General features: G+C 73.5%; 44 protein-coding genes, 1 tRNA gene and 1 pseudogene. 27 read left to right on the forward strand and 19 right to left on the reverse strand.

Features of this window, described 5'->3' with window-relative positions; all coding sequences use genetic code 11:
* From NOD94_RS18560 to NOD94_RS18595, 8 genes are all read left to right on the forward strand, one after another.
* On the forward strand, window positions 1–649 hold a 649-nt coding region (locus NOD94_RS18560), incomplete at its 5' end, for a SagB family peptide dehydrogenase (RefSeq protein WP_281207088.1).
* A gap of 14 nt (window positions 650–663) precedes the next feature.
* The gene (locus NOD94_RS18565) at window positions 664–1026 is read left to right on the forward strand and encodes a zinc ribbon domain-containing protein YjdM (RefSeq protein ID WP_281207089.1); all 363 of its coding nucleotides are present in this window, start codon (window positions 664–666) and stop codon (window positions 1024–1026) included.
* A 464-nt stretch (window positions 1027–1490) separates the two neighbouring features.
* Window positions 1491–2645 (forward strand): hypothetical protein, encoded by a 1155-nt coding sequence (locus tag NOD94_RS18570; protein WP_281207090.1) that lies wholly within the window; start codon window positions 1491–1493, stop codon window positions 2643–2645.
* 643 nt (window positions 2646–3288) lie between these two features.
* On the forward strand, window positions 3289–4800 hold the full coding sequence (locus tag NOD94_RS18575) for a glycoside hydrolase family 3 N-terminal domain-containing protein (RefSeq protein WP_281207091.1): 1512 nt from the start codon (window positions 3289–3291) through the stop codon (window positions 4798–4800).
* A 106-nt stretch (window positions 4801–4906) separates the two neighbouring features.
* Window positions 4907–5575, forward strand: a complete 669-nt coding sequence (locus NOD94_RS18580) for a DUF1796 family putative cysteine peptidase (RefSeq protein WP_281207092.1) — start codon at window positions 4907–4909, stop codon at window positions 5573–5575.
* A gap of 13 nt (window positions 5576–5588) precedes the next feature.
* Window positions 5589–6341: a PIG-L family deacetylase gene (locus NOD94_RS18585; protein ID WP_281207093.1), complete on the forward strand. Its 753-nt coding sequence runs from the start codon at window positions 5589–5591 to the stop codon at window positions 6339–6341.
* Complete coding sequence (locus tag NOD94_RS18590; RefSeq protein ID WP_281207094.1) at window positions 6335–7171, forward strand: ABC transporter ATP-binding protein; 837 nt, start codon at window positions 6335–6337, stop codon at window positions 7169–7171. The genes NOD94_RS18585 and NOD94_RS18590 overlap by 7 nt, the downstream gene beginning before the upstream one ends.
* On the forward strand, window positions 7168–8052 hold the full coding sequence (locus NOD94_RS18595; RefSeq protein WP_281207095.1) for an ABC transporter permease: 885 nt from the start codon (window positions 7168–7170) through the stop codon (window positions 8050–8052). Before NOD94_RS18590 ends, NOD94_RS18595 begins: the two co-directional genes overlap by 4 nt.
* Window positions 8053–8059: 7 nt before the next feature.
* On the opposite strand, the gene NOD94_RS18600 is transcribed toward NOD94_RS18595, so the two are convergent.
* Window positions 8060–9229, reverse strand: a complete 1170-nt coding sequence (locus NOD94_RS18600; RefSeq protein WP_281207096.1) for an alpha/beta hydrolase — start codon at window positions 9227–9229, stop codon at window positions 8060–8062.
* Window positions 9230–9456: 227 nt separating this feature from the next.
* A complete protein-coding gene (locus NOD94_RS18605) occupies window positions 9457–10419 on the reverse strand; it encodes an SDR family NAD(P)-dependent oxidoreductase (protein WP_281207097.1) in 963 nt (320 codons plus the stop codon).
* A gap of 130 nt (window positions 10420–10549) precedes the next feature.
* Between NOD94_RS18605 and NOD94_RS18610 the strand changes: the two genes are divergently transcribed.
* Window positions 10550–11743: a histidine kinase gene (locus NOD94_RS18610; protein WP_281207098.1), complete on the forward strand. Its 1194-nt coding sequence runs from the start codon at window positions 10550–10552 to the stop codon at window positions 11741–11743.
* Window positions 11740–12393: a response regulator transcription factor gene (locus tag NOD94_RS18615; protein WP_281207099.1), complete on the forward strand. Its 654-nt coding sequence runs from the start codon at window positions 11740–11742 to the stop codon at window positions 12391–12393. Before NOD94_RS18610 ends, NOD94_RS18615 begins: the two co-directional genes overlap by 4 nt.
* A gap of 90 nt (window positions 12394–12483) precedes the next feature.
* Here the strand turns inward: NOD94_RS18615 and NOD94_RS18620 are convergent, their stop codons facing one another.
* Entirely contained in the window at window positions 12484–13173 is a 690-nt protein-coding gene (locus NOD94_RS18620; protein WP_281207100.1) for a hypothetical protein, read from the reverse strand.
* A 90-nt stretch (window positions 13174–13263) separates the two neighbouring features.
* Window positions 13264–14049 (reverse strand): 3-hydroxybutyrate dehydrogenase, encoded by a 786-nt coding sequence (locus NOD94_RS18625; RefSeq protein ID WP_281207101.1) that lies wholly within the window; start codon window positions 14047–14049, stop codon window positions 13264–13266.
* Window positions 14050–14166: 117 nt separating this feature from the next.
* Between NOD94_RS18625 and NOD94_RS18630 the strand changes: the two genes are divergently transcribed.
* Window positions 14167–14703, forward strand: a complete 537-nt coding sequence (locus NOD94_RS18630; RefSeq protein WP_281207102.1) for a hypothetical protein — start codon at window positions 14167–14169, stop codon at window positions 14701–14703.
* 56 nt (window positions 14704–14759) lie between these two features.
* Here NOD94_RS18630 and NOD94_RS18635 read toward each other — a convergent pair whose 3' ends face one another.
* The 7 genes from NOD94_RS18635 to NOD94_RS18665 all read right to left on the reverse strand — a co-directional run bounded on the left by NOD94_RS18635 (window position 14760) and on the right by NOD94_RS18665 (window position 21957).
* The gene (locus tag NOD94_RS18635; RefSeq protein ID WP_281207103.1) at window positions 14760–15422 is read right to left on the reverse strand and encodes a methionine ABC transporter permease; all 663 of its coding nucleotides are present in this window, start codon (window positions 15420–15422) and stop codon (window positions 14760–14762) included.
* Window positions 15419–16447 carry an ATP-binding cassette domain-containing protein gene (locus NOD94_RS18640; protein ID WP_281207104.1) on the reverse strand — a complete coding sequence of 343 codons (1029 nt, stop codon included), beginning with the start codon at window positions 16445–16447 and terminating at the stop codon, window positions 15419–15421. The genes NOD94_RS18635 and NOD94_RS18640 overlap by 4 nt, the downstream gene beginning before the upstream one ends.
* Window positions 16444–17181, reverse strand: coding sequence for a MetQ/NlpA family ABC transporter substrate-binding protein (locus NOD94_RS18645; protein ID WP_281207105.1), 738 nt, complete (start codon window positions 17179–17181; stop codon window positions 16444–16446). The genes NOD94_RS18640 and NOD94_RS18645 overlap by 4 nt, the downstream gene beginning before the upstream one ends.
* A 256-nt stretch (window positions 17182–17437) precedes the next feature.
* Window positions 17438–17896, reverse strand: a complete 459-nt coding sequence (locus NOD94_RS18650; RefSeq protein WP_281207106.1) for a GntR family transcriptional regulator — start codon at window positions 17894–17896, stop codon at window positions 17438–17440.
* A 54-nt stretch (window positions 17897–17950) separates the two neighbouring features.
* Entirely contained in the window at window positions 17951–18937 is a 987-nt protein-coding gene (locus tag NOD94_RS18655) for an ABC transporter permease (protein ID WP_281207107.1), read from the reverse strand.
* Window positions 18934–19881, reverse strand: a complete 948-nt coding sequence (locus tag NOD94_RS18660; protein WP_281207108.1) for an ABC transporter ATP-binding protein — start codon at window positions 19879–19881, stop codon at window positions 18934–18936. The genes NOD94_RS18655 and NOD94_RS18660 overlap by 4 nt, the downstream gene beginning before the upstream one ends.
* Before the next feature lie 192 nt (window positions 19882–20073).
* On the reverse strand, window positions 20074–21957 hold the full coding sequence (locus NOD94_RS18665) for a hypothetical protein (protein WP_281207109.1): 1884 nt from the start codon (window positions 21955–21957) through the stop codon (window positions 20074–20076).
* 329 nt (window positions 21958–22286) lie between these two features.
* Between NOD94_RS18665 and NOD94_RS18670 the strand changes: the two genes are divergently transcribed.
* A complete protein-coding gene (locus NOD94_RS18670) occupies window positions 22287–23456 on the forward strand; it encodes an alpha/beta fold hydrolase (RefSeq protein ID WP_281207110.1) in 1170 nt (389 codons plus the stop codon).
* A 64-nt stretch (window positions 23457–23520) separates the two neighbouring features.
* Here NOD94_RS18670 and fusA read toward each other — a convergent pair whose 3' ends face one another.
* Window positions 23521–25599: an elongation factor G gene (fusA, locus tag NOD94_RS18675; protein ID WP_281207111.1), complete on the reverse strand. Its 2079-nt coding sequence runs from the start codon at window positions 25597–25599 to the stop codon at window positions 23521–23523.
* A gap of 567 nt (window positions 25600–26166) precedes the next feature.
* On the opposite strand from fusA, the gene NOD94_RS18680 reads away from it, so the two are divergent.
* The 11 genes and pseudogenes from NOD94_RS18680 (at window position 26167) to NOD94_RS18730 (ending at window position 37951) form a co-directional block, all read left to right on the forward strand.
* A complete protein-coding gene (locus NOD94_RS18680) occupies window positions 26167–27354 on the forward strand; it encodes an MFS transporter (protein WP_281207112.1) in 1188 nt (395 codons plus the stop codon).
* 188 nt (window positions 27355–27542) lie between these two features.
* Window positions 27543–27974 (forward strand): VOC family protein, encoded by a 432-nt coding sequence (locus tag NOD94_RS18685; protein WP_281207113.1) that lies wholly within the window; start codon window positions 27543–27545, stop codon window positions 27972–27974.
* A 132-nt stretch (window positions 27975–28106) separates the two neighbouring features.
* Window positions 28107–29135 (forward strand): NADP-dependent oxidoreductase, encoded by a 1029-nt coding sequence (locus NOD94_RS18690; protein ID WP_281207114.1) that lies wholly within the window; start codon window positions 28107–28109, stop codon window positions 29133–29135.
* Between the two features lie 113 nt (window positions 29136–29248).
* On the forward strand, window positions 29249–29674 hold the full coding sequence (locus NOD94_RS18695; RefSeq protein ID WP_281207115.1) for a MerR family transcriptional regulator: 426 nt from the start codon (window positions 29249–29251) through the stop codon (window positions 29672–29674).
* 79 nt (window positions 29675–29753) lie between these two features.
* Window positions 29754–30158 (forward strand): VOC family protein, encoded by a 405-nt coding sequence (locus NOD94_RS18700; protein ID WP_281207116.1) that lies wholly within the window; start codon window positions 29754–29756, stop codon window positions 30156–30158.
* A 347-nt stretch (window positions 30159–30505) separates the two neighbouring features.
* Window positions 30506–31084 (forward strand): sigma-70 family RNA polymerase sigma factor, encoded by a 579-nt coding sequence (locus NOD94_RS18705; RefSeq protein ID WP_281207117.1) that lies wholly within the window; start codon window positions 30506–30508, stop codon window positions 31082–31084.
* A 920-nt stretch (window positions 31085–32004) separates the two neighbouring features.
* Window positions 32005–32733 (forward strand): annotated as a pseudogene (locus tag NOD94_RS18710) (IclR family transcriptional regulator C-terminal domain-containing protein); the annotation flags it as partial.
* Between the two features lie 303 nt (window positions 32734–33036).
* Entirely contained in the window at window positions 33037–34560 is a 1524-nt protein-coding gene (locus NOD94_RS18715; RefSeq protein ID WP_281207118.1) for an alpha/beta hydrolase, read from the forward strand.
* Between the two features lie 43 nt (window positions 34561–34603).
* Window positions 34604–36229 (forward strand): ABC transporter substrate-binding protein, encoded by a 1626-nt coding sequence (locus NOD94_RS18720; RefSeq protein WP_281207119.1) that lies wholly within the window; start codon window positions 34604–34606, stop codon window positions 36227–36229.
* Between the two features lie 34 nt (window positions 36230–36263).
* Window positions 36264–37301, forward strand: a complete 1038-nt coding sequence (locus NOD94_RS18725) for a hypothetical protein (RefSeq protein WP_281207120.1) — start codon at window positions 36264–36266, stop codon at window positions 37299–37301.
* A gap of 68 nt (window positions 37302–37369) precedes the next feature.
* Entirely contained in the window at window positions 37370–37951 is a 582-nt protein-coding gene (locus NOD94_RS18730) for a hypothetical protein (RefSeq protein ID WP_281207121.1), read from the forward strand.
* Window positions 37952–37998: 47 nt separating this feature from the next.
* Here the strand turns inward: NOD94_RS18730 and NOD94_RS18735 are convergent.
* A tRNA-Met gene (locus NOD94_RS18735) sits at window positions 37999–38072 on the reverse strand.
* The gene (locus NOD94_RS18740) at window positions 38050–39708 is read right to left on the reverse strand and encodes a CocE/NonD family hydrolase (RefSeq protein WP_281207131.1); all 1659 of its coding nucleotides are present in this window, start codon (window positions 39706–39708) and stop codon (window positions 38050–38052) included. Before NOD94_RS18740 ends, NOD94_RS18735 begins: the two co-directional genes overlap by 23 nt.
* A gap of 185 nt (window positions 39709–39893) precedes the next feature.
* On the opposite strand from NOD94_RS18740, the gene NOD94_RS18745 reads away from it, so the two are divergent.
* From NOD94_RS18745 to NOD94_RS18755, 3 genes are all read left to right on the forward strand, one after another.
* Window positions 39894–40613, forward strand: coding sequence for a TetR/AcrR family transcriptional regulator (locus NOD94_RS18745; RefSeq protein ID WP_281207122.1), 720 nt, complete (start codon window positions 39894–39896; stop codon window positions 40611–40613).
* 62 nt (window positions 40614–40675) lie between these two features.
* Window positions 40676–41905: a hypothetical protein gene (locus NOD94_RS18750; RefSeq protein WP_281207123.1), complete on the forward strand. Its 1230-nt coding sequence runs from the start codon at window positions 40676–40678 to the stop codon at window positions 41903–41905.
* Window positions 41906–42050: 145 nt separating this feature from the next.
* The gene (locus NOD94_RS18755) at window positions 42051–43259 is read left to right on the forward strand and encodes a cytochrome P450 (protein WP_281207124.1); all 1209 of its coding nucleotides are present in this window, start codon (window positions 42051–42053) and stop codon (window positions 43257–43259) included.
* Between the two features lie 63 nt (window positions 43260–43322).
* On the opposite strand, the gene NOD94_RS18760 is transcribed toward NOD94_RS18755, so the two are convergent.
* Window positions 43323–43907, reverse strand: a complete 585-nt coding sequence (locus tag NOD94_RS18760; protein ID WP_281207125.1) for an XRE family transcriptional regulator — start codon at window positions 43905–43907, stop codon at window positions 43323–43325.
* A gap of 78 nt (window positions 43908–43985) precedes the next feature.
* On the opposite strand from NOD94_RS18760, the gene NOD94_RS18765 reads away from it, so the two are divergent.
* Window positions 43986–44948 carry a class I SAM-dependent methyltransferase gene (locus tag NOD94_RS18765; protein WP_281207126.1) on the forward strand — a complete coding sequence of 321 codons (963 nt, stop codon included), beginning with the start codon at window positions 43986–43988 and terminating at the stop codon, window positions 44946–44948.
* 35 nt (window positions 44949–44983) lie between these two features.
* Here the strand turns inward: NOD94_RS18765 and NOD94_RS18770 are convergent, their stop codons facing one another.
* From NOD94_RS18770 to NOD94_RS18785, 4 genes are all read right to left on the reverse strand, one after another.
* Complete coding sequence (locus tag NOD94_RS18770; protein ID WP_281207127.1) at window positions 44984–47068, reverse strand: SpoIIE family protein phosphatase; 2085 nt, start codon at window positions 47066–47068, stop codon at window positions 44984–44986.
* Between the two features lie 177 nt (window positions 47069–47245).
* A complete protein-coding gene (locus tag NOD94_RS18775) occupies window positions 47246–47803 on the reverse strand; it encodes a YceI family protein (RefSeq protein WP_281207128.1) in 558 nt (185 codons plus the stop codon).
* 40 nt (window positions 47804–47843) lie between these two features.
* Window positions 47844–48908 (reverse strand): amidohydrolase family protein, encoded by a 1065-nt coding sequence (locus tag NOD94_RS18780; RefSeq protein ID WP_281207129.1) that lies wholly within the window; start codon window positions 48906–48908, stop codon window positions 47844–47846.
* A 29-nt stretch (window positions 48909–48937) separates the two neighbouring features.
* The gene (locus NOD94_RS18785; RefSeq protein ID WP_281207130.1) at window positions 48938–50284 is read right to left on the reverse strand and encodes a cytochrome P450; all 1347 of its coding nucleotides are present in this window, start codon (window positions 50282–50284) and stop codon (window positions 48938–48940) included.
* Window positions 50285–50489 lie beyond the last annotated feature (205 nt).

Raw genomic sequence — 50489 nt, forward strand, 5'->3', positions numbered from 1 at the left:
CCTCGCCGCCCGCGCCTCGGTCCGCGGGGCCCTCGGCGGGCCGCTCGACGCCGGCACCCTCGGCGCGCTGTTGTGGCACTCCCTGGCCGAGGGCGGCAGCTCCGAGCGGCGCCTCCCCGACGGATCCGTCCTGACCGTGGCCCACCGCCCCCACCCCAGCGCGGGCGCCCTGTACACGGCCCGGGTACGGCTGATCGTCCTCGACGTGGCCGGGGTGGCGCCGGGCACCTACGACTGCGTACCCGAACGCAGGACGTTGCGGTACGTCGGCCCGGCTCCGGAGGTCGCGGAGATCAAGGCGTTGTCGACGTACCTGTCCCGGCCGGCAACGGACCCGGCCGCGATCGGCATCGACGCCGCCCCGGTGTTCCTCGGCCTGTACGCGGACCTCGGCCTGCTCCGCAGCCGGTACGGCCTGCGCGCCCTGAGGCTGGCCCTGCTGGAGACCGGGCACCTGGCACAGAACCTCCTCCTCGTCGCCTCCGCCCTCGGGCTGGGCGGGACGACGCTGGGCGGCTTCCACGACGACCTGGCGCACGAACTCCTCGGGCTGGACGACCTGACGCAGCCGCTCCAGTACCTCCTGCCGCTCGGCCGCCACCCGCACACCCGGGCCGCGTCCGCCGCCACGTGGGGAAACGGGTCCTGAAATAGACTGCCGCGATGACCGATGTCTCCTTGCCCCCCTGTCCCGAGTGCTCCGGCGCCTACACCTACGAGATGGGCGCGCTGTTGGTGTGCCCCGAGTGCGGGCACGAGTGGTCGCCCGTCGCGGCCGTGCCCGGTTCGGGTGACGAGCCGGCGGAGCGGGTGGTCAAGGACTCCGTTGGCAACGTCCTCGCGGACGGTGACACGGTGACCGTCGTCAAGGGGCTGAAGGTCAAGGGCAGCCCGACCGGCATCAAGGCCGGTACCAAGGTGCGCAACATCCGCCTCGTCGACGGTGTGGACGGCCACGACATCGACTGCAAGGTCGAGGGGTTCGGCCCCATGCAGCTCAAGTCCGGCGTGGTCAGGAAGGGCTGACCCCTCCGCACCCGGATGCCGCGACGGGCCGACCCGTCGCGGGCGTCTGGCTGAATTCATACGGTTCGGGCCGCGGGCCGGGCGACGTCGTCCGGCCCGCCCGCCCCGCGGCCCCCGGGCCGCTTTCCCCCCGCCCGCGGTCCGGTTCCCCCGCTGCCGCGCGGGCTGTCGCGCGCGGCGCGGGAGGGGCGTAAAACCCCGTGGTCCCACGCCCGTACCGGGTGCGCCGGTCGCTCGGGACCGGCGCGTGAGGGTGCCCGGAGAGCGGGAACGGAGCCGACCCGCGAACCGGTCCCGAGTCCGCCGCGAGGAGGCTTCGAGGGGGTGGCGGTAGGGCTTCGATCGGCGTGAAATTGGTCTGGACCACCTGGTGACGTGATGGTTAGGGTTCTTAACAGAACTCGCTCCGGCCGGCTGCGGGCCCGTTCCGCACGCCGCCGAAACCTCTGATGGAGGACCCGTCCGTGATCGACATCGTGGCTGTACTCAGAGCCGAGGACGCGGTTCTCGACTTCCTCTCCGTCCTCGCCGACCCCCGGCGCACCGAGGTCCACGTGCTGTGCGGCGACACCCGTGCACACCTGGTCCTGCCCCCGGGCACGGAGCTGCGCGAACGGCTCGCCGTACTGGCCCGCCACGTGCGCCCGGTCGACGACACGGCCGCCTCGCCCGGTCCGGAGCCGCTCGCCGCCCTCGTGCAACGGGCCGCCGCCGGGCGGTCCGCCCGGCTGTGGACCCATTCGCCCGCCGACAACCGCCGCGGGCGGGGCGTGCTCGGCCGCGACGCCGCCCTCGCGGGGGCGGGCCTGCCCGTCCGGCACGCCGTCGGCTACTCGCCGTTCCTCCAGTTCATCAGCGACCTGGACCGGCCCCTCGACGGCTCCCAGGTCACCGCCAAACTCGACTTCGTCAACCGGCACTGCGGTCACCTCCTGCGGTCCGCCTCGCCGGAGCAGATGCTGTACACCGCCCGCGTCCCCGCCACCGAACGGTACTTCGAGGCCCAACCCGGCGAACGCGACCGGCTGTTCGCCCTGCTGTCCAGCCTCGACGACGGGGCCGCCTCCGTGGAGGACCCGTGGGAGTTCGAGAGCTCCCCCTACGAGGCGGAACGGCTGGACGCGACGACCGCCTGGATCGCCGGCCGGCTGTCCCCGGCGGACGGACCGCTGATCGAGGTCGGTGCCTGCGAGGGGGCGCTCACCGCACGGCTCGGCGCCAAGGGGTTCGCGGTGGAGGCCACCGAACCCAACACGCCGTTCCGTGACCGCCTGGTCGCCCGAGTCGGCGACACGGCCCAGGTCCACCCCGACGGCCTGGAGGAGCTGGCCGCCCGGCCCCGGCTGCCCGGAGCCGCGTACCTCCTGATCGAGATGCTCTACTACGGCCAGGACCTCGACCTGCTCGACACCCTGCCGACCGACCGGGTGTTCGTCGCCCTGGAGCCCGAGGCGCTCGCCACCCGGCTCGCACCCTGGCTGGAGAGGGCCGCGCACTGGGAAGCCGCCGAGGAGGAGGTCCTCGTACGCCCCGCGCTGGAAGCCGTCTGCGGCGGCCGCGCCTACCTCAGCAAGCGCGGGAGCACGGGCATCCTGCTGCACCGCCGCACCACCGGCTGACCACTCCCGACCTCCCGCGTCCGGGCTTCCCGGCTCCCGGCTCCCTCTTCCCGGCCTCCCGGCCTCCGCCTCCCGGCCTCCCGCCTCCCGGCCTCCCGCTTCCGGGTCTCCCGCTTCCGGGTCTCCCGCTTCCGGGCCTTCCGCCTTCCGGCCGACCGCCATCCGCCTTCCGCCTCCGGGCCTCCGGGCCTTCGCCTCCCGGCCCTCCGTCTCCCGGTCTTCCATCTCCCGCCCCCCGGTTTCGTCGCCTCCCAGCGGTCCGTCCGCCCTCCTTGCCTCCCGCCTCCTCGCCTTCCGCCCGCTCACCTCCCGACCTCCTTGCCGACGGCCCTTTCGGCCGGTACCCCGGCGGCAGTTCCGCCCTGCCCCTCGCACGCCGCCCCACCGCACCATCCGCCCGGCCCCCAAGGCCCGCCCCGCCGCGCCCGCGCCCTCCGCGCCGCATCCGGCCGAACTCCGCCGAACCCGTCGGTCCGACCCGTCCGGTCGGCCCCGCTCCCCTCCGGGAGCGCGACCCCTTCCGTCGTGGCCCGACCGGCCCCGAACCCGGCCCGGCCGCCCCGGCCGCCCGGGCCCGCCACACGGCATCCGCCGCCCCCGCCCGCCCGCCCTCCTCCGTCCCGTTCCCGAAGGTTGAACGCCCGTGAGCACTGCCACGACCCTGGTCAACGCCTGCCTGCTGCCCGCCTACGACGGGCGGGTGCCGCCCGATTGGATCCTGCGCGCCCTGGACGACGGGATCGCCGGGGTCGGCCTGTTCGGCACCAACCTCCAGTCCACCGGGCGCTCGCTGCGCGAGGACATCGTCGACCCGATCCGCGCGGTACGGCCCGACGCCCTGATCGCGTTGGACGAGGAAGGCGGCGACGTCACGCGGCTCGACTACCACCGCGGCAGCGTCTACCCGGGCAACCACGCGCTCGGCGGCGTCGATGACCCCGAACTCACCCGACAGGTCGCCCGGGCCGTCGGCTCCGACCTCCGTGAGGCCGGGATCAACCTCTGCCTGGGCCCCTGCGCCGACGTCAACTCCCGCGCCACCAATCCGATCATCGGGGTACGTTCCTTCGGCTCCCGACCAGGACCGGTCGCCCGCCACACCGGGGCCTTCGTGGAGGGCCTCCAGGAGCGCGGAGTGGCCGCCACCCTGAAGCACTTCCCCGGACACGGCGACACCGGGACCGACTCGCACTCGGCGCTGCCCGACATCCACCGCGGCCTCGACGCCCTGCGCGCCCTCGACCTGCCACCGTTCACCGGGGGCATCGCCGCCGGCGCCAAGGCCGTCATGACCGGCCACATCCGACTCCCGCACCTCTGCGACCTGCCGGCCACCCTGAGCCGCCGCATCGTCACCGGGCTACTGCGCGAGGAACTCGGCTACGACGGGGTGGTGATCAGCGACGCCCTGGAGATGGCCCCCGTACGCGACCGCTGGGGTTTCGGCGGCGCGGCCGTCCTGGCCTGGGCCGCCGGCGTGGACCTCGTCCTGCTCGGAGCCACGGACGGCGAGCGGATCCTTCCCGAGGTCCACCGGGCGGTGGAGGGGGCCCTGCGCACGGGGGACCTCACCGTCGAACGCCTGGAGGAGGCGGCCGCCCGGGTCGCCGCGCTCCGCGCCTGGGCGGCGCCGACGGCCGGCCCGCACCCGGTCCCCGCGGCCGCGGACGGCTCCGCGGGAGGTTCCGGCATCGGCCTCGTCGCGGCCCGGCGAGCCCTCGTGGCCGCCGGCCTGCCGGCCGGCGGCGACGAGGAGCCGGTGCGGGCGGTCCACACCGTACGGCTCCTCACCGGCGGCAACATGGCGGTCGGCACCGCCCCCTGGGGCCTCGCGCCCGCGTTGAAACTGCTCGACGCCCTGGCTTCCGCCACCGACGTGGAACCGGGCGCCGACCCGCGGGACATCGCGCTGCCCGAGACCGGCCCCGTCGCGGTCGTCGTGCGCGACGCGGCCCTCGACCCCTGGCAGGCGGCCACGCTGCGCGCCCTGCGCACCCGCAGGCCGGACCTGGTCACCGTCGACATGGGCCTCGGACCGCGCACCCCGGAACCGGGCGGCCGGCAGATCCTCACCCGGGGCGCCGGCCTGGTCAACGCGGTCGCGGCCGCCGAACTCCTCACCGGGCGCACCTGCACCGGCCCACTGCGCAACTGACCACTCCGAGGGGACCCACCCCGGCCACCCCATCCGGCCACCCCACCCCGGCCACCCCACCCCGACCACCCGGACCGCCCATCCCCCTGCCACCCCGGAGGACCAGGTGTACGACGTCTGCGTCGGCCTCGGCTACCACTGCGAATCGACCTACCAGATCCGGCGGATCACCGGCGACGACCGGGCCCACTTCTTCGACTGGCTCGACCTCGACTTCGCGTCCGTGCTCGACACCCTCGCCACCGACTTCCGCGAAGTCCTGCGCCCCGGCCTGACCGAACCCTTCGGCAACGGCACCTGCGCACTCGACACGGGCTCACGGATCCGCTTCTTCCACGACTTCCACGCCACGGCCGGCGGCCCGCTGACGGCCGAGGACATCGCCGGCCAGTTCGCCGCCGTACGCGCCAAGTTCGAGCACCTCGCCGCCCGCTGGCGGGACCTCACCACCTCCCGCGCCCACGTCCTGTACGTCCACCACGACGCCTTCGACGAGCTCGAAGCCCCCGACCTGGCCCGCCTGCACACCCTGCTCCGCGAACGCCACCCCGGCCACAGCTTCTCCCTGCTGTGGCTGCGCCGCACGCCTCCCGGCGACACGACCGACCTCCCGCCCGGCGTCCGGTGGGGCACGGTCGCCGCGCTGCCCGGCCGCTGGGAGGGCGACGACGCCCAGTGGGACGCCGCCTTCGCCGCGCTCGACCCCCCGACCCCGGGGCCCGGGCCCGTACGCCCGCGATCCGGCCCCCTCTCCCGCCCCGCCACCCGCACCTGATCCGGAGGAACCCATGCCCGCTCCCGCACCGCCCCCGTGGCGCACCGTCGTCCTCTCCCCGCACTTCGACGACGCCGTCCTGTCGCTCGCCGGGCTACTGCCCGCACTGCCCGGACCGGTCGCCGTCGTCACCGTGTTCGGCGGCGCCCCGGCGCCCGGCGCCCCGACGTCGTGGTGGGACAGCACCTGCGGGTTCGCCTCCGCCGCGCAGGCCCACCGGACCCGCCGCGGCGAGGACGCCCGGGCCCTGGACCGGCTCGGAGTCGCACAGGTCGTCCTCGATCACCCCGACGGACCGTACGGCGACGGCGGCGAACCGCACCTCCTCGACGCCTTCCTGGAGGACCTCGCCCCCGGCACCCGTGTCCTGGCCCCGCTCGGCAGCAACCAGCCCGACCACGAGAGCGTGCGGCTGCGCGCCACGAAGGTCCTCGCCGCCCTGGACGCCCCCGCCCCCTGGGTCTACGCCGACCTCCCCTACACCGGGCACCTGCCCGAATGGGGCACCGACGCGGCGAGCGCGGCACTGGCCCGGAGCCCGATGTGCGGGCTCGCGTACCAGGAACTGTCGCGCGGGCACCGCGCCACCGTCCGCCACGAACTGCTCCTGAGCGACGAGCAGTGGCAGGCCAAGCACGAGGCCGTGCTGTGCTACGCCTCCCAGCTGAGCGCACTCGTCCCCGACCACGGGACCTTCCTCTCCCGCACCGGACCCCTGCGGGCCGAAGTGATCTGGGAACTGACGCCCCTGGACCCGCCGTGCTGACCCCGGACCGCCCCACCGCACCCGCACCCGCGCCCGCTCCCACCCCCGCCCTCCCGTCGGCCCGGTCGGCCGAGGACCCGCGCCCCGTCGTGATGGCGGCCACCGGCCTGGTCAAGGAGTACCGGCGCGGCCGGGCCGTCGACGGCGTCGGCTTCACGATCCGGGCGGGGGAGCGCCTCGGCCTGCTCGGCCCGAACGGCGCGGGCAAGACGACGACGCTCCTGATGTGCCTCGGAGCCGTCGAGCCGGACGCGGGGCGGGTCGAGATCCTCGGCAGGAACCTTCACGGAAACCGGGCCCGGGCCATGCAGGGCGTCGGCTTCGTCGCCGGCTACCTGCCCCTGCCCGACCGGGTCCGGGTGCGCGAGTACCTGCGGCTGTACGCGGACCTCTACGGGCTGCGCGCCCCCGGCGCCGCCGTGGACCGGGTCCTGACCCGGTTCGGCATCGAGCACCTGGGCGTCGCCATCGGCACCGAACTGTCCAGCGGGCAGCGCACCTTGGTCGGCATCGCCAAGGCGGCCCTCCACGAACCCCGGCTGATGATCCTGGACGAACCCACGGCCTCCCTCGACCCCGACATCGCGCTGCGCGTCCGCACGGCGCTGCTCGCCCTCTCGGCGGAACAGGGCACCGCCCTGCTGGTCACCAGCCACGACATGGTGGAAGTGGAACGGCTGTGCGAGCGGGTGATGTTCCTGCACGGCGGCCGGATCGCCGCCGACGGAACGCCCGCCGAGGTGGCGCACCGCTTCGGCCGGGCCGACCTGGAGGGCGTCTTCCTGCACCTGGCCGAAGAACGCGACCGCGAAAGGGCCACCGCCCGATGAAGACCCCGCTCCCTCCCCCCGCCGTACCGGACAGCGCGGCACCGGACACCGCCCCCGCGGCCCTGCGCCCCCCGGCCGCCGCGTCCGCGCACCGGGTGCGCGCCGTCGCCCGCCGGCACTGGCTGGTGCTCAAGCGCAGCCCGCACCGCTTCTTCGACGTACTGGTCTGGCCGCTCGTCGACACCCTGCTCTACGGGTCCATCGGCCTGTTCGCCGCCCAGGCGGCGGGCACCGACCCGGGAGCGACGACCGCCGTCGCCGTGTACCTGCTCAGCGGAACGGTCCTGTGGCACCTGGTCCACCAGACGCAGATCTCGCTCGCCACCGGATTCCTGGAGGAGACCTGGTCGCGCAACCTCCTGGGCCTCCTCGCCACGCCCATGAGGGAATGGGAGTACCTCGCGGGCGTCGGCCTCTTCGCCCTGCTGCGCACCGCCGTCAGTACGATCGCGGTCGCCGGACTGGCCTTCGCCGCCTACGCCTTCGACGTCACGGCGCTGGGCTTCGGGCTGGTCCCGGTGGCGGCCCTGCTGCTGGCCTGCGGCTGGTCGGTGGCCCTGCTGGTGGTGGGCCTGGTGCTGCGGTACGGCAGCGGGGCCGAGGCCCTCGTCTGGGGCGCCCTGTCCGTGGTGATGCCGCTGTCGGGGGTCTTCTACCCCGTCTCCACGCTACCGGCGGCGCTGCGACCGCTCGCCGAGATCCTGCCCACCACCCACGTGTTCGCCGCCGGGCGGGCCCTGACCGGGGGAGGGGCGATGCCCTGGCGGGAGCTGGGCATCGCCACCGCCGGGACGCTCCTCCTGATGCTGCTCAGCCTGTTCGCGCTGAGCCGGATGATGCGCTCCTTCCGCAGGCGGGGTCTGGTGACGCGGTACTCCTGACGCGTGGTCAGCGGGCTCCCGTGCCCGGGTGGCTCCAGCGGAACTCCGCCTCCGGGAACCGCGGCGAGGGGCCGTCCAGCAGCGGGGAGGGCAGGTTCCGCAGGAAGCGGTCGAAGAAGGCCCGGGTGTAGGCCCGGACCAACTGTGCCGACCTGGCCGGGGTCAGGGTGCCGAGGAGTTCCGCGTACAGGTCGGTCGGCCAGGCTTGCGGGAGTCCGCCCGCCGCGGCGAAGTGCGGCAGGTCGGTGAAGGTCAGGTGCCCGGTGCCGGCGATCCGCACCTGGCGGGCCCAGCCGCGCTGATGGTCCCGCCACTGCCGCCAGGTGTCGTGGTCCTCCAGCGCGGTGAGGAGCATGTAGGGCCGGTCCAGCCCCTGTTCGGCCACCGGCGAGCCGAAGAGGGCGCCGTCCAGGCCGAGTCCGGCCCGGAAGCGCCGGTCCACGCGCAGTACCTCGGCCGCGGCCGACCCGCCCATGGAGTGGCCGAGGACCCCGATCCGTGCCGGGTCGGCCCGCGGCCACTCCCACCCGCCCGCGCCGCCCCGCGGCCGCGGGAGTTCGCCGGCGAGGAAGCGCAGGTCGTCGACCCGGGCCCGGATCTCCAGGCGTTCCTGGGCGCCCCAGTCGGCGGGCTCCTCGGGCAGGACGCCGCGTACGATCCGGCCGCCGGGGAACTCGACCACGGCGGCGTCGAAGGTGTGGTCGACGGCGGCGACGAGGTATCCGTGCGCGGCCAGGTCCTCGGCCAGGGCGGTGCAGTTGGCCCGGCCCCCCTCGCGCCCGTGGCCGAGCAGCAGCAGCGGCAGCGGGCCGTGCGCCGCGGGGGCCCCGTCCCGGGCGTGCGGGCGGACGGCGGCCAGGGTGCCGGTGGTCAGGGGCAGCCCGGACTCCAGGTCGGCGGCGACCGCGGCGGTGGTGTACGGGGCGCGGGGGCGTCCCGCCCTGCCCAGGGCGGGGTACCAGAGCTGCACCATCAGCTCGCGCGGGCGGCGGTCCGGGGCGAACGGGTCCTCGCGCGCGGCGTCGACCAGGTGGAGGGTGCGGGTGCCGATGGGCCGGGGCGCGGTGGGGGCGGGCAGCGGGAGCGCGGCGGCCGCCTGGGCGGCGGTGGCGGGCAGCAGCATGCCACCGGCGGCCGAGCCGGCGAGCAGCAGAACGGAGCGACGCGTGATCATCATCCACCCTCGGGGAAACGGCGAACCTGGCGACGCCCCAACGTAGTTGGTCTGGACCAATTTGCCCAGAGGTTCTCCAGTCACCCGATAGGACTTCGGCACCGGGAGCCCCGGCCGCTGCGAGTGGCGTCCACGCGCCGCCCCGCCGCCCCGCCGCCACCGTGCCGGTGAGGAGGCGGAGGCGGAGGGTCATTCGGCGGTTGCGGGTTCCTCCGGGGAAGGGTCCGGCCTCACGTACCGCTCGGCTGGACCATCTTCCGGCCCGCGGTGCTTCCACCGTCCACGGAGATCGACGCACCCGTCATGTAGGGGAAGTCGTCGGACGCGAGCCCGAGCACCGCGCGCGCGATCTCCTCGGCCTCGCCCATCCGTTCGAGACCGTCCACGTTGAGCGGTCCCCACGCCTGCTTGTACTTCGCCCAATCCGCGTCCGGGATTCCCGGCGGGCGGACGAAGGGGGTATCGGTGGTACCGGGCAGCAGGGCGTTGAGCCTGATCCCCTTGGGCCCGTACGCGAGGGCCGCGGACTTCACCATGCCCTGCACCGCCCGCTTGCTCGCGGTGTACGCGGCGCTGTTCGGCCGCGCCTGTTCGGCCGCCGATGACGAGGTGCAGATGATGACGCCGCGCTGCGCCTTGAGCATGTGCGGGATCTCGTACTTGATCGCGAGGAACACCCCCCGGGCGTTGGTGGCCTGGACGTCATCCCACTCCTCGACGCTCATCTCATGGGGCAGTTTGCCGCTGCCGATGCCGGCGTTGTTGAAGGCGACGTCGATGCCGCCGTACCGGCTCGCGACCCGGTCCACGAAGCCGCGCACCTGGGCGTCCACGCGGACGTCGGCCTCGATGTACGTGGCTTCGCCTCCCGCGTCCCGGATCTCACGTGCCACCTGGCGCCCCAACTCGACCCGCCTGCCGCAGAATCCGACATGGGCGCCCTCCAGGGCGAACGCCTTCGCCGCCGCCCTGCCGATGCCGGATGTGCCACCCGTGATGAGCACGGACTTTCCCTGGAAGCGGCCGGCCCCGGTGCCCGACCTCGACCGGGCGCCGGTCGCGTGGGCGGTGGTGCCGAAGGCCGCGCTCCCCAACCCCAGGGCGGCGGCGCCACCTAGGAGGGACCGTCGCCCCATGGCAGCGGACCCTGCGTCCGCGTTGGCGGTCGTGACCGTGTGCGCATTGGTGTTCATGCCGCTCAGCCTCGCTGCCCGACGCGGGTCCCCGACTCCCTCCACGGGCCGGACATCGCGGCCGGTGGGAGGAGGCGGCCTCCTCCCACGGCAGGACCCGGCCGCAGGGGCGTCCGCCTATCGTGGGGGCGTGAACAGAGCCTGGATCGAGCCCGCGTTCGACAGGAGATTCGCCGGCGTGCGGGTCCTGGCCCTCGCCGGCGTCATGGTCGGCCATCTCCTGCTGTTGCAGCGGCCGTCCACGACGACGGACCTGGGCCTCGCCGCGGTCGCGCTCGTGCTGTGCCTGGCCGCGGGAAAATGGGTGTTCGGCGCGCTCCTGGCGCAGTCGGTCCTGCTCGTCGTCGCACACGCCCTGGGCGCGAGCATCGTTCCCTCGGTGAAAGTGCTGGCCGCCGTCACCCTTTTCGAGCTGGCGGTACGGCAGTCCGGACGTCGCCTTGCCGCCGGGGCGACGGGACTGGCGCTGGCCGTCGTCGTGAACCGCTTCGAGGACCTGCCCGGCGAACTCCTGCCGGTGCTCTACAAGGTGGGGATCGTCGCAGGCCTGCCGCTGCTCCTGGGCGCGTACGTACGCGTGACCCGGGACGCCGCGGCGCATGCCCGTCGACACGCGGAGCAGCGGGAACTGCGCGCCGAACAACAGCTGCTGGCCGCCCGCGCGGCGGAACGCACCGTCATCGCGCGCGAGTTGCACGACCTCGTCGCCCACCACGTCTCCTCCATGGTGCTGCGCGTCGGTGTCGCCCGGCACGTCACCGCGGCCACCCCCACCACCGACCCGCGGATCACCGAGGTCCTCGACGACCTGCACGCCGGCGCCGGCGCGGCACTGGCCGATCTGCGGCGCCTGGTCACCGTACTGCGAGCCCCGGACCGGACCGATCCCGACACCGGTTCCCTGGTCGAGCCCGGAGCCCTGCCGGCGGCTTTGGAGTCGGTGGTGGAACACGGCCGCCGGACCGGCCTGACCGTGACCGCTTCCGTGGACCCCCGCGTCGCGCGGCTCGACGCGGTACGCGGCCTCGCGGTCCTGCGCCTGGCCCAGGAGGGCCTGGCCAACGCGGCCAAGCACGGCGGGCCCGGCGCGCACGCCGAGCTGGCCCTGCGCGTGGCCGATGACGCCGTTCACCTGACGATCCGCGACGACGGCGCCGGACGGGCCCGGCCACCGGCCCCCGGCCCTTCCGGACACGGCTTGATCGGCATGCGGGAACGCGTGGACCTGCTCGGCGGCCGACTGGAGGCGGGCCCCGCCGCTCAGGGCTGGCGGCTCGCGGCCGAACTACCCGCCCTCACCACCGACATGGAGCCCCGGCTGTGATCCGCGTCCTCGTCGTCGACGACCAGCAGCTCGTCCGCATGGGGCTGCGCATGCTCTTCGAGCAGGCGCGGGACATCGAGATCCTGGGCGAAGCGGACAACGGCGCGGAGGCGGTGCGACTGGCGGAACACCTGACTCCCGACGTCGTCCTCATGGACTTGAGAATGCCCGGAATGGACGGCATCACGGCCACCCGCCGCATCGTGGCCGCACGCCCGGCCACCCGGGTCGTCGCCCTCACCACGTTCGACGACGACGACCACCTGTATCCGGTGCTCGCGGCCGGAGCCCGCGGTTTCCTCGTCAAGGACACCCCACCGGCCGAACTCCTGGAGGCCGTACGCCGGGCCGCCGACGGAGAGGCCCCCTTCAGCCGGGACGTCCTCGACCGCCTCGTGGCCCAGGCCCTCCGGGCCCGTTCCGCCGCGGACACTCCCACGGAGATCCCGGTGCCGGCCATCACCCCCCGCGAGCGAGAGGTCCTCGGACTGCTCGGCGTGGGCCTGTCCAACAAGGAGATCGCCGACCGGCTGCATCTCGGCGTCACCACGGTGAAGACGCACGTGGCCGGCCTGATGGCGAAGACGGGCCGGGACAACCGCATCCGTCTCGCGGTTCTCGCCGTCCTCACCGGCATCACGCCGAACTGAGCCGCCCTGCTCCGCGGGCGACCGTCCGTTCCGGATCCTGCCCGGCCGCGAGATCGGACGGGGACGACCTGCTCGCCCGACCGGCCCGGATCAGTCCGGTGTCGCCGCGCCGTCGGCGGGACCGGTCGGACCGCGTTCGCGTCGGCCGTCGTTCGGCGCGGGCGCGTCTCCCGCGCGGGGTGGGTGGCCGGACGACAGGAGGGGATCGTCGAGGAGCACCAGCCGGTACCCCGTACGACGGCCCGTGCTCCGCGCGGGGCGGCGGCGCGGGCCGGAGCCGTTCTTGCGCGGCGACCGGGCCCGTTGGGCAGCGGCGATCAGGGCCGCCACGGGCGGCGCCTCGGCGCGCAGGCGGTTGAACCGGCGGACGGAGATCCCCGCCAGGCCCGCCGCCACGGGCCAGGTCGCCCCCTTGCGGATCGCGTCCAGGACCAACCGGAGGGCCGCCGGGGTCGGCGCCGCCCCCGGCCCGAGGCCGTGCGCCGCGGCCAGGGCCTGCGCGGAGCGGAGCGCCTCCGCGAAGCTCGTGTCCAGGTCCAGCCAGTCGCGCAGCATGTGTTCGGGAATGCCCGCCGCCGCGGCGCACCCGGGGATGGTCAGTCCCTGGGCGGCGGCCCGTACGGCTTCCGCCATGTGCGCGACGGTCTCCTCGCGCTGGCTGGGCGTGCGGCGCAGGACTTCGCGCAGGGCTCGGTCCATCTGCTCCTGCGAGGTGATCCACGCCAGTATTCGATCGGCCCACTCGTCCTGTTGGGCCTGGTGTGCCGTGCTGTCCACCATTCCGTACCCCCAATGATTAGGCAAGCCTAACCTAATGGGCGTGACGGGTGGGGGAGTTCGGGAGACCGCCTGCGGCCGGTGCGCCGTCCGTCAAGCGGCGGTCCAGCCGCCGTCCATCGGAAGGGAAGTGCCCGTGACGTGGCCGGTGTGCGGCCCGCAGAGCCACAGGGCGACGGCCGCGACCTCCTCCGGCTCGATCAACCGTTTGATGGCCGAGCCGCGGAGCAGCACCTCGTCGACGACCTGCTCCGGCGGGATTCCGTGGGCCTCGGCCTGGGCGGCGATCTGCCGTTCCACGAGCGGCGTGCGCACGTAGCCGGGGTTCACGCAGTTGCTCGTCACACCGTGCGGGGCGCCCTCCAGGGCGGTGACCTTGCTCAGGCCCTCCAGGGCGTGCTTGGCCGTGACGTAACCGGACTTGAAGGGGCTCGCCCGCAGGCCGTGCACGCTGGAGATGTTGACGACCCGGCCCCAGCCGCGCCGGTACATGTGCGGAAGGGCGCGGCGCAGCAACAGGAACGGGGCGGTGACCATCACCCTCTGGAGGCGGTCGAACAGCTCCGGCGGGAAGTCCTCGATGGCCGCGACGTGTTGCAGTCCGGCGTTGTTCACGAGGATGTCGAGATCCGTGGGCAGGGACGCCACGGCGCCGGGATCGGCCAGGTCCGCCGCGTGGGCCCGCCCGTCCACCCGCCGGGCCACCTCGGCGGCGGCCGGAGCGTCGACGTCCACGACGTGGACGAAGGCCCCCGCGGCGGCCAGGGCCTCGACGCAGGCACGCCCGATGCCACTGCCACCGCCGGTCACCAGGGCCGTGCGCCCGCTCAGTCCGCCCGCCGGGGCCCCGGACGCCGTTCCACCGAATCCGCTCGTCATGACCCGAACGTTAGGGAGGGCCGCCGGCGGTTGCCGATGTGCGCCGCCGCCACAGTCGGGACCCCGGACATGGCGGTGGGCACCAGGGGGAGCCGGCCGTGGGGTCATAATTCCGCCATGAACATGATCGAACTGCGGCTGCTGCTCGCGACCGTGCTCGTCGGGGCCACACTGAGCGGATGCTCCTTCCTCTCCCCCTTCACGACCTGCGAGGGCACCGGCCCCGAGCTGGCGGCCCTCGATGAGCTGTCGGCCCTGGACCTGCACCCGGCGGGGGCCAGGCCCGTCGACGGCGGCGCGGCGGACGGGGCCACCTGTACCGATGACAGCGGGGACGCCTGGCTGAGCGCGGACCGGCTGTACGTGTACGACGGGAGCGCCGCGGACGTGCTGGCGTACTACGCACGGGAACTGCAGGCGGCGGGCTGGCACCCGGTCGAGCTGCCCGGGGCGGTGCCGGAGGGCCGGATCCCCGTCACCTGCTTCGAGTCCCCGGACCGGCCGAGCGTCACAGTCGATTTCGAAACACCCGGCGACCTCCGCGAGTTCTACCAGGTGGACCCGGGCCCCGAGCCGACCGGCTCCGTGCCCCGAACCTGGATCCACGTCTTCGCCGAGGCGTCGGCCGACGGATCGCGCATGGACTGTTGGTAGGGCCTGCCCGGGTGAACCCGTCGCTCGACGAGCCGGCGCCGGTGGAGGGGCCGAATTCAGCGCCGGAGGATCCGGCGTGCGAGCCGGTTGCCGAGGAACTGCGCGGACTGCACCAGTCCGATGAGGACCAGCACCGTCACCACCATGACCGAGGTGTCGAACCGCAGGTAGCCGTACGTCATGGCGAGGTTGCCGACCCCGCCGCCGCCGACCGTGCCGGCCACCGCGGAGAAGTCGATGAGCGCGACGAGCATGAAGGTCAGCCCGAGCACGAGCGGCCCGAGGGCCTCGGGCACCAGGACCGTGAGCAGGATGCGCAGCGGGCCGGCCCCCATCGAGCGGGCCGCCTCGATGACGCCCGGCTCGACGGACAGCAGGTTCGACTCGACGATCCGGGCGATCCCGAACGTCGCCACGATCGTCATCGGGAAGATCGCCGCATCGGTGCCGATCATCGTGCCGACCACCGCCCGGGTCACGGGTGCCAGGGCCACGATCGCGATGATGAACGGGACGGGGCGGATGACGTTGATGAACGTGCCCAGGACCGCGTGCACGATCCGGTTCGGCAGGACGCCTCCCTTGCGGGTGGCGTACAGGGAGAGCCCCACCACGAGGCCGCCGACGGTGGACAGGGCCAGCGTGATCAGCACCATGTAGACGGTCTCGCCGGTCGCCTCGACGACCTTGGGCCAGAAGGTGCTCCAGTCCGCCTTCACGCGACACCCGCTTCCCGGGCCGCGCCGGCCGCCGTGCCCGCCGCGAGTCCGGCGGCCACCGCCTCGACGGCCGACTCCTCGCCCCGCAGCGCGATGGTCACGCTGCCCAGGGGCCTGCCGCGGACCTCGCCGACACCGCCGTGGACGATGGAGAAGTCCACGCCGTGCGCGCGCAGCAGTGGTGAGAGGCCGTCCAGCAGTGGGGCCCCGTCGACGACCGGCACCGTGACAAGCCGGCCCGGATGGCGGGCGCGCAACCGGTCCAGGAGCGGGCCGTCCGGTTCGCCGTGCAGGGCCGAGCGGACGAACGCGGCGGTGGTGCGGTGGCGTGGCCGCGCGAACAGGTCGTAGACCTCGCCGCTCTCCACGACCCGGCCGTCCTCCATGACGGCGACCCGGTCGCACAGGGAACGGACGACCTCCATCTCGTGGGTGATCAGGACGATGGTGACGCCCAGCTCACGGTTGACGCGGCGGAGCAGGGCCAGCACCTCCTGGGTGGTCTGCGGGTCCAGGGCCGAGGTGGCCTCGTCGCACAGCAACACCTTGGGGCGGGTGGCCAGGGCGCGGGCGATGCCCACGCGTTGGCGCTGCCCACCGGACAACTGCTCGGGATGGCGCTTGCCGTATCCGGACAGGCCGACGAAATCCAGGGTCTCCTCGGCGCGCGCCCGGGCGGCGGCGCGGTCCATCTTGGACAGGCGCAGCGGGTAGAGCACGTTGCCGAGGACCGTGCGCGAGCGGAAGAGGTTGAACTGCTGGAAGATCATGCCGATGTCGCGCCGGATCGGACGCAGTGCGCGCTCGCCGAGCGCGGCGAGGTCCTGGCCGTCGACGAGGACGCTGCCCGACGTCGGCTCCTCCAGGCCGTTGATCAGCCGCAGGAGGGTGGATTTGCCGGCGCCGCTGTGGCCGACGACGCCGTGGACGGTGCCCGACGCGACGGACAGGCTCACGCCGTCGACGGCGCGCGCGCCGCCCGGGAACTCCTTGCGTACGTCGCGCAGTTCGACGGCGGCGGTCACCGGCCCAGCTGCTTCGCGACGCGGTCGAGCTCGGCCCGGAGTTCGACGGCGGGCAGCTCGACGTGGTGGGCGGTGCCGTTGCTGGCGCGGCGGACCTCGTCCTGAACGGCCTTCGACGCGTACAGCTTCACGATCCTCGAGTAGTCCGCGTCGTCCTTCTCGTTCGCGCGGGCGGCGATGACGTTCAGGTAGGGCACGGCCTGCGGGCTGGTCGGATCGTCCTTGAACAGCGCGGTTCCGGCGTCGATGCCCGCGAGTTCGGCGACCCCGTCGTTGATGATCGCGGCGTCGGTGTCCTTGAGGGTGCGGGGGGTCTGCTGGGCGTTGACCGGGGTGAGCTTGACGCGCTTGGGGTTGGCGGTGATGTCGTCGGGGGTGGCGAACAGCCCGGCGTCCTTCTTGAGCTCGATGAGTTTCGCCTGCTCCAACACCCGCAGGCCGCGGCCCTGGTTGGCCGGGTCGTTGGGCAGGGCTATCTCGGCCTGTTCGGGCAGGTCCGCGAGCGCGCGGTGCTTTTCGGAGTAGAGGCCGAGCGGCACCACCGTGGTCGCGGCGATCGGAGCGATGTCGGTCTTGTTCTCGGTGTTCGACTGTGCGAGGAACACCAGGTGCTGGAAGGCGTTGAGCTCGATGTCACCCGCGCCGAGGGCCTTGTTGGGCAGTGAGTAGTCGTCAAGACGACGGTCTCGACGGTGAGCCCCTCCTTCTTCGCCTCCTTGGCGAGGACGTCCCACTCGGGGGAGTCGCCCGCCACGCCCACCCGGATGCGCCGCTCGTCGGAGCCGCCGGATCCGCAGCCGGTGACAAGGAGCGCGAGCGCGGTGGCGGACGTCGCGAGGGCGAGGAGGGTACGGCGGCGCGGGGATTCAGCAAGCATCGTGGGATCCAGGGGTAGACGAAACGCGTGGAGCGAGGTACCTACGAACAGTAGGCATGGATCCCGTGATTGACTTGGTTTGAAAGATCGTCTTCACGATCCTGCAATGAATCTCAGGTGATAGGTGTGGGTGGGGCGGTGGCAGTGGCCGGAGCCGGGGCCGCCGGAGTGTGCGCGGGTCTCGGTACGCCCGCCGGATACTCCTCGCCCAGCACGGTGTCGAACAGGCTGGTGACCTCCTGTGCGGTCAGGCCCTGCTCGCGCGCCTCGCGCATCCACTCGCCCAACCGGGCCCGTACGGGAGACTCCGGTGCCGTTCGGGGAGTTGCCAGAGTCCGGGTGATGAAGGTGCCGGATCCCTGCCGGACCTCGACGAGTCCGGATCGCTCCAGTTCGCGGTAGGCCTTGAGGGTGGTGTTCGGGTTCACCTTCGTGGTGGCGGCGACCTGCGCCGCGGTGGGCAGCTTGTCGCCCTCGGTCAGCGCCCCCATGTGGAGCGCCTGCTCCACCTGGTGGACGATCTGGAGGTAGGCGGGCAGGCCGCTGCGTCGTTCGATGCGGAACACGACCACGGTGCCCGCCTCCTTGATCCTCGTCGTTTTCGCTCAGCCTAGGCGTTCGCCGGTCTACAGCCGGCCCTTGCGGGCCCGGACCACGCACACCCCCAGGAACAGCGCGGTCAGCGCCAGCAGTAGTCCCGTGGCGGTCCATTGCATGCCCACCATCTGATCGCGGCCGAAGTAGTCCCGGACGGAGTTGACGATGCCGAGGTCGCTCCGGCACTTCTCGGTCGACGCGTCGTGGACGCAGGTGGACCACCCGTAGAGCTTGCCCGACGCGGTGCCGACCCACTGGTCGACCTCGATCCCGCCGTTCAGGGCGGCCGGCATGGCGCCGTCGAGCGGCCAGGCGACCCGGCGCGGCGTGGCGAGTTCGTTCCGGAAGACGCCGGCCCCGGTCAGGCCGATGCCCGAGATCAGGAAGGTCGCGACCGTGGCGGGCGTGCCCCGACGCAGCAGCGTGCCGACGGCCATGCCGAGCGAGGTGGTGCACAGGGTGGTGGCCACCAGGACCGGACCCGTGGTGTCGAACAGCGCTCCGGACAGCCAGTCGTTGGGGGCGAGCGGCCCGAGGGACCTCCACCACCAGCCGTAGAGCAGGCTCAGGACCGTCGCCGGTACGGTCACCACGATCAATGCGAAGGAGATCTTGGCCAGCAGCCACTGGAGCCGCGATACGGACTGGGTGGCGACGAGCCGTCCCGTTCCGTTCTCGTAGTCCGCGGCGATCAGTGGTGCGCCGAGGAACGCGCCGAGCAGGATCGGGAGGGCGCCCAGTGTCGTCCCTCCGGAGTTGAGGTCGTTGGATATCCGGTTGGTCAGGTCCCCCGGCAGGGAGTCGGCCGACTTGCCGGGCCAGCCCGCGGCGTGCAGGGAGTCCAGCATCGCGCCGCGCTGGTAGATGATCCAGGCCGCGCCGAGGAGGGTGAGCGCGAGGCAGGACAGGAGGGCGGCGCGGTGCTGGTGCACCATGAGCCAGGCCAGTCCGCGCAGCGCGCGGGGACCGGACGGCTTGTGACCGCGGATCGCGGGGCCCTGGGCGAGCGTGCTCATGCTGCGTGGTCCTCTCGGTGGCCGGGGACGGAGGTGGGGGACAGCAGGGCGGGAGCCTGCGGCGAGCGGAGGTAGGCCAGCAGCACTTCCTCCAGGCTCGGCTCGGACGGCTGCCATTCGGCGCCGATCCACCCCTGACGGCGCACCAGGGCGGTGAAGTGACGTCCGGACGTCCTGGCCTCGACCAGGGTGTGGGCGTCCAGGGCGGCGGGGAGCGCGCCGGTCTCGTCGGTCACGCCCGTCACCACCGAGTGCATGGGGATCAGCTCGTCCGTGTCGCCCGCCATGCGCACGCGCCCGTCGGCGAGGACCAACAGGTGGTCGCACATGTCCTCGATCTCGCTCAGCAGGTGCGAGGAGAGCAGGACGGTGGTTCCGTTCTCGGCGGCCTCGGCGAGGAGCAGTGAGCCGATCTCGTCGCGGGCCACCGGGTCGAGATCGGCCATCGGCTCGTCCAGGAGCAGCAGTTCGGGCCGCTTGCCGAAGGCGAGCGCGAGGGCCACGCGGGTGTGCTGGCCGCCCGACAGGTCGGCGATCCGTGCCTCCATCGGCACGTTGCCGGAGCGCACGATCCGTTCCGCGACCTCACGGTCCCAGCCGGGATTGAGCTCCTGCCCCATGCGCAGGGTCCTGGCCACGGTGAACCGCTTGAAGAGCGGTTTGTCCTGGCCGAGGTACGCCCAGCGGGTCCTGGTCGCGTCCGATCCGACGGGGCGGCCGAAGATCCTCAGCTCGCCGGCCGTCGGCTCGACGAGTCGGGTCGCGAGGCCGAGCAGGGTGCTCTTGCCGGCGCCGTTGGGTCCGACCAGGGCGGCGATGCGGCCGGCGGGAATCCGGAAGGTGCAGTCCCGCAGGGCCCATCCCCTGCGGTACTTCTTTCCCAGCCCGTGTGCCTCGACGGCCCACCGGTAGTCGGCCGCGTCGGAATCGGTCGTATGGCGCACGGCGTCCCCCCTTTCCATAAATCCACTAGATGAGTAGTGGAATAATGGACTCAGGGTCGGGTCGTGTCAAACGACCGGATCCGGCGGCGACCGCCCCGCGCGGGAAGGCTCCCGCGCGGGGCGACCCCACCGGATCCGGGGCGGAACCACTCGAAAGGGGGCGAACGGGTGGGGTGGGGTGTCCGCGTCCGATCAGGGACGGGCGGCAGGCGGCGTCGGCAGCGGGGTGCCGTCGGTGCCGAGGAGCGCGAGGAGGACGATCGCGTCGGTCCACCCGAGCGGTACGACCGCCTTCGGCCGGCCGTCGATGCTGACGGTCTCGGGCAGCTCGCCGAGCGCGTTGCGCTTGGACAGCACCCAGTCCACCACCGCGTCGGCCTTCTCCCGCTGCCCCGTGCCCGCCCAGGCGAGCGCGAAGAAGGAGGTGCTCGCCGTCCAGGTGATGTTCCCCCAGGGCGCGTCCGGGTCGTCGCCGGGGACCACGCCCCCGTTGGGCCGCAGCAGCGCGGCGTACGTGTCGTCGAGGGCCCGGGGCAGGTCCGCGGGCGCGTTGTTGAACGGCGGGGCCATGAACCCGACGGCGCTGTCCCGGCCGTTCAGCCCGTCGGCGGTCCGCGGGTACCCCAGCGGCGCGAAACGGGCGGCGATGCCCTCGGACAGGCGCTGCGCCGCTTCCGCCCAGCGGGTGGCGTCCTCGGTCCGGCCGAGGCCGCGGGCCAGGTCGGCGGCGGCGTTCAGCCCCGCCAGCAGCGGCGCGGCCGTGCCGATGTTCGCGCTGTCGGTCGCCAGCTCCCAGTAGTCGGGGGAGGCCGGGGGCAGGCCGTCGGCGTCCAGGGTGCCCGCCGTGTGGTCGGCCGCCTTGCGGACCATCGGGTAGAGGGCCTCCAGCCGTGCGGCGCGGCCGTCCTGCGGGGCCGTCCGGTACCACTGCCAGGTGGCCCACGGCACCCAGCCGTTCCCGTCGAGCTGCCACGGCCGATCGTCCGGCGGCCCGGAACCGTCCAACCGCGTACGGGCCTCCCAGGTGCCGTCCGCCCGCTGCGTCTGCGCGTTGTAGCGCAGGATCCGGTACGCCTCCTCGTCGTACCCGGTGTGCGCGAACGCCGCCGCGACGAAGCTGGAGTCGCGCGGCCACGAGAAGTCCCAGAACGGCGACCAGGCCGCCGCGAACGAACCGTTCGGCCGCAGCAGCGCCCGCATCGACAGCAGGGCCCGCTCCGCGCTCGCCCGCCGCGGACCCGCCGCGCCCGGGATCCGGCCCGACGCCAACCAGGCCCGGGACTCGGTGATCTGCTCCAGCGCGCCGGCGTCGTCCGCCTCGACGACGACGGACGCGGTGGCGCCCGCCGGCAGGTAGCGCCACCGCCCGGAGGGCAGCCGCAGCACGTTGCTGCCCTCCACGTAGGCGGCGCCCACGGCAAACTCCGGAGTGACCGCCTCCACGGCCGTGCCGTTGGAGAGCAGGCCCGAGGTCCGCGCGAGCCGGTCGGAGGCGGGCACGTAACAGGGCTCCGTCTCCCCGCACCGCTCGTCGCCGGTCGGGTTCACGTGGAACGCCAGCCGCTCCTCGACGGCCTCCCAGCTGTCCGCCTCCCCGTCGTGACGCCAACTGACCGGCGCCCCGACCTCGGCGCGGCGGGTTCCGTGCCAGACGACCGGCTTGCCGTCCGGAGTGGTGGCCCGGGCGAACAGGTAGTAGGGGGCGCCCGGCGTCAGCGTGGCATCCAGGGGCACCTCCAGCCAGCCCGCGCCGACGCCGCCCAGCTTCGCCACGTCGACCGTGCGCGCCGCGATCGTGGACCCGCCGTCCTCGCGGGTACCGCGGACCTCGATCCGTACCCGGCCGGTGGCGGCTCCGCTGCTCAGGTACAGGCTCACCCGCGACAGGCGGGCGTCGGACGTTCTGAACTCCTGCGCGGCCGCGCCACCGGCCGTCGCGATGCCGAGCAGGGGGGCGTCGTGCAGGGCCTGCCCGTCCGGTGGAACTCCGTCGCGTGCGCTCGCCGGCCCGCCGGCGGCGCACAACAGTGTCGACAGCAGGGCAGTGGCCAACGCGGTGGACCTCGTACGCACCATGCTTCTCCCTTCGGGTGATCCGGACGTCAAACGAGAGACGGGCATGGGTGGTGGCGCGCTCCTTTCAGAGAGTGCCTCGAACGACCATCGGACCATCGGAAGATCGCCCGGCCGCGCCGGAACCGGCCCCGTCTGGACGAACCGCGCCCACGCGGTCCCACCACGGATGTCATCCCACGGATGCAGGGGCGTACGGGCGTACCACCGTGGGCCGATGGCCGGGCCGCGATCCGTTCCTAGCATCGGGGACATCGGACCGTCGACCGCGGCCCGGCCGCCGCGGCGGACATCGCGACGAGGACACCATGAGGACATCGATGAGGACACCAATGAGGCGTGCGTTACTGGCCGTTACGGCAGCCACCCTGCTCATGACCGGTACGGCCCGGGCGGATTCGGGGCAGGCCGCGACCACCGGCGCGACCACCCCGCAGGTCGCGCCGGCGCTCCGCGCGCCGACCGGCGGACAGCCGGTGGGCATGACGACCGTCCACCTGAAGGACCAGGACCGGGCCGACCCCTGGGTGCCGGGGGAACGCCGGGAACTGATGGTGTCGGTCTGGTATCCGGCGAAGAAGCCCTCGCGCGTGCCCGCCCCTTACATGACGGCCGAGGAGTCCCGGAGGTACGTCGAATCCAACCGGGCCGTCGTACCGAAGGAGGTGCCCTCCGAGGTACTGACCACCGTGGTCACCCACGCGACCGTCGGCGCCGAACCCGTCACGGCGCGCGGCGGACTGCCGTTGGTCGTCCTCTCACCCGGCTTCGGAATGCCGCGCGCCACCCTCACGGGCCTCGCGGAGGAACTCGCCTCCCGGGGCTACGTCGTCGCGGGCATCGGCCACAACCACGAAGCCGCCGGCACCACCTTCCCCGACGGCCGCACCACCTCCTGCACGCCCTGCGGGAACCCGGACTTCCCGCGCGTCGGAGCCGTCCGCGCCCAGGACGTGTCCTTCGTACTGGACGAGCTCACCGGCCGGCACCCGAAGTGGAAGGGCGGCCGGCTCATCGACACCGGGCGGATCGCCATGGTCGGGCATTCCGCCGGGGGCTTCAGCGCGATCCCGACCATGCTGGGCGACCCGCGCATCAAGGCGGGCGTCAACATGGACGGAAACTTCCGCTTCCCCAACGACGTCCCCCTGGACCGCCCGTTCCTGATGCTGGGCAAGCCCAGCCACGTGCCCGGCGGCCCCGACCGCACCTGGGACGAGACCTGGACCGAACTGACGGGCTGGAAGCGCTGGCTGACCATCGACGGCACCGAGCACACCTCCTTCGGTGACATGGCGTCCATCGGCAAGCAACTCGGCATCCGGCTCCAGCCCCTCGACGGCGACCGCTGCGACACCCTCCTGCGCGCGTACGTCACCGCCTTCGCCGACACCCACCTCCAGGGCCGCCCGGCCGCCCTGCTGGACGGCCCCTCGAAGAACCACCCCGAGGTCCGGTTCCACGACAGGCCCCGGGCGGACCCCGGAACGGGGCGTCCGTAGGCGGGCGTCCGGAAGCCGGAGCACCGCCCCCCGGCGTGGGGGGACGGGGCTCCGGCGCTCGCCGCTATCGGGGCAGGAGCGTGCCCGCGACCGACGACGGGACCGGCGCGAGCCCGGTGGGCCGGGTGGTGAACGTGCCCCGGCCCTGGGTCCGGCCCCGCAGCCGGGACGCGTACCCGAAGAGCTCGGCCAGCGGCACCGTCGCCGTGATCACCGCGGTCCCGGCGCCGGCCGTCGACCCGCTGACCCGGCCCCGCCGGGCCGCGAGGTCACCGAGGACACCGCCGACACCGTCCTCCGGAACGGTCACCGTCACCTCCACGACCGGCTCCAGCAGTTCCACGGTGCTCGCCCGCAGCGCCTCGCGCAGGGCGAAGCGGCCCGCGGCCCGGAACGCCATCTCCGAGGAGTCCTTGGAGTGGGTCGCCCCGTCGGTGAGGGTGACCCGCAACCCCGTCACCGGGAAGCCGCCCAACGGACCCTCGGTGAGGGCGTCCCGGCAGCCCGCCTCCACGGCGCGCGCGTACTCCTGCGGCACCCGGCCGCCGACGACCGTCGACCGGAACTCGAATCCGGGACCCTCCAACGGCTCCACGTCGATGACGACGTGCGCGAACTGGCCCGCGCCACCGTCCTGTTTGACGTGCCGGTGGACCAGACCGGCCACCCCGCGCACGACCGTCTCCCGGTAGGAGACCTGCGGTTGGCCGACGGCCACCTGCACCCCGTGCCCGCTGCGGATCTTCTCCACCGCGACCTCCAGGTGCAGCTCGCCCAACCCCGACAGGACGGTCTGGCCGGTCTCCGCGTCCGACCGCACCACCAGCGAAGGATCTTCCTCCGCCAGCCGCGCCAGAGCCACGGCGAGCCGACCCGTGTCGGTGCCGCGCCGTGCCTCCACCGCCACCGACACCACCGGATCCGCCACCGTGGGCGGTTCCAGCAGCACGGGCGCGTTCGGCGCGCACAGCGTCGTACCCGCGCGGGCCGTCTTCGGACCGATCACGGCGACGATGTCACCGGCCACCGCCTCCTCCCTCTCCTCGTGCCGGTCGGCCTGCACCCGCAGGATCCGCCCGACGCGTTCCGTACGGCCCGTACCGGGATCCAGTACGGACGCGCCCTTGCGCAGGGTCCCCGAGTAGACCCGCAGGTAGGTGAGCCGCCCCGTCGCCGTGGCCGTCACCTTGAAGGCGAGGGCCGCGAACGGAGCCGCCGGATCGGGCGCCCGCTCCTCCTCGCCCCCGTCGGCCGTGCAGCGCACCGGCGGCATGTCCGCGGGCGACGGCAGATAGGCCACGACCGCGTCCAGCAGCGGCTCGATCCCGCGGTTGCGGTACGCCGAACCGCACAGGACCACCACGGCCTCGCGCCGCAGCGTCAGCCCCCGCAGTGCGCGGACCAGGGTCGCCGCGCTCAGCGCGGACTCCGCGCAGAACTCCTCCAACGCCTGCGGATCCAGTTCGGCGACCGTCTCCTCCAGGAGCCGGCGGCGGCGCAGCGCCTCCTCCCGCAGCGGCTCGGGCACCGGCTCCGTGCGGTACGCTTCCCCGTCCTCGTGCCAGATCAGCGCCCGCATCCGGACGAGGTCCACCACACCCCGGAAGCCGTCCTCCTGCCCGACTGGCAGCTGGACCACCAGCGGAACCGCGCCCAGCCGGTCACGGATCGAGGCGACCGCCGCGTCGAGGTCGGCGCCGGCCCGGTCGAGCTTGTTGACGAACGCGATCCGGGGCACGCCGTGCCGGTCCGCCTGCCGCCACACCGACTCGCTCTGCGGTTCGACGCCCGCGACGGCGTCGAAGACGGCGACCGCCCCGTCCAGGACCCGCAAGGACCGCTCGACCTCGTCGGCGAAGTCGACGTGACCGGGCGTGTCGATCAGGTTGACGCGGTGCCCCTCCCAGGTGCAGCTCACGGCCGCGGCGAAGATGGTGATGCCGCGGTCGCGTTCCTGGGGGTCGTAGTCGGTGACGGTGGTGCCGTGGTGGACCTCGCCCCGCTTGTGGACCGCGCCGGTCGTGAACAGGATCCGCTCGGTGACGGTGGTCTTGCCCGCGTCGACGTGGGCGAGGATCCCGAGGTTGCGGAGGGTCGTGAGGGCGAGGGAGAAGGGGACGGCGGAACGCCGGTCGGTGCGCATGGCCCGAGGCCTTTCGAACGAGGGAACGAGGGGATCGGCGCGATTCCCGGACCACGTACGGACCCACCCGCGTGCCCCGCCCCCGGCGGGCCGGCCCGGGGCCGGGACGGAACCCGGGAGGGCGGAGCGGGGGGACGGGAAGGACGGAGGTCGGAGCCTAGAGGTGTGTCACGGGCATACGGTGACGGCCGCGCGGCCGGCACCGCACGGTGCGAGACACCGGGATCACGTCGTAACGGGACGGGGGAACGAAGGCGGCGGTGCGGTACGTGCACATGGCCCGGTTCCCCTTCTCTTCGTTCGGCGTCGGGCGCGCCGAGCCCGGTCGGCGGCGCGCATGGCGAGTGTAGGCAGCCGGGCGGCCACGTGGCACGGCGTTTTCCGCGGCGCACACGCACCGCGCCCCCCGCACCGGGCCCCGCGCCCCCCGCACCGGGGCCCCGCATCCGCCCGTCCGGGCGCCGGCACGGTCCGTCCTGGTGGGCCGTCAGGCCGGCGGGCGCCCTTCCGACGCGCCGGGCACGACGCGCCCGGCCGGGACCGCGGGCCGGGGTTACCGTCGGCGGCATGGACGGTGACCGTCGAAGATGGCGTCAGTGCGTGCTCGCCGGGGCGGTGTTCGCCGTGTGCATGGCCGGCACCACCCTGCCGACCCCCCTCTACGGCCTCTACCAGGAGAAGTTCGGCTTCTCCGAGCTGATGGTGACCGTCATCTACGCCGTGTACGCCTTCGGCGTCATCGGCGTCCTCCTCCTCGCGGGCAACGCCTCGGACACGGTCGGCAGGCGCCCGGTCCTCCTGGCGGGACTCGGCTTCGCCGCCGCGAGCGCCGGCTGCTTCCTGTGCGCCGACGCGATGGGCTGGCTGTACGCCGGACGGCTGCTGTCAGGCCTGTCCGCGGGCCTGTTCACCGGGGCCGCGACCGCGTACGTGATGGAGCTCGCCCCCAGGGACGGCTCCTCCCGGGCCACGCTCGTCGCGACCGCCGCCAACATGGGCGGACTGGGCTGCGGTCCGCTGCTCGCCGGAATCCTCGCGCAGTACGCGCCCTGGCCCCTCCACCTCACGTTCGTCGTGCACCTCGTCCTGGTGGCGGCGTCGGCGGCCGTCCTGCTGCGGCTCCCCGAGACCGTGCGGGAGCGACGCCCGCTGAGGACCGTACGCCCCCAACGGCCCGCCCTGCCCTCAGGGGTACGGGCGGTGTTCGGGCCCGCCGCCATCGCCGCGTTCGTCGGGTTCGCCCTGTTCGGGGTGTTCACCTCGGTCAGCCCGGCGTTCCTCGCGCAGTCCCTGGACGTCCACAACCGCGCCGTCAGCGGGCTCGTCGTCGCCCTGGCCTTCTTCGCGTCGACCGCCGGACAGCTCGCGGTCGGTCGGGTCGGCGTGGGGCGTTCCCTGCCCCTGGGCTGCGCCGGTCTGCTCGCCGGGCTCGCGCTGCTCGCGGGCGCGCTGTGGTGGGACCAGCTGTCCCTGGTGGTGCTCAGCGCGCTCGTCGGCGGGGCCGGGCAGGGCCTGGCCTTCCGCGGGGCGCTGTCCGCGGTGGCCGCGGCGTCCCCCGCGGACCGGCGCGCCGCGGTGATCTCGACCCTGTTCGTGGTGGCGTACACGGGCATCTCCGTCCCGGTGATCGGCGTGGGCCTCCTGACGGGTCCGATGGGTCTGGAGGGAGCGGGGCTGGTCTTCATCGCCTGCATGGCGGTCCTGGTCACCACCGCCGGCGTCTACCTGCTCCGCCGGCCCGTCCCGACGCGCTGAACCACCGGCGCAACCCCTCGTCCCCCGGCAGGCGTTCACCAGGATCCGGCTTCCCCGCCGGGAGAACGCCGGCCGCGCCGGCGGCGTTGCGGCGTGCGCGCCGGCCGTTCGTGGGACACCGTGGAACCGCCCCCCACCCGGGCCACCGGCCCGGACCGACCCGCCGGCGTGACACGAGGAGACCCTCCATGAACTGGACGCTCGAAGTCGTACCCGTCCCCGTCACCGACATGGACCGAGCGAAGGAGTTCTACGCCGACAAGGTCGGGTTCAAGGTCGACCTCGACGACGAGGTCGCGCCCGGCATGCGCATCATCCAGATGACCCCGCCCGGATCGCGCTGTTCGATCGCGATGCTGCGGGGCATGCCCGCGGCTCCCGGTACCCGACAGATGGCCCCCGGCACCCTGCACGGCCTCCAGGTCTGTGTCACCGACATCGAAGCGGCCCGCGCGGAACTGGTCGCCCGCGGCGTCGTCGTCTCCCCGGTCCGCCACGTCGGCGAGACGGGCTGGGAGGACGGCAAGGGCGCGACCTGGAACTCCTTCCTGACCTTCGAGGACCCCGACGGCAACGGCTGGGTGGTCCAGGAGGCCCCGTCGGAGCTGTCCGAACGCTGACCGGCAGCGGCCCTCCCGGGCGAAACCGCCGGGTGGCGCCCTTGACCCTGACCCGCGGGTCAGGGGTTAGCGTCACCGCACCCAGGCCGCGCGACCGCCCGGCCGCCGCCCCGAACCCGCCCGGGAGCCCGCATGCCCGCCACCGCTCCGCCCCCCACCGGCCGCGAGGTCCGCCTCGCCGCGATCCCCGAAGGGCTGCCCGCGCAGGAGCACTTCGTCCTCGCGGAAACCCCGCTGCCCCGACCCGCCGACGGACAAGTGGTCGTCAGGAACAGCCACTTCCTGGTCTTCCCCGGCCTGCGCACCCTCATCGGCGGCGAGACCGACGGCCTGCCGCTCCCCCTGCTGCGTCCGGGCGACGCCCTCTTCGGTCCCGCCGTCGGCGAGGTCGTCGCCGCCCCGCCCGGAAGCCCGTTGCGTCCGGGCACCGCCGTCAGCCACATGTCCGGCTGGCGGGACTACGCGCTGGTTCCCGACGCCGCGTGCACCCCGCTGGGCGACGTGCTGCCCGAACCGGTCGCGCACCTCGCCCAGGGCTCCGTCGCCTACGGCGCCCTCACCCGCCTCGCCCGGATCCGCCCCGGCGACGTCGTCCTCGTGACCGGGGCCGCCGGAGCGGTCGGCTCCCTCGCGGGCCGGATCGCGCGGCTGCTGGGCGCCGCCAAGGTGATCGGCACCACCGGGTCCCCCGCCAAGGCCGCCCGCCTCGTCTCCGAACTGGGCTACGACGCCGTCCTGCTCCGGGGCACCCGCCCCTTCGACGAGCAGCTCGCCGAGGCGGCCCCCGAGGGCATCGACGCCGTACTGGACACCGTCGGCGGCGAGCAGCTCACCGCGGCGCTCGGCGCCGCCCGGCAAGGCGCGCGCGTCGCCCTCGTCGGCACGCTCTCCGGGCAACTGTCGCCGCGGCGGGCGGGCGGCAGCGCTCCGGCCGAGATCGACACCTTCCGCGTCGTCGTGAAGGGCCTCTCGCTCCAGGGCTACAGCGGAGCCGACCACCCCGACGTACAGCGGGAATGGACCAGCCGCTTCGGCGACTGGCTGCGCTCGGGCGAGATCACCTTCCCCCACACCCGGATCCCGGGCATCGAACGGGCTCCCCTGGCGTTGCGGGAGTTGATCGAAGGGCGGCACTTCGGAGCCGTCGTGGTGGAACCCTAGTGCTGTGGACCTTCCCGGCCACAGCACTAGGAATGGCGTCACAGCGGCGTCGACCCCGAAGGACCCCAGGCCGGACGGGACTTCGACGCCACGACGCGGGAAGACGGTACGGAATGCGGATCGGCGATGCGGCCGCGGCGGCCGGGACGACGCCCAGGGCGCTGCGGTTCTACGAACAGCGGGGCCTGCTGACACCACCGGCGCGCACGGCCGCCGGGCAGCGGGAGTACGGCCCGGCCGAGGTCGCGCGGGTCCGCCTGGTACGGCGCCTGCTGGCCCTCGGGCTCACCGTCGAGGACCTGCGCGACCGGGCCCACCGCCTCCACCTGCTCGACGCCGACCCGCAGCCGTCGTGCGCCACCACCGAACCCGACACCGGGAACTCCACGGTCGTCGCCCGGCGGCTCGCGGTCCTCGACGCCGAGATCGAGCGGCTCACCCGGCTGCGCGAGAGCCTGGCGCGGAGCGGCGCCACCGACGGGCACCCGCCCGCCGGCGACCACCGGACCCTCAACGGCCTTTTGACAGAACATGACTGACACTCCGTCGATCCCCACCCGGTCGCCCGTCGCCGGTTGCGCACCGCATGCCGCCGGGCACGGCGGGTAGGCGCGGCGCATGACGGTCAAGAAGACGAGCGTTCTCGTACTGGACTGCGCCGAGCCCCAGGCCCTGGCCCTCTTCTACGCCCAACTCCTCGACGCCGACGTGCGGACGGGCGACACCCCCGACATCGTCGAAGTCGTCGGTGCCGCCGGAGTACAGCTCGCCGTGCGCCGGGACCACGGCTACGCACCACCGAGCTGGCCGCGCCCCGAGGACTCGCAGCAGGCGCACCTGAGGATCCTGGTCGACGCCGCCGACCTCGACGAGGCCGAGCGCGAAGCGGTCTCCCTCGGGGCCCGCCCGATGGCCACCGACGTCGAGGACGGACCGCACGACGCGCGCCTGTTCAGCGACCCCGCCGGACACTCGTTCACCCTCGCCGGCCGGCCCGCCATCCCTGGGGTCCCCACCCGCTGAAGGCACCGCCCCGGGCGCGTACGAGGGGGCGTGCGCGCGTGGGCGAGGGGCGCGGGAAGAAGCGTGTGCGCCACTTCCGGCAGATTTCCGGGGACCGGCCTGCACGATCGGGCTCGTTCTCCGATGGGGTGGGTGTTGGGGGGCGCGCCGCGCCCCCGCGGCTGCCGAGCAGGGGGCGGGGCACGCCGCCGCGCGCACACCACTTGGGAGGTTTCACGTCACGTGAATGTCGTCGAGATGGTCGCCCTCGCCCCGATACTCGCCACCGCGGTCCGCGCAGGCACAGCCGATCCGCTCCCGGTGCCCAGGCCCGCGCCGGGAGCGGGACCACAATCGTGGGGGAGCGCATGAGTGAAGGAGAGTTCGACCCATCGGGGGACCAGGCGGTCTCCAGCGAGTTGGCGGGCGTCCTGCCCGTGGAGTTCACCGCGTTCCACTCCCAGCAGCACCGCGCCTACCTGCGCTACGCCCACCTGCAACTGGGCAACGCCAAGATGGCCGAAGAGGTCGTCGACGACGTGTTCACCTTCCTGCTGAAGGCGTGGGGACAGGCGCTGCGCGAAGCCAGCCTCCACGGCTTCGCGTGGGCGGTCCTGCGCGAGCACGTGGAGCGGCGGCTGGTCGTCCTCGCCCGCCCGGTCGCGATGGTGGAGACGGCCTGGTTCGCCGCGCTCCGCAGGACCTCCCGCGAACGCCTGGAACTGCTGGAGTCCAAGCTCGGCCTGTACGCGGCGATCGCCGAACTGTCCGAGCGGCAGTACGACGTGGTCCTGCTGTCCTTCCTGCTCGGCAACGAATCCGACACGGTCGCCCGGATGATGGGGATCTCACCGGCGACGGTCCGTTCGCACATCCGCGGCGCCCGACGAACCCTGTCCCGCAAGCTCGGGGTGGACTGGATCCCCGGAGAGGAGAAGGAGCAGTGAGCGACATGCCCCGTGACCGCGACATGGCGCTGCGCGAGCTGGACGCGGCCCTGAAGGACGCGTTGGTGCTCGTGGAGGAGTACGCGGGCTACGACGAGGGCGCCGCCCGGCGCCGCATCGCCCGCCGCGTGGCCGCCGACCGCTCCAGGCCGCCCGCCGGTACGGTCTGCGGCACGGCCGCATCCCCTCCCCGCCGCCACGCCGCGGTGGACGACCTGGTCCTGGACGCCGCCTGCCACGTCCGGGCGGCACGCGCCCTGGACGACCTCACCTGGACCCTCGTGGAGAGCCGGGACTTCGCCGAAGTCGCCCTCGCCGCCGACTCCTGGCCCCACGGCGAGGACTCGGCGCTGCTGTTCGGCTGCCTCCTGCACCTGGCCGACCGGACGGAGGGCGCCCGGTTCTGGTTCCAGTACGCGGCCGGAGCGGGCTCACGGACCGCCGCGCGCTGCCTCCACCTGCACCACCTGGCGCGCGCCGAGGTCCGTACCGCCCGCCACTGGAAGCAGCAGGTCCAGGCCCTGCCTCCCGACGAGCACATGCCCCCGCTGCCCCCGGTCCCGGAGGACCTCGAAGAGGCCCTCGGCGCCTCCGTCATCTGGACCTCACCCCCCATCACCACCCAGGACCTGACGGGCCTCACCTGCGGTCCCGGCCGTTCGGGACGCCCGCCCTACCGGCTCCCCGGCCGGCTGCGCCAGGCCGTCACGGCCCGCACCGCCAAGGAACACCCCGACCTCGGGGACGTCCTCACCCCCGGCCGGCAGATCGCCGTGGCCGTGGCCCAGCACGCCCGGCTGGACCCCCGGTACCTGACCGACCAGGCCCGCGCGTGGTCCAGGGAGCCCACAGCTCGGACCGGGACCGCGACCGCCGCCCGTACGGTCACCGAGGCGGTCCGGTCCGTCTCGTCCGCCCCGCTGGAATCCGTCCACCAGGCGCTGCGCGTGCTGGAGGTGATCAACCGTCACTCGGGCGGAGTCGGTCTCACACAGATCGCCCGGGCGACGGGACTGCCCCAGCTGGTCCTGGCCCGCGCCATGGAGCAGTTGATCAGGGCCGACCTGGCCACCGAGGTCGGAGCGGATGCCTACACGGCGGGCAACGCCCTGCTGCTGACCGGCACGGTGAGCGGCGCCACGCCCGGGGAGGGCCGGGGGCGCCTGCGGGAAACCCTCGCCTGGGTCCGGGACGCCGTCGGCGCCGCCGTGTACCTCGCCCGCTACACCGACGGCGAGGTCTCCATCGTCCAGTACGCCGACGGCCCGACCGCACCGCTGGTCGAGGAGTGGGTGGATTTCCGTGCCGCCGCCCACGCCTCGGCGGTCGGCAAGGCGCTCCTCGCCCAGCTCGGCGAGGCCGACCGCAGGGACCACCTGGCCCGGCACCGGATGGCCCGATTCACCCCGCACACCCTCACCCGCCCGGAGGCCCTCTTCCACCAACTCGACGCCCGCCCGCCCAACGCCCCGCTCCTCGACCTCCAGGAGTACGCGCTGGGTACCGTGTGCGCGGCCGTCCCCATCACGGCGGGCCCCAACGCGGAGTGCGTGGCCCTGTCCATTCCGGTCCCGGACCCGCTGCGCCTGGGGCAGGCGGCACGGATCCTGCAGAGCGAGGCCGCCGCGGTGTTGCTCGCCCTCATCGTCGCGGGCAGCACCGCCCCGACGGCCACCGCGGAAGGACCCGACGGCGGCGCCCCCCGGTCGGGCTCGGCGGGACGGGAGAGCACACTCCTGTCACCGACCGCCTAGAGCAACACCTTCCGACCGCCTAGAGCCACACCTTCTGACCGCCCGGATCCACTCCGACGAAACGCCGGCCGACCGGCGTTTCGTCCGTCCGTCCGGAGGAGGTGGCACGCCCCGCCGGGGGCACGGCCCCTTCCAGGACGCGCAGCCTCCGCCACCGCCGGCTATGGTGGGAGAGGGGTACACCCCTCGGAGCGTGCCATGCGATGCACGACCCTCCTCTGTGCCGCGGCCCTGACCGCCGTGACCACTCTCGGCGTCACCGCGCCACCACCGGACCCGGACGATCGCCGACTCGCCACGTTCTACCAGCAGAAGATCGTTTGGGGCCCGTGCCCGGCCTCCCACCCCGCGGTCATGCGGTGCGGGACGCTCACGGTTCCCCTCGACCACGCGAACCCCGCTCAGGGCACCATCGAGCTGGCCCTGTCCCGGATCCCGGCCACCGGGCCGCACCGGCTGGGCTCGGTGGTGCTCAACTACGGGGGGCCCGGCGCGAGCGGAGCCAAGGGCACGGCCGAGCGCTACGACCGCTGGCGGGACCTCGCCCGGTCCTACGACATGGTCGGCTTCGACCCCCGGGGCATCGCCCGGAGCTCCCCCATCAGCTGCGGCGGCGCCCTGCCGCTCGTGGGCACCGAGTACATGGCCGCCGCCGAACTGTTGAAGGCCACCGAGGCCGCGAACCGAGCCTGCGAGAGCCGTACCGGCCCGATCCTGCACCACGTGGGCACGGCGGACGTCGCCCGCGACATGGACGTCCTGCGCGCGGCGCTCGGCGAGCCGAAACTCAACTACGTCGGCGCCTCCTACGGCACCCGGATCGGCGCCGTCTACGCGGCCCAGTTCCCGCGGCGCGTCGGTCGGATGGTGCTCGACGGCGTCGACACCCTCTCCAAACCGGTGACCGAACAGGCCCTGGAGGTCACGAAGGGCCAGCAGCTCGCCTTCGAGGGGTTCGTCACCTGGTGTACCGCGCAGCCCGGCTGCGTCTTCGCGGGCACGGAACCGAGGCAGGCCGTCGAGAAGACCGAACGGCTGGTGGCCAGGCTGGACGAGACCCCGCTGCGGACCGCGGCCGGCGAGGAGTTCACCGGCCAGTCGCTGGCCCTCGCCATCGAGAACGGGCTGTACCGGACCACTGATTGGCCCGAACTGGCACGCGGCCTGGGCCTGCTGGAGCGGAACGGGGACATCACGTCCCTGGCGGCCCTCGCCGAGCCGGAGGCGGACAACGAGGGCGCCGCCCTGACGGTGGTGAACTGCGCCGACTACACCGACCGCGGAGCCGGTGACGCCGCCGCGGTCCAGCGCAAGTTGGACACCCTGCTGCCGGAGTTCCGGAAAGCCTCCCCGATCTTCGGACGCGGCGAGCTCTCGGAGACCGAACTCTGCCACGGCCAACCCCGGGCGGACCGGTTCGTCGCGGACATCGACCACCCCGGAGCCCCGCCGATGCTCCTCGTGGGAGTCCGCAACGACCCGGCGACCCCGTACTCCTGGACCGAGGAGATGGCCCGCCGGCTCGGTTCGGCCGTCGTCGTCGACTACCGGGGCCACGGCCACACCGGCTACACCCACTCCACTTGCGTGAAGCGGCACGTCGACCGGTTCATGTTGACGGGCCGGCTACCGGAAGGGAACGCGGGGAAGGGCGAGGACGCCGGTTGGGTCGGCGGGAACACGGTCTGCCCCGCAGAGGAAGTGAACGCGAAGGGCAAGTAGGCCGCCCGGCGGCCCACGCCCCCGGAAGCCGAGGAGGCGCTCCATGCGAGGAGTTCACCGGGCCGGGTGGGCCGCGGTCGTGACGGCCATCGCCCTGGTGGCGACGGCGTGCGGAGGGGGAGGTGGCGGTGACGGCGAGCGCGCCGACATCGTCAGCGCTTCCTGGGGCGACCCGCAGAGCGCGCTGGAGCCGGGCGACAGCAACGAGTCCCAGGGCATCAGGGTCCTGGACATGGCCTTCAGGGGTCTCAGGAGGTACGACCCGGGGACGGGCGAGACCAAGGACCAACTCGCCGAGAGCATCAGGACGACGGACGGCCGGACCTTCACCGTCACCCTCAAGGACGGTTGGACGTTCAGCAACGGTGAACCGGTCACGTCGCGGTCCTTCGTCGACGCCTGGAACTACGCGGCGGACCTCCGCAACACACAGAAGAACGCGGGGTACTTCGCGAGCATCGTCGGCTACGACGCCCTGCACCCGACCTCCGGCGAGCCCACGGCGACAGCCATGTCCGGACTGGCCGTCAAGGACCCGAGAACCTTCACGGTCACCCTGAAGGAGCCCAACCCCAGGTGGCCGCAGATCCTGGGCCAGCACCCCTTCCTCCCCCTGCCCAGGACCTTCTTCACCGACCACGCCGGGTGGCTGGCCCGTCCCGTCGGTAACGGCCCCTACACGGTGGACTCGTACGCCAAGGGCACCGTGATGAAACTGCGCAGGTGGGACGGATACCCCGGTGCGGACAAGGCGCAGAACGGCGGCATCGACCTCAAGGTGTACACCGACAACAACACGGCCTACACGGACCTGCTCGCCGGCAACCTCGATCTCGTCGATGACATCTCCGGGCAGCAGTTGAAGAAGGTCCGGGAGGACCTCGGCGACCGGTACCTGACCCGGCCTGCCCTGATCATCCAGACCCTCGGCTTCCCGATGTACGACGCCCGGTGGAACGGGCCCGGGATGGAGAAGGTCCGCAAGGGCATCTCCATGGCGATCGACCGGGACGAGATCACCCGGCAGATCTTCCGCGGCACCCGGACGCCGGCCAAGGACTGGACCTCCCCGGCCCTCGGCGTCCGGGGCGGCTATTCCGACGACGTGTGCGGGGAGGCCTGCGCCTACGACCCGGTGGAGGCCAAACGTCTCGTCGCGGAGGGTGGCGGACTGCCCGGCGGCAGGATGACGATCACCTCGAACACGGACGCCGGATCGCACCGCGAATGGATGGAAGCGGTCTGCAACAGCGTCAACAACGCCCTGGGGCAGGGCCCGGTCTGCGTCATCGACCCGGTCGGTACCTTCGCCGAGTTCCGCGACCGCGTCGAGGGCCACCAGGTACCCGGCCCCTTCAGGTCCAGCTGGCAGGGCGACTACCCGTACATCCAGGAGTTCCTGGAACCCCTCTTCCACACCGACGGTCCCGTCAACGACTCCGGTTTCAGCGACGGCCGCTTCGACCGCCTCGTCGAGGCCGCCAGGGCGGAGCCGGACACCGACCGGGCCACGGCGCTGTTCCTGGACGCCGAGAAGGTCCTGGCCGAGCGGATGCCGGCGATTCCCCTCTGGTACCAGAACGGCGGCGTCGGCTTCTCCGAACGCCTCTCGAACGTGACGCTGAACCAGTTCGGCGCTCCGGTCTACGAACAGATCGAGGTCGGCTGACGACAGTGCCGGTGCGCTGTCTAAAGTCACCTGCATGTCGAGGACCACACCGCCGCGCCCGCTCGATGTCGAGGCGCTCTTCCCGGAGCTGAAGGCCTACCGGGGCACCACCACCCGGCTCCATCCGCGCCCGGGGCGCCCGGACGCGACGGCGAGTTCCGTCGGAGGTCCGCTGCTCTGGCCGTCGGACGAACCCTGGCCGGTCTGCACCGAGCCCCACGGCCACGCGGTCGGCCGACGTCCGGAGGACATCCACCGGCGACGGCACCTCCTGGCAGCCGCATGGCGCCGGGAACCGAACCCCGGTCCCACGGAGGAAGAACGGCGGCTGCTCGACGAACTCGATCGACGGCATCGCGTCGAAGGGGACGCGGCAACCGGTCCGCTGCCGCTGATCGGTCTCGCCCAGCTGTATGCGAGGGACGTCCCGGACCTGCCGGCCATGCCGGCCATGCCGGACGGCTGCGATCTGCTCCAGGTGTTCTGGTGCCCGTTCGACGCACACGGCCCGAGCGGCTCCGAGATGCTGCTCGACCTTCGCCGGCGCCGCTCGTGGGAGGTCACCGACGTGCTGACCGCACCGCCGCGGCCGCAGGTCGTCGGCTACGAGGGGTACGTGCCGGAGCCTTGCGCACTGCATCCGGAACAGGTGGCCACGTACCCGTTCCCCGGCCTCCTCCCGGAGGACCTGTGCGCCCGGATCGACGCCTGGGAAGAGGCCCTGGAGGAGGCCGAGCAATCGGCGGACGAGGACACGGCGGCGCCGGTGGGTTACCAGTACGACCTGTCGATCCCACCGGGCTGGCGTGTCGGCGGCTTCGCCTCCTGGCACGCCACCGACCCGTACCCGATGGACTGCCCGACCTGTGCGACACCGATGCGTCTGCTGCTGACCGTCGACAGCACGGAGTGGGACGGCGGAAGCGGCAGCTGGAGACCGCTGGAGGAAGACGGCCTGGCCCCGCACCCCTTCGCCACGCCGACCGAGGTCACCGTGGGCCGCTCGGGCGAACTCAACGTCTTCGTCTGCCCCGACGATCCCGACCACCCGCACCGCCTGAGCATCCAGTAGCCCCGTCACGAGCGGCAACCGCCGGACGCCGGACGGCGTCCCCACTGCCGGGGGTGGTGCGGGTGCGGGTGGGGGCAGGGAACGGGCGCGGGTTTCGGCCGACGGCGGTGCTGCCGGGCGTCGCCGCGGCGGCGCTGTACGGCTGGGCCCACTGGTACTTCGCGGGGCCGGGCTCGCCGCCGGCCGCGGTGGCCGTCGCCGTCGGGGCGGTGCTGTGCGGCGCGGCCTGCGCGGTGTACTTCGTAAGGGTCCACGGCGGCGGTGCGCTCTTCGGGGCGCTGTTCCTGGCGGTGGGCCTGCTGCTCACCGTGACGACGGCGGACCGGGCCGCCGGGCGGGCCGAGAGCGCCGTCTGCGTGGTGCGCGAGGTCCACAGTCAGGTGCAGGGGTCATACGGCGAGGGCGCTCCGCCCGCCAAGACCGTGCACCGCGTCGACCTCGACTGTCCTGGTGGCTACCCCGACGAACTGAAGGGCGACGGGCCCCCGCCGGCACGGGGCGAGGAGATCGAGGTCGCCTACGACGCCCGGCGACGGGTGTCCCCGGAGCCGGCGGGCACCACGTCGCCGTGGAAGCCCGCGGTGTGGGCCGTCCTGCTCCTGGGCGCGGCCGGACTGATCGCCGCCAGGAGCCCCGAACCGGCCACATAAAACGGGAGGGGCCCGGATCCGAACGGATCCGAGCCCCTCCCGGGCAGTAGCGGGGACAGGATTTGAACCTGCGACCTCTGGGTTATGAGCCCAGCGAGCTACCGAGCTGCTCCACCCCGCGTCGGTGAACCCAACCCTACGGCACCGGGAGGGGTGCCGGTGACCACGTCGCCGGGAGCGCCGTCGGGGAGCACGAGCGCGGAGTCGGCGTGGACGGTGATCCGCACCGGCCCGACCGCGGCGCCGTCCGTCGGGTGCGGGGCGGGGGCGAAACGGGGGTGGGGGGCGGCGCTGATCTGCCAGCGGATGCGGTGACCGGCGGCGAAGCGATACGCGGTGTGGCCCATCGTGGCGGTGACCCGTACGGGCGCCGCGCCGTCGGTCCGCAGCGCGGCCGGTCCGTCGCAGACGTTCGTGGAACGGCCCCGGGGGTCCACGTCGCACAGGCGCGTGAAGACCACCGCGCGCCCGTCGGCGGAGAGGCTCAGCCGGGCGAGGACCGGGCCCAGTACGTCGACGGGCTCCGTGAGCGGCGGCCCGGTGAAGGTCAGGACGTCGCCGCGGGCCTCCAGGGTGGTGTTGTCGCGCGGTCCGGCGCCGAGCGACAGCAGTGGGCCGCCGACGGACGGGGTGGGTTCGGCGGGGTCGTACGTGAAGGAGGCGAGCGGTGCGCCGCCGTCGGGGGCCTGCCGGATCAGGTGACCGTCCGGCGCGGGGAACCAGGGGCGGGCGGACCGGGGCGGCGGCCAGTCGTCGAGGTCCCGCCAGGCGTCCTGGCCTCCGACGTGGACCCGTACGGCCGTGGGGCGCAGGCCGGAGGGGTCGGAGCACAGGTGGGCGCGCAGCCAGGCGAGGCTCTCCGCGAACACCTCGGGCCAGCCCTTCCCGAGGGCGGAGGTGTGGGTCCACGGTCCGACGAGGAGGCTGCTGTCGCGTCCGGCCGCCCGCCGTAGCCGGGCGTACTGCTCGAAGGTCTGGCCGGCGAGGGTGTCGTACCAGCCGGTGATCATCGCGGTGGGCACGCCCGGCACCTCGGCGGCCGCCGAGGTGGACGCGCCGCCCCAGTAAGGGTCGTTCGGGTCCGGGGCGGCGATCGCCTCGTCAAGCCAGGCGGGTACGCCGCCGAGCGCGTCCGCGTGCGAGTCCGGCGGCGGGGTGGAGGGGGTGAGGCCGCGCAGGAGGCGCCGCAGGCGCAGCGTCGCCCTCAGGAAGGGCAGTGCGCCCTGGTGCTGGTGGGTGATGGCGGTGCCGACGAGGAGGGCGTGCTCCAGCTGGAGGGCGCCGTCCGCGTGGAACAGCGCCCGGGGGTCGTGCAGGCCGAGCTGGACGACCATCGCCCTCAGCTCCGGCGGCGGCTCCAGGGCCAGTGCCCACTGCGTGTAGCCGAGGTAGCTGGGGCCGATCGTGCCCAGGGTGCCGTCGAACCAGGGCTGCTCCCGCAGCCATGCGACGGTGGCCGCGCCGTCGCCGGCCTCGTTGCGCCAGAGGTGGAAGCGGCCGCCCGAGCCGCCCGTTCCCCGGCAGCTCTGCAGGACCACGTGGAAGCCCTGTTCGGCGAAGAGCATGCCGTACTGGGGCCCCCACGGCAGGCCCCTGCCGTAGGGCGAACGGACGAGGAGCGTCGGGAAGTCGCCCTGTGCGCGGGGGAAGTAGTGGTCGGTGACGAGCGGGCTGCCGTCGGCGGCCGGGACGGCGAGTCCCCGCTCCAGGCCGACCTCGTGGAGACGGGCCGGGAGTCGGCGCCAACCGGCCCTCATCAGGCGTGCGGACAGCGGCGGCTTGCCGGCGGGCGGCGTCCAGGCTGTCGAGGCCGTCCTGGGCGGGGCGTCGTGGGCAGGTGTCATGAGTTCCCCTCCATTATTCTCGTACATGGTACGAGAATAGAGGATGCTTGGATGGGACCGACAGGAGCCGCAGCCGAAAAGGAAGGAACACCAGCACCGTGACCGCAGAGGGCGCACCCGGCGCCGCCGACGGAGTCGACCCCGGACACCTGTGGCTGAGCCCCGAAAAGCCCCGCAGGGGACGCAGGCCCGCCTTCACCCGCGAGGCGATCACGGCGGCGGCCGTCACCCTGGCGGACGCCGAAGGCATCGACGCCGTCACCATGCGCCGGGTCGCGGCCGAGGTCGGCGCCGGCGTCATGTCGCTGTACAGCTACGCCCCCGACAAGGAGACCCTGCTCGACCTGATGGCCGACCGGGTCAACGCCGAACTGCCCGCCCCGGAGCCGCCGAGCGGCGACTGGCGCGCCGACCTGAAGGCCATCGCCCACCTCCAGCGCGCGCTGATGCTCCGTCACCCCTGGCTGCCCGCAGCCCTGCACGGCCGCCGCTCACTCGGCCCCCACGCCCTCACCTTCCTGGAACACGCCCTCGCCGCGCTGCGCCCCACCGGGCTCGACGCGACGGCGCGACTGGAAGTCTTCGCCCAGCTCACCGGATTCGTGTCCGGACACGTCGCGCACGAACTCGCGCAGGAGGCCGCGGCGGCCTCGCCCGACCGGATGGCGGCCGAAGCCCGCTACCTGGCCGCCGTCGCGGCCGACGGCCACCACCCGGAACTGGCCGAGGTCCTGAACGCGCCCGCCCGGCCCGTCACCCCCGGAGCCACGTTCGAACGGTTCCTGAACCGACTGGTCGACGGCCTCGACACCGACTGATCCGCCGCCCGGGGGACGCACCGCCGGCGCCGCGCCGCCCGCGGTGTGAGTACCTTTCGTGCATGCAGATCGAGGGTCCGCGGCAGCGGGGACACGTGCTTCTCGTGGCGGGCGACGCCGCCGTGCGCCGACGGGCCGTCCAGGTCGCGCCGAGCGCCAACCTGGCGGCGCTGGGAGTGGTCCCCGTCGCCGGGCTGCTGAACAGCGACGCCCCCGGCGACACCACCTACCTCGACGGGGTCCGCGACCCGAACACCGTCCTGACGCGGCTGCGCACGGCCGCGGCGACCCCGGGCCCGCTGTTCGTCTACCTGTCCGGCCGGCTGACCGTCGATCGCCGCGCGCACCGGCTCCACCTCGCCCTGGCGGGCACGACCAGCGCCTCCGTCCGCTGGACGGCCCTGCCCTGGGACTGGCTCGGCGGCGAACTGCGCGACCGCCCGCCCGGGTTGACCACGCTGCTCCTCGACCTCGTGGCGGACAGGGCGGCCTGGCCGCTGCTCCAGGAGTACGGTGGCCCGCCCGAGACCCCCACCGCCGACGTGTACGGCGTGGTCCGCCCGCCCGGATCCGTCGGCGGCGGCAACACGGTGAGCAGCTACACGCGGCACTGGATCGACCAGCTCCACAGCAACCCCACCCGCCCGGACCACCTGCGCCTGCACGCCCTCGCCGTGGGCGCCGCCGCGCTCCCGCCGGGCTCCCTCGTCCTGCCGACCGCCCGCGCGCTCGGCACGCGCCCCCGACCGGTCGGGCCCCCCGCAGCCGGGGCGCACGCCACCGGCCCGGCACAGGGGTTCCCCGTACCGGCCCCGGAGCCGTCACGGGCGGCCGATGTCCCCGTACCCGAGCGGGATCCGCGCGCCCACATCCACGCCCTGGCCACCTCCGGGCGGCACCCGGAGGCGGCCGACCTCGCGCGGGCGTGGGAACAACACGTCCTGCGGACCCGCGGATCGACCTCCGACGAGGCCCTCGAATGGCTGGAGATCCGCGCCGACCTCGCCCGGATGGCCGACGACTTCCCGCTCGCCACCCGGCTGTGGATCACCGCGGGCCGCACCCGCCTGGCCCGGCAGCCCGCCGACGCCCCCGAGGTCCGGGCCGCCGCGACCGGAGCGCTCCACTGCTGGACCCGCCTCAAGGATCCGGACACGGCGACACGAGCGGGACTCGAACTCCTCGACCTCCTGCGCTCCCTGCCGCACCCGAACCCCGACCACCTGCGTCTCGCGGAGCAGCGGATGGAGCTCCTGAACCGGGCGCCGAGCCCTACGGCGGCGGGCGGTTGACCCCCGCCGGGGCGAAGCCCGCGCTGGTCAGGTGGAGGGGAACGACGACAACAGGGTGAGCGACAGGCGCAACCGCGCCGTGGCTACTGTGGGAATGCCGCGCGGTCGCGCAGGCATCGGCACGCATTCGATTCAGGGGGAATGGATGTCATCCCAGCCCACGGTCGTCGACCTGCTGGATCTCAGTCCGGACTTCGTCCGCGACCCCTACCCGGTCTACGCGAGCCTGCGCCGACGCGGGCCGGTCCACCACGTCAGCACACCCGACGGAAGGGACATGTGGCTGGTCGTCGGACACGACGCCTGTCGCACCGCCTTCACCGACCCGCGGCTGAGCCGTGACTGGCGCGGGTCCGGGAACATCAGCCAGATCATCAACACCGGCCAGGACCAGCCGGGCCTCGCCCACATGCTGATGTCCGACCCGCCGGACCACACCCGGCTGCGCCGCCTGGTGGCACGGGAGTTCACGACCCGCCGCATCGAGGCCCTCGCGCCGCGCATCCAGCAGGTGGCCGACGAACTGCTCGACGCCATGGAGGCGAACGAGCACCGCGGAGCCGACCTGGTGCAGGCCTTCGCCTTCCCGCTGCCGATGACCGTCATGTGCGAGCTGCTCGGCGTCCCCGAACTGGACCGCGGCGCGTTCGGCACGTGGTCCAACGAAATGGTCGCCCGCACCAGCCCCGAGGCCGAGGCGGCCGCCTACGAGGAGATGCCCCGCTACCTGGTCTCCCTCATCGACGCCAAGCGCGCCGCGCCCGGGGACGACCTGCTCAGCGGGCTCATCCACACCGTCGACGAGGGCGGGGACAGCCTTTCGCCGGACGAGCTCATCGGGATGAGCCTGCTCCTGCTGATCGCCGGACACGAGACCACGGTCCACATGATCGGCAACGGCATGCGGGCCCTGTTCGCCCACCCCGACCAGCTCGCCGACCTCCGCGCCGACACCGGCCTGTTGGACGGCGCGATCGAGGAGATGCTCCGCTACGACGGCCCGGTCGAGACGTGCACCGAACGGCTCGCCCTGCAGGACGTGGAGATGGGCGGGGTCGTGATCCCCGCCGGCTCCGCCGTCCTCATCGCCATGGCCGACGCCGACCGCGACCCCGCGCGCTTCCGGGAGCCGGACCGGTTCGACATCCACCGCGACGCCCGCGGTCACATCGCCTTCGGGCACGGGCTGCACCACTGTCTGGGCGCCCCACTGGCCCGGATGGAGGGCCGCATCGCGCTGCGCTCCCTGCTGGAGCGCTTCCCGGGGCTCACCCGTGACGCCGACGCGACCGAGCCGGAGTGGCTGCGCGGCATGCTTCTCAGGGGAGTCCGGGAGCTGCCCGTCCGCTGGTGAACCGGGCTCCCGAGTCGGCCGGTCGGGGCGGGTGCGCCTGCCGGCCCGCGTCGGGCCCCGGCGTCAGCCGCTCGGCTTCGCGCGCACGTGCATTCGTTCCCCCTGCCGCCCGAACAGGCTGAGGACCTCCACGGGCCGCCCGTCCGCGCTGCTGAACCAGTGGGGGAGCCGGGTGTCGAACTCGGCGGCCTCGCCGGGCCCGAGGATCAGGTCGTGCTCGGCCAGGACGAGCCGCAGCCGACCGTCGAGCACGTACAACCACTCGTAGCCCTCGTGCGTACGCAGCTCCGGTTCGCTTCCCCGGTCGGGGATCAGCATCTTGTACGCCTGGAGCGGGCCCGGGGTGCGGGTCAGCGGAACGACCGTCCCGCCGTGCGGCAGCGGGCGGGGCGTCAGCCGCACCCGGGGATCACCGACCTCCGGGGCGCCGACCAGGTCGTCCAGCGGAACGTGGTAAGCGGAGGCGAGCGGGAGCAGCAGCTCCAGACTCGGGCGCCGCTGACCGGACTCCAGCCGGGACAGCGTGCTCTTGGAGATGCCCGTCTCCTCGGAGAGGGCGGCCAGGGTGAGGCCGCGCTGGGTGCGCAGCCGCCGGAGCCTGGGGGCGACCTCGTCGAGGACCGCTCGGTAGGGGGTTGGGGTGTCCATGAGGGCATTTCACTCCGCCGTCCCGGAAACGGCAACAATATTTGCCGTCGGGATGCGGAGGGGTGCAGGCTCCCGCCCATGAGCACCCACAGCGCTTCCGGACCCACCCACCGGCACGGCCACGGCGCCGGTCACGCCGCCCCCCACGGCCAGGGGCAAGCCCACGGCCACGGCCACGACCACGGTACCGACATCGACTGGGCGGCCATGGCAACCCAACTGGAGACCAACGGGGAGATCCAGCTCCCGGTCCTGCGCGGCACGGCGGCCCGCCTCGGGGAGCTGCTCGCCGGCGCGGGGACGCGGGTCCGGCGCGTCCTGGACGTCGGCAGCGGGCCCGGCGTGATGACCTGCGTCCTCGCCGAAGCCTTCCCGGAGGCCGAGGTCGTCGCCGTGGACGCCACCCCCGCCCTGCTCGACCACACGCTGGCCCGCGCCGAGCGGCTCGGTCTCGACGGGCGGGTCACCGTCCGGCACGCGGAACTGCCCGAGGGCCTCGACGGCCTCGGCGCCGCCGACCTGATCTGGAGCAGCAAGGCCGTCCACCACCTCGGGGACCAGCAGGCGGCGCTCGACGGGCTCGCGGCCCTGCTGCGGCCCGGCGGCGTGCTCGCCGTCGCGGAGGCCGGGCTGCCGATGCGGTTCCTGCCCCGCGACATCGGCCTGGGCGCACCGGGACTCCAGGCCCGTCTCGACGCCGCCCTGGAGTACTGGTTCGACGTCATGCGGGCCGAACTGCCCGGCAGCGCCTCCCTGATCGAGGACTGGCCGGCGATGCTCGGCCGCGCAGGCCTCGGCCCGGTGGGCGCCTTCACCACCCTGCTCGACCTCCCGGCCCCGCTGGGGGAACCGGCCCGCGCCTTCCTCCAGGACCACCTGAGCCGGCTGCGGGAGAAGATGACCGACTCCCTGGACGCGGAGGACGGCAAGACCCTCGCCGTCCTGACCGACCCCGGGTCGGAGGCCGGCATCCTGCGCCGCCCCGATGCCTTCCTGCTGTCCGCCGGCACGGTCTTCACCGGGGTGCGCCCGGCCCACTGACCGCGACCCGGAGCGCCGCCGGCCCGGCCTGCCCGTCAGCCCGGTGTGGATCGCCGGACCGTGCCGATACGGGCGGCGAGGAGGGCGATGTCGTCGTCGGCGGAGGCCGGCACCAGATGGGTGATCAGCGTGTCGCACAGGTGGTCGAGCGGCTGCTCCGGTTCGGTGAGCAGCCGCGTCAGCTCGCCCAGCCGTTCGTCGATGTCGTGGTTGCGGGCCTCGACCAGCCCGTCCGTGTACAGGACCAGGAGGCTGCCCAGGGGCACGGTGAAGTCGGTCGTCGTGAAGCCGACGCCCCCGACGCCCAGGGGCACCCCGGGCGGGGTTTCGAGCAGGTAGACGGTGCCGTCGGGCTCCGCCACCGCCGGCGGCGGGTGCCCGGCCCGGGTGACGCTGCAACGACCGGTGGCCGGATCGCACTCCAGGTACAGGAAGGTGGCCAGCATCGGCTCGGCGAGGTCCGCGAGCGTCGCCTCCAGCTGGTGCAACAGGGCCGTCGGCTGCATGTCGAGGCGCGCCAGGGCGCGGACCGTGGCCGACAGCCGGCCCATGACCGCCGCGGCGGCGATGCCGTGGCCCATGACGTCACCGATGAGGAGGGCGGCCCTCCCGCCGCTCAGCGGGAGGACGTCGTACCAGTCCCCGCCGACCTCGTTGACGTCGCTGGCGGCGAGGTAGCGGTGGGCCGTCTCGATGCCCAGGGGCGGGGAGACGTGCTGCGGCAGCATGCTGCGCTGCAGGACCACGGCCGTCTCGTGCTCGTGCCGGTACAGCCGAGCGTTGTCGATGCTGATGGCGGTCCGGGCGGCGAGCTCACCCGCCAGGGTGACGTCGTCCGACCCGAAGGGTCCCACCGGCCGGGTGCGGTAGAAGGTGGCGACTCCGAGGACCACGTCCCGGGCCGTGAGCGGCACCATCATGAAGGAGTGCACGCCCGCCTTGAGCAGCTGCTCGGGCTTGGGGGAGTGCCGCGCCGCCGGGGCGATGGACCGCTCGTCGAACCGGGCCACCAGGAACGGCTGGCGGGCCCCGAGGGCCTGCGTGTAGGGCGCCGCCGCCGGGAAGGTGAGGGTCCTGCCGAGCGGGGCCAGGATGTTGGTGATCGCAGACCCGGTCAGCGGGGCCTTGCCCAGGCGCCGCAGGGCTACGCCCCCGGCCAGCCCCATGCCCGGCTCGTGGCCCCTCGCCAGTACGTCCAGCACGTCCACGGTGACCGCGTCGGCCAGGTGCGGGACGGCCAGGTCGGCCAGCTCCTGGGTCGTGCGCTCCAGGTCCAGGCTGGCGCCGATGCGGGCGCTGGCCTCACTGAGCAGGGCGAGCCTGCGCCGCCCGGCCTCCGCCTCGGTGTGGTCGCGCTGCTGCTCGGTGATGTCGAGGAGGGACGCGATGACGCCGATCGGCCTACCACCGGGATCCTCCACGCGCACGTACGAGCACGACCACACGTGGTCGTGCTCCGGGTCGGCCGGGGTACGGCCCGTGCGGCGACGGTCCAGCACGGGTTCGCCCGTCGCGAGGACCCGCCGCATCGCGTCCTCCATGTCGCCCGCGTTCACCTCGGGCAGCACCTCGGCCAGGCGCCGGCCGACGTGCGCGGACTCGGCCAACCCGTTCATCGCCTCCAGGGCCGGGTTGACCTGGAGGAACCGCAGCTGGGTGTCGAGGACGGCGATGCCGACCGGGGAGCGGGCGAACAGCCCGTCCCAGACGGCCGACGACCCCCGGATGCGGCGCGCGGCGTGCGCGTCGGCCGCGAACACGAGGACCGCCGAGGCGCCGTCGCGCCGGTCGGGCACGGGGCAGGCCCAGATCTCCAGCTCCAGCGGATGACCGTCGCGGTGCCACGCGGTGACCGTCCCCATCACCCCGTGCCCACCGGCCGCCGTCTCCCACAGGGAACGGCCCAGGCTGCGGTCGGCCCCCGGATGCAGCAGATCGGCGATGTGCCGCCCCAGCACCTGGGGCGGGAGGTATCCCAGCAGGTGCTGCGCTCCCTGGTTCCAGCGCACGATCGTCCCGTCGCCGCTGGTGGCCAGCAGGGCCACCTGCAGGGCGCCGAGCCAACCGCCCGCGTCCTGGGCGGCGTGGCTGATCAGATCCGCCAGTGGCTCCTCGTGCATTCCGTACCCGCCCTCTCGGGCAGCCTCAGCCCCGTGTCGCACCGACCCCCTTCAACGGCGTGCCGCACCCCACGGCCCGGCCGGTCGCCCGGTCCGGTTCCGCGGGCCGCGTCTCCTCCACACTCCCCATGGTCGCGCCGACGGCCGGGGAACGCCCCTCGGCCGTCGGTCCGGCGGTCAGGCCTGTCGGACGGCGGACACGTCGAACTCCAGCACCACCTTGTCGCCGACCAGGACGCCGCCGCCTTCGAGCGCCGCGTTCCAGGTGATCCCGTAGTCCTTGCGGCTGATCGGTACCGAGCCCTCCAGTCCGACGCGCAGGTTGCCCTGCGGGTCGGTGGCGCTGCCCTGGAACTCGAAGTCGATGTCGATCGACCGGGTGACGTCCTTGATGGTGAGGTCGCCGGTGACGCGGAAGGTGGTGTCGTCGAGCTGTGCCACCGCGGTGGACACGAAGGTGATGTTCGGGAAGGTGGGCGCGTCGAGGAAGTCGTTGGTGCGCAGGTGGCCGTCCCGCTGCTCGTTGCGGGTGTCGACGCTCGCCGTGCTGATGGTGACGGACACCGAGGACCTGGACGGATCCCCGCCGTCCAGGTGGGCCTTGCCCTCGAATTCGTCGAAGGAGCCGCGGACCTTGGTGACCATGGCGTGCCGGGCGACGAACCCGATCCGGCTGTGGGCCGGGTCCAGCGCGTAGTCGCCCGTCAGGGACGTGAGGGAGGTGGCGGTGCTCATGAACCGGCTCCGGAGGTTGGGGGCGGCGGGTGGACGGGCGTCAGACCGTGGCGAGCTGCGGGATGAGGCGCAGCGCGTTGTCGTGGTAGATCCCCCGGAGTTGCTCCGGGGTGAACGCCGGATCGGAGTCGAGGGCGGGCAACGCCAGGTCCGTGACGGTGTCGGCGGGCGCCGCCGGCCAGTCGGTGCCGAAGAGGATCCGCTCGGCGGGCACGTGCGCGAGGAGGGTCGCCGCGCTCGCCATGGGTCCCGCCGTGTCGTAGTGGAAGCGGCCCAGGTGGTCGCGGACGGTACCCGGGTCGACGGGCGGGTCGCAGAACCGCCCGAGGGCCTGCAGGCGCGTCGCGATGTACGGCAGGAAGCCGCCCGCGTGCGGCAGGATCACCGAGATGTCCGGGAACCGGTCCAGTGTCCGCTTGCTGATCATGTTCACGGCCGCCCGGGTGGTGTCCAGCAGGAAGTCGCACATGAAGTTGGGGATCCCCGGAACGGTCGAAGGTCCCGGCGGGCCGTCCGGCAGGTTGTGCGGGTGGGTGTCGACCACCGCGCCGAACTCGTTCAGCTCCGAGAACACCCGGTCGTAGGAGGGGTCCCCCAGGTAGACGCCCCCGTAGTTGGCCGTCACGTTCACGCCGACGGCGCCGAGCTGCCCGAGTCCGCGCCGGATCGCCCACGAGGACGCGTCCTGGTCGTCGAGGAAGAGCGGGACGTAGAAGGAGAACCGTCCCGGGTGGGAGGTCGCCACCTCGATCATCGACCGCAGCGTGATGTTGATGGCCTCGCGCAACTGCGCCGACGAGTGGTAGCGGGCGGGCAGCATGGGCTTGAGGACGGCCGTCACGATCCCCGCGCGGTCCATGAAGGCGACGGCGGCGTCGGTGTCGAGGCGCGTCCACGGCGGGAGCCGCTTCGGGTCGACCAGCTCGTGGCGCGCCGCCCACTCCAGCCACTCCGGCGCGCAGAAGTGGTGGTGCATGTCGATCTTCGACCGGTTCGTGTGGGCCGCCCCCGTACCGGGCGCGGCGACGTCCCCGGCGGGGCCGGGTCGCACGTCCGGAGCGGCTCCCAGAAGGACCGGCCCGGTGGTGCTCGCGGTTTCAGGCATGCCGATTCACCATCCGTTGTGGGGTCTGGTCAGTTGCCGGGTACGACGGCCGCCGGCGCGATCGGCGTGCCCGCCGTGCGCGGCGAGGCCTTGGCGCCGCGGTCCGTGGGGGACGGTACGGGTTCCAGGACGAGCCGCAGCCTCTCCAGCCCGCGGAACGCCGCCACCGGGCCCTTCAAGCGGGCCGCCCGCGCCTCCTCCTCGGACTCGGCCAGCTCCATCTCCGGGAACTCCCGCAGGAGACAGGACAACGCGATTTCGAGCTCGAGCCGCGCCAGGGGTGCGCCCAGGCAGTAGTGCGTGCCGTGCCCGAAGCCCAGGTGCATGCCCTGGATCCCCTCCCGGGTCACGTCCAGGACGTCGGGGGCGCCGAACTGCTCCGGGTCCCGGTTCGCCGAGGAGATGGCGATCTGGACGAGCGAGCCCTTGGGGATCGGAGTGCCCCGTACCTCCGCGTCCTCGGCCGCGTACCGGAAGGTGGACGTCTCCACGGAACCCTCGAAGCGGACGAGTTCCTCCACCGCCCCGGGGATCAGCGCGGGGTTCAGCCGCAGCTTCTCCAGTTGGTCGGGACGGAGCAGCAGGTCGAGGACGGAGTTCCCGATCTGGAAGGCGGTGGTCTTGTGCCCCGCGAAGAACAGCACCCACAGGGAGGAGACCAGCTCCGCGTCGTCCAGCCCGTCCTCCGCCCGGACGAGGTCGCTGAGGAAGGAGTCCGAGGGGTGGGCGCGGGTGTGCGCGATGAGGCGGTTCAGCCGGCCCTGGAGCCACTCCTCGGCAGCCCTCAGCTCCGCTTCCATCCGGGGATCGAACCGGGCCCGCGTCACCACCGCGAACTGACCGAGGATCTCCGGGCGGTCCTCCTCCGGAATGCCCATCAGTTCGCACAGCACCGTGATCGGGAACGGGAACGCGAACGCGGGGATCAGGTCGACCGGATCCGTCTTCGGGCACGCGCGGAGCAGCCCCTCCGCGATCTCGGTGATCCTCGGCCGCATCCCCTCCACCCGCCGGGGACTGAAGGCCGCCCTCAGGGCGCGGCGCAGCCGTGTGTGGCGGGGCGGGTCCGAGTTGAGGACGTTGTCGTCGAGGTCGTCGAAGAAGCTGCCGTACACCGCGTGGTAAATGTCGAGGGCCCCGCGCATGTTCTTGCTGAAACGGGGGTCGGACAGCGCGTCGCGGGCGTCGTCGTAACGCGTGATCAGATACGTCTCGACGCCGTGGGAGGGCGTCAGACGGCACACCGGCGCCTGCTCGCGCAGCGCCGCGTAGACGGCGTGCGGGCACGTCCGGAACTCCGGCGCGCCCCTGGAAACGGACGCCACGATGTCGCGCAGCGATTCGCCGCCGTTCGGTGCCGCATTCTCCTGCGCCATGTCTGAGTACCCTCCGTGATGCTCGCGTTCGGCGACTCACGGGTTCCCTGCGGCGCCCCGCCGCGAAACGGGCCGTGCCTCGTTCGAGTGAGCCGGCCGCCCCCGGGCACGGGCCCGCCGTGACCGGGCCCGCCCCGCGATCGGAAGAGGACACGTCTGAAATCCAGTCACATTGGACAATCTGGTTTTGCGTCTTTTGCTTGAA

Origin of the sequence: Streptomyces sp. Isolate_45 (assembly GCF_024721315.2) — a bacterium.
Classification (GTDB): domain Bacteria; phylum Actinomycetota; class Actinomycetes; order Streptomycetales; family Streptomycetaceae; genus Streptomyces.

Excerpts from the sequence above, each read along its gene's own strand:
- NOD94_RS18565 (WP_281207089.1), top strand. The coding sequence starts at position 664 with ATGACCGATGTCTCCTTGCCCCCCTGTCCCGAGTGCTCCGGCGCCTAC.
- NOD94_RS18585 (WP_281207093.1), top strand. The coding sequence starts at position 5,589 with ATGCCCGCTCCCGCACCGCCCCCGTGGCGCACCGTCGTCCTCTCCCCG.
- NOD94_RS18595 (WP_281207095.1), top strand. The coding sequence starts at position 7,168 with ATGAAGACCCCGCTCCCTCCCCCCGCCGTACCGGACAGCGCGGCACCG.
- NOD94_RS18600 (WP_281207096.1), bottom strand. The coding sequence starts at position 9,229 with ATGATGATCACGCGTCGCTCCGTTCTGCTGCTCGCCGGCTCGGCCGCC.
- NOD94_RS18605 (WP_281207097.1), bottom strand. The coding sequence starts at position 10,419 with ATGAACACCAATGCGCACACGGTCACGACCGCCAACGCGGACGCAGGG.
- NOD94_RS18620 (WP_281207100.1), bottom strand. The coding sequence starts at position 13,173 with ATGGTGGACAGCACGGCACACCAGGCCCAACAGGACGAGTGGGCCGAT.
- NOD94_RS18625 (WP_281207101.1), bottom strand. The coding sequence starts at position 14,049 with ATGACGAGCGGATTCGGTGGAACGGCGTCCGGGGCCCCGGCGGGCGGA.
- NOD94_RS18630 (WP_281207102.1), top strand. The coding sequence starts at position 14,167 with ATGAACATGATCGAACTGCGGCTGCTGCTCGCGACCGTGCTCGTCGGG.
- NOD94_RS18655 (WP_281207107.1), bottom strand. The coding sequence starts at position 18,937 with ATGAGCACGCTCGCCCAGGGCCCCGCGATCCGCGGTCACAAGCCGTCC.
- NOD94_RS18665 (WP_281207109.1), bottom strand. The coding sequence starts at position 21,957 with ATGGTGCGTACGAGGTCCACCGCGTTGGCCACTGCCCTGCTGTCGACA.
- NOD94_RS18670 (WP_281207110.1), top strand. The coding sequence starts at position 22,287 with ATGAGGCGTGCGTTACTGGCCGTTACGGCAGCCACCCTGCTCATGACC.
- fusA (WP_281207111.1), bottom strand. The coding sequence starts at position 25,599 with ATGCGCACCGACCGGCGTTCCGCCGTCCCCTTCTCCCTCGCCCTCACG.
- NOD94_RS18680 (WP_281207112.1), top strand. The coding sequence starts at position 26,167 with ATGGACGGTGACCGTCGAAGATGGCGTCAGTGCGTGCTCGCCGGGGCG.
- NOD94_RS18685 (WP_281207113.1), top strand. The coding sequence starts at position 27,543 with ATGAACTGGACGCTCGAAGTCGTACCCGTCCCCGTCACCGACATGGAC.
- NOD94_RS18690 (WP_281207114.1), top strand. The coding sequence starts at position 28,107 with ATGCCCGCCACCGCTCCGCCCCCCACCGGCCGCGAGGTCCGCCTCGCC.
- NOD94_RS18695 (WP_281207115.1), top strand. The coding sequence starts at position 29,249 with ATGCGGATCGGCGATGCGGCCGCGGCGGCCGGGACGACGCCCAGGGCG.
- NOD94_RS18700 (WP_281207116.1), top strand. The coding sequence starts at position 29,754 with ATGACGGTCAAGAAGACGAGCGTTCTCGTACTGGACTGCGCCGAGCCC.
- NOD94_RS18705 (WP_281207117.1), top strand. The coding sequence starts at position 30,506 with ATGAGTGAAGGAGAGTTCGACCCATCGGGGGACCAGGCGGTCTCCAGC.
- NOD94_RS18715 (WP_281207118.1), top strand. The coding sequence starts at position 33,037 with ATGCGATGCACGACCCTCCTCTGTGCCGCGGCCCTGACCGCCGTGACC.
- NOD94_RS18720 (WP_281207119.1), top strand. The coding sequence starts at position 34,604 with ATGCGAGGAGTTCACCGGGCCGGGTGGGCCGCGGTCGTGACGGCCATC.
- NOD94_RS18725 (WP_281207120.1), top strand. The coding sequence starts at position 36,264 with ATGTCGAGGACCACACCGCCGCGCCCGCTCGATGTCGAGGCGCTCTTC.
- NOD94_RS18740 (WP_281207131.1), bottom strand. The coding sequence starts at position 39,708 with ATGAGGGCCGGTTGGCGCCGACTCCCGGCCCGTCTCCACGAGGTCGGC.
- NOD94_RS18750 (WP_281207123.1), top strand. The coding sequence starts at position 40,676 with ATGCAGATCGAGGGTCCGCGGCAGCGGGGACACGTGCTTCTCGTGGCG.
- NOD94_RS18755 (WP_281207124.1), top strand. The coding sequence starts at position 42,051 with ATGTCATCCCAGCCCACGGTCGTCGACCTGCTGGATCTCAGTCCGGAC.
- NOD94_RS18760 (WP_281207125.1), bottom strand. The coding sequence starts at position 43,907 with ATGGACACCCCAACCCCCTACCGAGCGGTCCTCGACGAGGTCGCCCCC.
- NOD94_RS18765 (WP_281207126.1), top strand. The coding sequence starts at position 43,986 with ATGAGCACCCACAGCGCTTCCGGACCCACCCACCGGCACGGCCACGGC.
- NOD94_RS18770 (WP_281207127.1), bottom strand. The coding sequence starts at position 47,068 with ATGCACGAGGAGCCACTGGCGGATCTGATCAGCCACGCCGCCCAGGAC.
- NOD94_RS18775 (WP_281207128.1), bottom strand. The coding sequence starts at position 47,803 with ATGAGCACCGCCACCTCCCTCACGTCCCTGACGGGCGACTACGCGCTG.
- NOD94_RS18780 (WP_281207129.1), bottom strand. The coding sequence starts at position 48,908 with ATGCCTGAAACCGCGAGCACCACCGGGCCGGTCCTTCTGGGAGCCGCT.
- NOD94_RS18785 (WP_281207130.1), bottom strand. The coding sequence starts at position 50,284 with ATGGCGCAGGAGAATGCGGCACCGAACGGCGGCGAATCGCTGCGCGAC.